The sequence below is a fragment of the Longimicrobium terrae genome, from assembly GCF_014202995.1.
GTDB lineage: Bacteria > Gemmatimonadota > Gemmatimonadetes > Longimicrobiales > Longimicrobiaceae > Longimicrobium > Longimicrobium terrae.
Genome location: NZ_JACHIA010000014.1, coordinates 1 through 57,671, shown reverse-complemented (window position 1 = coordinate 57,671; position 57,671 = coordinate 1). Strand labels below are relative to the sequence as shown.

General features: G+C 66.8%; 45 protein-coding genes (1 of these 45 running past the window's edge). 24 read left to right on the top strand and 21 right to left on the bottom strand.

Annotated features, from left to right (window positions below):
- Window positions 1-2,295: the 3' portion of an ABC transporter permease/M1 family aminopeptidase gene (locus tag HNQ61_RS19340; protein WP_170036471.1), read on the top strand. It extends 1,359 nt beyond the left edge of the window; 2,295 of the gene's 3,654 nt are visible here — the last part of the coding sequence; its start codon lies beyond the left edge, outside the window; it ends in the stop codon at window positions 2,293-2,295.
- A complete protein-coding gene (locus tag HNQ61_RS19335) occupies window positions 2,292-3,509 on the top strand; it encodes a DUF6348 family protein (protein WP_170036469.1) in 1,218 nt (405 codons plus the stop codon). Before HNQ61_RS19340 ends, HNQ61_RS19335 begins: the two co-directional genes overlap by 4 nt.
- 92 nt (window positions 3,510-3,601) lie before the next feature.
- Here the strand turns inward: HNQ61_RS19335 and HNQ61_RS19330 are convergent, their stop codons facing one another.
- Window positions 3,602-3,793, bottom strand: a complete 192-nt coding sequence (locus tag HNQ61_RS19330) for a hypothetical protein (RefSeq protein WP_170036467.1) — start codon at window positions 3,791-3,793, stop codon at window positions 3,602-3,604.
- A gap of 383 nt (window positions 3,794-4,176) precedes the next feature.
- Between HNQ61_RS19330 and HNQ61_RS19325 the strand changes: the two genes are divergently transcribed.
- The 5 genes from HNQ61_RS19325 (at window position 4,177) to HNQ61_RS19305 (ending at window position 14,436) form a co-directional block, all read left to right on the top strand.
- Window positions 4,177-5,052, top strand: coding sequence for a hypothetical protein (locus HNQ61_RS19325; RefSeq protein ID WP_170036465.1), 876 nt, complete (start codon window positions 4,177-4,179; stop codon window positions 5,050-5,052).
- A 65-nt stretch (window positions 5,053-5,117) separates the two neighbouring features.
- Window positions 5,118-5,945, top strand: a complete 828-nt coding sequence (locus tag HNQ61_RS19320) for an oxygenase MpaB family protein (protein WP_205761821.1) — start codon at window positions 5,118-5,120, stop codon at window positions 5,943-5,945.
- A 541-nt stretch (window positions 5,946-6,486) separates the two neighbouring features.
- The gene (locus HNQ61_RS19315; RefSeq protein WP_170036461.1) at window positions 6,487-11,733 is read left to right on the top strand and encodes an RHS repeat-associated core domain-containing protein; all 5,247 of its coding nucleotides are present in this window, start codon (window positions 6,487-6,489) and stop codon (window positions 11,731-11,733) included.
- 280 nt (window positions 11,734-12,013) lie between these two features.
- Entirely contained in the window at window positions 12,014-14,128 is a 2,115-nt protein-coding gene (locus HNQ61_RS29660; RefSeq protein ID WP_170036459.1) for an RHS repeat-associated core domain-containing protein, read from the top strand.
- Window positions 14,125-14,436: a hypothetical protein gene (locus HNQ61_RS19305; RefSeq protein WP_170036458.1), complete on the top strand. Its 312-nt coding sequence runs from the start codon at window positions 14,125-14,127 to the stop codon at window positions 14,434-14,436. The genes HNQ61_RS29660 and HNQ61_RS19305 overlap by 4 nt, the downstream gene beginning before the upstream one ends.
- A gap of 140 nt (window positions 14,437-14,576) precedes the next feature.
- On the opposite strand, the gene HNQ61_RS19300 is transcribed toward HNQ61_RS19305, so the two are convergent.
- On the bottom strand, window positions 14,577-14,804 hold the full coding sequence (locus tag HNQ61_RS19300; RefSeq protein WP_170036456.1) for a hypothetical protein: 228 nt from the start codon (window positions 14,802-14,804) through the stop codon (window positions 14,577-14,579).
- Window positions 14,805-15,187: 383 nt separating this feature from the next.
- Between HNQ61_RS19300 and HNQ61_RS19295 the strand changes: the two genes are divergently transcribed.
- The gene (locus HNQ61_RS19295) at window positions 15,188-15,496 is read left to right on the top strand and encodes a hypothetical protein (RefSeq protein WP_170036454.1); all 309 of its coding nucleotides are present in this window, start codon (window positions 15,188-15,190) and stop codon (window positions 15,494-15,496) included.
- On the opposite strand, the gene HNQ61_RS19290 is transcribed toward HNQ61_RS19295, so the two are convergent.
- The gene (locus HNQ61_RS19290; protein ID WP_170036452.1) at window positions 15,493-16,269 is read right to left on the bottom strand and encodes a hypothetical protein; all 777 of its coding nucleotides are present in this window, start codon (window positions 16,267-16,269) and stop codon (window positions 15,493-15,495) included. The genes HNQ61_RS19295 and HNQ61_RS19290 overlap by 4 nt on opposite strands.
- 1,012 nt (window positions 16,270-17,281) lie before the next feature.
- Here HNQ61_RS19290 and HNQ61_RS19285 point away from each other — a divergent pair.
- The 5 genes from HNQ61_RS19285 to HNQ61_RS19265 all read left to right on the top strand — a co-directional run bounded on the left by HNQ61_RS19285 (window position 17,282) and on the right by HNQ61_RS19265 (window position 23,144).
- Window positions 17,282-17,854 (top strand): hypothetical protein, encoded by a 573-nt coding sequence (locus tag HNQ61_RS19285; RefSeq protein WP_183685748.1) that lies wholly within the window; start codon window positions 17,282-17,284, stop codon window positions 17,852-17,854.
- Between the two features lie 1,900 nt (window positions 17,855-19,754).
- A complete protein-coding gene (locus tag HNQ61_RS19280; protein WP_184430766.1) occupies window positions 19,755-20,354 on the top strand; it encodes a hypothetical protein in 600 nt (199 codons plus the stop codon).
- Window positions 20,351-21,526, top strand: a complete 1,176-nt coding sequence (locus HNQ61_RS19275; RefSeq protein ID WP_170036446.1) for an NAD(P)/FAD-dependent oxidoreductase — start codon at window positions 20,351-20,353, stop codon at window positions 21,524-21,526. The genes HNQ61_RS19280 and HNQ61_RS19275 overlap by 4 nt, the downstream gene beginning before the upstream one ends.
- Before the next feature lie 192 nt (window positions 21,527-21,718).
- Window positions 21,719-22,363 (top strand): DNA alkylation repair protein, encoded by a 645-nt coding sequence (locus HNQ61_RS19270; protein WP_170036444.1) that lies wholly within the window; start codon window positions 21,719-21,721, stop codon window positions 22,361-22,363.
- Between the two features lie 112 nt (window positions 22,364-22,475).
- The gene (locus tag HNQ61_RS19265) at window positions 22,476-23,144 is read left to right on the top strand and encodes a YceH family protein (protein WP_420816134.1); all 669 of its coding nucleotides are present in this window, start codon (window positions 22,476-22,478) and stop codon (window positions 23,142-23,144) included.
- 189 nt (window positions 23,145-23,333) lie between these two features.
- Here HNQ61_RS19265 and HNQ61_RS19260 read toward each other — a convergent pair whose 3' ends face one another.
- A complete protein-coding gene (locus HNQ61_RS19260) occupies window positions 23,334-24,221 on the bottom strand; it encodes an aldo/keto reductase (RefSeq protein ID WP_170036440.1) in 888 nt (295 codons plus the stop codon).
- A gap of 108 nt (window positions 24,222-24,329) precedes the next feature.
- Between HNQ61_RS19260 and HNQ61_RS19255 the strand changes: the two genes are divergently transcribed.
- Together HNQ61_RS19255 and HNQ61_RS19250 are read left to right on the top strand one after the other, a co-directional pair.
- Window positions 24,330-25,229 carry a LysR family transcriptional regulator gene (locus tag HNQ61_RS19255; RefSeq protein ID WP_170036438.1) on the top strand — a complete coding sequence of 300 codons (900 nt, stop codon included), beginning with the start codon at window positions 24,330-24,332 and terminating at the stop codon, window positions 25,227-25,229.
- A 254-nt stretch (window positions 25,230-25,483) separates the two neighbouring features.
- Window positions 25,484-25,870, top strand: a complete 387-nt coding sequence (locus HNQ61_RS19250) for a VOC family protein (protein WP_170036436.1) — start codon at window positions 25,484-25,486, stop codon at window positions 25,868-25,870.
- Window positions 25,871-25,933: 63 nt separating this feature from the next.
- On the opposite strand, the gene HNQ61_RS19245 is transcribed toward HNQ61_RS19250, so the two are convergent.
- The gene (locus HNQ61_RS19245) at window positions 25,934-27,133 is read right to left on the bottom strand and encodes an MFS transporter (protein WP_170040299.1); all 1,200 of its coding nucleotides are present in this window, start codon (window positions 27,131-27,133) and stop codon (window positions 25,934-25,936) included.
- Window positions 27,134-27,264: 131 nt separating this feature from the next.
- Window positions 27,265-28,011 carry an SDR family oxidoreductase gene (locus tag HNQ61_RS19240; RefSeq protein WP_170036435.1) on the bottom strand — a complete coding sequence of 249 codons (747 nt, stop codon included), beginning with the start codon at window positions 28,009-28,011 and terminating at the stop codon, window positions 27,265-27,267.
- A gap of 248 nt (window positions 28,012-28,259) precedes the next feature.
- Here HNQ61_RS19240 and HNQ61_RS19235 point away from each other — a divergent pair, with 248 nt between their 5' ends.
- On the top strand, window positions 28,260-29,162 hold the full coding sequence (locus HNQ61_RS19235; protein ID WP_170036433.1) for a LysR family transcriptional regulator: 903 nt from the start codon (window positions 28,260-28,262) through the stop codon (window positions 29,160-29,162).
- A gap of 528 nt (window positions 29,163-29,690) precedes the next feature.
- Here HNQ61_RS19235 and HNQ61_RS19230 read toward each other — a convergent pair.
- On the bottom strand, window positions 29,691-30,629 hold the full coding sequence (locus HNQ61_RS19230) for an AraC family transcriptional regulator (RefSeq protein ID WP_170040297.1): 939 nt from the start codon (window positions 30,627-30,629) through the stop codon (window positions 29,691-29,693).
- A 314-nt stretch (window positions 30,630-30,943) separates the two neighbouring features.
- On the opposite strand from HNQ61_RS19230, the gene HNQ61_RS19225 reads away from it, so the two are divergent.
- Window positions 30,944-31,804 (top strand): SDR family NAD(P)-dependent oxidoreductase, encoded by an 861-nt coding sequence (locus tag HNQ61_RS19225; RefSeq protein ID WP_170036431.1) that lies wholly within the window; start codon window positions 30,944-30,946, stop codon window positions 31,802-31,804.
- Window positions 31,805-31,935: 131 nt separating this feature from the next.
- Here HNQ61_RS19225 and HNQ61_RS19220 read toward each other — a convergent pair whose 3' ends face one another.
- Together HNQ61_RS19220 and HNQ61_RS19215 are read right to left on the bottom strand one after the other, a co-directional pair.
- Window positions 31,936-32,139 (bottom strand): hypothetical protein, encoded by a 204-nt coding sequence (locus HNQ61_RS19220; protein WP_170036429.1) that lies wholly within the window; start codon window positions 32,137-32,139, stop codon window positions 31,936-31,938.
- Between the two features lie 223 nt (window positions 32,140-32,362).
- On the bottom strand, window positions 32,363-32,794 hold the full coding sequence (locus HNQ61_RS19215; protein WP_205761813.1) for a HEAT repeat domain-containing protein: 432 nt from the start codon (window positions 32,792-32,794) through the stop codon (window positions 32,363-32,365).
- 621 nt (window positions 32,795-33,415) lie between these two features.
- On the opposite strand from HNQ61_RS19215, the gene HNQ61_RS19210 reads away from it, so the two are divergent.
- Entirely contained in the window at window positions 33,416-38,998 is a 5,583-nt protein-coding gene (locus tag HNQ61_RS19210; protein ID WP_170036424.1) for a tetratricopeptide repeat protein, read from the top strand.
- Window positions 38,999-39,144: 146 nt separating this feature from the next.
- Here the strand turns inward: HNQ61_RS19210 and queG are convergent, their stop codons facing one another.
- Window positions 39,145-40,323 carry a tRNA epoxyqueuosine(34) reductase QueG gene (gene queG / locus HNQ61_RS19205; RefSeq protein ID WP_170036422.1) on the bottom strand — a complete coding sequence of 393 codons (1,179 nt, stop codon included), beginning with the start codon at window positions 40,321-40,323 and terminating at the stop codon, window positions 39,145-39,147.
- Between the two features lie 97 nt (window positions 40,324-40,420).
- On the opposite strand from queG, the gene HNQ61_RS19200 reads away from it, so the two are divergent.
- The 3 genes from HNQ61_RS19200 (at window position 40,421) to HNQ61_RS19190 (ending at window position 42,551) form a co-directional block, all read left to right on the top strand.
- On the top strand, window positions 40,421-40,861 hold the full coding sequence (locus tag HNQ61_RS19200; RefSeq protein ID WP_170036420.1) for a GxxExxY protein: 441 nt from the start codon (window positions 40,421-40,423) through the stop codon (window positions 40,859-40,861).
- Between the two features lie 179 nt (window positions 40,862-41,040).
- The gene (locus tag HNQ61_RS19195) at window positions 41,041-41,418 is read left to right on the top strand and encodes a carboxymuconolactone decarboxylase family protein (RefSeq protein WP_170036418.1); all 378 of its coding nucleotides are present in this window, start codon (window positions 41,041-41,043) and stop codon (window positions 41,416-41,418) included.
- Window positions 41,415-42,551 carry an aminotransferase class V-fold PLP-dependent enzyme gene (locus tag HNQ61_RS19190; protein ID WP_170036417.1) on the top strand — a complete coding sequence of 379 codons (1,137 nt, stop codon included), beginning with the start codon at window positions 41,415-41,417 and terminating at the stop codon, window positions 42,549-42,551. The genes HNQ61_RS19195 and HNQ61_RS19190 overlap by 4 nt, the downstream gene beginning before the upstream one ends.
- A 173-nt stretch (window positions 42,552-42,724) precedes the next feature.
- On the opposite strand, the gene HNQ61_RS19185 is transcribed toward HNQ61_RS19190, so the two are convergent.
- The 7 genes from HNQ61_RS19185 to HNQ61_RS19155 form a co-directional block, all read right to left on the bottom strand.
- Complete coding sequence (locus HNQ61_RS19185; RefSeq protein ID WP_205761812.1) at window positions 42,725-43,168, bottom strand: hypothetical protein; 444 nt, start codon at window positions 43,166-43,168, stop codon at window positions 42,725-42,727.
- Window positions 43,169-43,172: 4 nt separating this feature from the next.
- On the bottom strand, window positions 43,173-43,610 hold the full coding sequence (dut, locus tag HNQ61_RS19180) for a dUTP diphosphatase (protein WP_170036414.1): 438 nt from the start codon (window positions 43,608-43,610) through the stop codon (window positions 43,173-43,175).
- 123 nt (window positions 43,611-43,733) lie between these two features.
- Complete coding sequence (gene ald, locus HNQ61_RS19175) at window positions 43,734-44,846, bottom strand: alanine dehydrogenase (protein WP_170036412.1); 1,113 nt, start codon at window positions 44,844-44,846, stop codon at window positions 43,734-43,736.
- 670 nt (window positions 44,847-45,516) lie between these two features.
- Window positions 45,517-47,532, bottom strand: coding sequence for a molecular chaperone HtpG (gene htpG, locus HNQ61_RS19170; RefSeq protein WP_170036410.1), 2,016 nt, complete (start codon window positions 47,530-47,532; stop codon window positions 45,517-45,519).
- A 147-nt stretch (window positions 47,533-47,679) separates the two neighbouring features.
- Complete coding sequence (locus tag HNQ61_RS19165) at window positions 47,680-48,744, bottom strand: hypothetical protein (protein ID WP_170036408.1); 1,065 nt, start codon at window positions 48,742-48,744, stop codon at window positions 47,680-47,682.
- Window positions 48,745-48,905: 161 nt separating this feature from the next.
- Window positions 48,906-49,580 carry a hypothetical protein gene (locus HNQ61_RS19160; protein WP_170036406.1) on the bottom strand — a complete coding sequence of 225 codons (675 nt, stop codon included), beginning with the start codon at window positions 49,578-49,580 and terminating at the stop codon, window positions 48,906-48,908.
- Window positions 49,577-50,581 carry a methyltransferase family protein gene (locus HNQ61_RS19155; RefSeq protein ID WP_170036404.1) on the bottom strand — a complete coding sequence of 335 codons (1,005 nt, stop codon included), beginning with the start codon at window positions 50,579-50,581 and terminating at the stop codon, window positions 49,577-49,579. The genes HNQ61_RS19160 and HNQ61_RS19155 overlap by 4 nt, the downstream gene beginning before the upstream one ends.
- Before the next feature lie 452 nt (window positions 50,582-51,033).
- Between HNQ61_RS19155 and HNQ61_RS19150 the strand changes: the two genes are divergently transcribed.
- From HNQ61_RS19150 to HNQ61_RS19140, 3 genes are all read left to right on the top strand, one after another.
- Window positions 51,034-51,354, top strand: a complete 321-nt coding sequence (locus tag HNQ61_RS19150; protein ID WP_170036402.1) for a hypothetical protein — start codon at window positions 51,034-51,036, stop codon at window positions 51,352-51,354.
- Window positions 51,355-51,506: 152 nt separating this feature from the next.
- Entirely contained in the window at window positions 51,507-51,827 is a 321-nt protein-coding gene (locus HNQ61_RS19145) for a hypothetical protein (RefSeq protein WP_170036400.1), read from the top strand.
- Between the two features lie 152 nt (window positions 51,828-51,979).
- Window positions 51,980-52,297, top strand: coding sequence for a hypothetical protein (locus HNQ61_RS19140; RefSeq protein ID WP_170036398.1), 318 nt, complete (start codon window positions 51,980-51,982; stop codon window positions 52,295-52,297).
- A 50-nt stretch (window positions 52,298-52,347) separates the two neighbouring features.
- Here the strand turns inward: HNQ61_RS19140 and HNQ61_RS19135 are convergent, their stop codons facing one another.
- The 4 genes from HNQ61_RS19135 to rpsO form a co-directional block, all read right to left on the bottom strand.
- Complete coding sequence (locus HNQ61_RS19135) at window positions 52,348-53,436, bottom strand: serine hydrolase domain-containing protein (RefSeq protein WP_170036396.1); 1,089 nt, start codon at window positions 53,434-53,436, stop codon at window positions 52,348-52,350.
- Window positions 53,437-53,805: 369 nt separating this feature from the next.
- Window positions 53,806-54,345, bottom strand: a complete 540-nt coding sequence (locus tag HNQ61_RS19130) for a hypothetical protein (protein ID WP_184430765.1) — start codon at window positions 54,343-54,345, stop codon at window positions 53,806-53,808.
- A gap of 209 nt (window positions 54,346-54,554) precedes the next feature.
- Window positions 54,555-56,720: a polyribonucleotide nucleotidyltransferase gene (locus tag HNQ61_RS19125; protein ID WP_170036392.1), complete on the bottom strand. Its 2,166-nt coding sequence runs from the start codon at window positions 56,718-56,720 to the stop codon at window positions 54,555-54,557.
- A 275-nt stretch (window positions 56,721-56,995) separates the two neighbouring features.
- Complete coding sequence (gene rpsO / locus HNQ61_RS19120) at window positions 56,996-57,265, bottom strand: 30S ribosomal protein S15 (RefSeq protein ID WP_170036390.1); 270 nt, start codon at window positions 57,263-57,265, stop codon at window positions 56,996-56,998.
- Window positions 57,266-57,671: the final 406 nt, after the last annotated feature.

Genomic DNA, 57,671 nt, shown 5'->3' with positions numbered 1-57,671 from the left:
TTTGAGCCGGGGCTGTACCTGAAAGTGCTGCTGGGGCTTCAGCTTCCCGAGTACCTGCTGCTCGCGGTGCTGGCGCTGGTGGTTCAGGGCGTCGTGACGCAGAAGTACGCCGGACACCTGGCCGCCGTCCTTCTGTACGCGCTGATCCTGTTCGCCGGGCGGCTGGGGATCGGGCACAACCTGCTGGTCTACGGCGCCGCGCCGCGCTGGTCGTACACGGACATGCGCGGGTTCGGCGCGTCGCTGGGGCCGTGGACCTGGTTCATGCTCTACTGGGGCGCGTGGGCGCTGCTGCTGGCCGTGGCGGGGACGCTGCTGTGGGTGCGCGGCCGCGACCGGGGCGCGCGGGCGCGGCTGCGGCAGGCGCGCGGCCGGCTGACCCGTCCGGCGGCGGGGGCGCTGGCGGCCGCGGCGGGGCTGGGGCTGGGGCTGGGCGGCTTCATCTTCTACAACACCAACGTGCTCAACGAGTACCGCGGCGCGGGCGCCAGCCTGGAGGTGCGCGCCGAGTACGAGCGGCGCTTCGGGCGGTACGCGTCGCTCCCGCAGCCCCGGCTGGCGGGCACCCGGCTGCACGTGGAGATCTATCCGGAACGGCAGGGCATCGACATCCACGGCACCTACCTGCTGGTGAACCGCGGCTCCACCCCCATCCGCGACATCCACCTGGCGACGGCGGCGGGCGCGCGCACCAGCGGGGTGCTCTTCGACCGCCCGGCGCGGCGGGTGGTATCCGATGACCGTCTGCGCTACCACATCTACGCGCTGGCGGCGCCGCTGCAGCCGGGCGACTCGGTGCGGCTGAGCTTTGCAGTGAAGCTGGAGCCGCGCGGGTTCCGCAACGCGGGCGTAAACCACTTCCGCACCCGCAACATCACCTACTTCAAGAGCCTGGACTGGCTCCCCGCCATCGGCTACCAGGCGGACCGCGAGCTTCTGAAGCCGGGCGAGCGGCGCGCGCACGGTCTTTCCGCCCGCCCGCTGCTCCCCACCCTGGCCGACGCGGACGCCGGGGGCGCAGAAGACGTCACGGGCGAGGCGGGGACGGTCGCCGCCGAGCGCGTCGTGGTGGAGACGGTGATCGGGACGGTGGCGGGGCAGACCGCCGTGGCGCCGGGCGCGCTGCGCCGCACGTGGATGGAGGGAGGGCGCCGCTACTTCCAGTACGCGACGGATACGCCCATCGGCACCGAGTACGCCTTCTTTTCCGCCGCGTACGCGCTGCGCGAGGAGGTGTGGACGCCCCCGGCGGGAATGGGGCGGCCGGTGACCATCCAGATCTACCATCATCCCAGCCACGCCATCAACATGACCCGCATGCTCCGTAGCGTGCGCGGAAGCATGGACTACTACACGCGCGCCTTCGGTCCCTATCCGCACGGCGGCATTCTGCGGCTGGTGGAGAACCCCGGGGCCGGGATGGGCGCGCACGCGGACGCCACCACCATCGACTACACGGAAGGCTTTTCCCGCTACAACCCCGATGCGGACCCGCGCGGGCTGGACCTGCCGTCCGCCATCATCGCGCACGAGATGGCGCACCAGTGGGGCGTTCCCTACGCCTACGCCGAGGGCGCGCCGCTGCTGTCCGAGAGCTTTGCGTGGTACGCGGCCATGGGCGTGGTGGAGCGCACGTATGGTCGCCAGCACCTGGAGCAGCTGCGGCGCTTTTTCCGCCAGCCGACGCCCATTCCGCCCATCCGCCAGTCCGTGCCGCTGCTGCGCGCCATGGACCCGTACGCCTCGTATCGAAAGGGCCCCGCGGCGCTGTTCGCCCTGCGCGAGTACATGGGCGAGGAACGGGTGAACCTGGCGTGGCGGCGGTTCTTTGAAAGGCACCGCGCGGGGACGGCGCCGCTTCCCACCTCGCTGGACTTCTACCGCGAACTTCAGGCGGTGACGCCGGATTCGCTGCGGTACCTGGCGCACGACCTGTTCGAGGCCAACACCTTCTGGGAACTGAAGACGGAGCGCGCCACGGCCCGGGAGATCGAGGGCGGCGCGTGGCGGGTCACGCTGCGGATCAGGGCGCGCAAGGTCACGGTCGATCCGGCGGGCGTGGAGACCGTCGTCCCGATGGATGAGTGGATTCCCGTCGGCGTGTTCGCGCCCACGAGCGCGGGCGCGGACTTCGGCGACACGCTGTACCTGCGCAGCCACCGCATCCGCTCCGGCGAGCAGACCGTCACCGTGACGGTTCCCTCGCGGCCCGCCGACGCCGGGATCGATCCGTATCTGCTGCTGATCGACCTGGAGCGGTTCGACAACGTGGAAGAAGTGAGCGTCGAAAAGTGACCAGAACCACTGCGTACATGGATGATGAAGCGCGCCTGCTGGAACTGATCGAGGAGCGGGTCGTGGAACACGGCGGCGATCTCGGCGGCTGGACCGCGCGGTCGGGCGACGATCTGAAGCTCTTCGACGGCCGGATTTCGCTGCGGGCGGAGATCCTTGACGACGGGGATGAAAAGCCGGTCGTGCACGCCCACGTGTTCGCCACCCTGCACGACGACGGCGGCGAGGTGCTGGACGCCTGCGTCATCGGGATGGGGACGGACCGGGACGCGGCGCTCGGGCAGGCGGCGATCATCTGGATGCAGGGCGTCGGTGCCCCCATCCGCTCGTTTCTGGACGGCCGCGAGGTGTGCATGGCGTCGCGCATGGAAGTGGGCGGCGGCCGTGCGTACGCGGGGCCGTTCTTTCCGCGCGGCCTGGACGACCGCGCCGTCGCCGCGCTGGACGATTCGCTTCCCTGGTTCCGCTACGCCGCGGCGTCGGCGCCGCCGCGGCGGGTGCATCTCGCCAAGGTGTCGGTCAGCACGGGGAGCGGGACGGGATGGACGCGCCAGATGGAGATCGGCGGGCACGACATCCTGCACACCGACGCGGACTGGCCGGCCGGGGTGGCCAGCTCCGCCGCGGGATACCTGACGCGCTTCGCGGTGTTCGAGCTTTCCCCGGCGGAGATCGCGCGGCGCGGCGAGCTGGACCGGACCATCCTGCACTTCGCCGGGCACTACGCCGGCGGCGGCTTCACCGACGAGCTCGTGGAGGAGATGGTGCGGCAGGGGTTCGATCCCGACCTGGTGCACGAGACGGAGATGATTTCCACCATCGCGTTCGGGCGGCACTTCTTTGAGCCCCGCGGCGTCGTGTACCCGCCGACGATCATCCGCGCGCGCGCGGACGGCCGGGTGGAGGCGGACGTACCCCTGCTCTCCCTTCCCGCGTACACGCGGGCGCGAGCGCTCGCCCCGCGGCTGGAGCAGACGCTGGCTCCGGATGACTTCGTGTCGCTCTGCTGCCACAGCGCGGAGTCGGGCGCGATCCTGAAGGCGATGGAGTCGGACGGGGATGTGGACCTGACCGCGCTCACCTTCGCTCCGTGCGCCGTTCCGGACCGGGACGCGTCACCGGAAACGATGGACGCCGCACTCCGCCTTCAGCAGCGGGGGATGGACGAGCGACTGCCCGCGCCCCCCGTGAAACCGTGGTGGAAGCTGTGGTAGACGATAAGAACGGCAGCACCGCGAGGGGGGTCGGAACACCGTTCAGGAAACCGCGGGAACGTCGTGCGGAACGCTCCCGCCGCCTCCGCCGGTCAGCAGTAGTAGTACGGTCCGGTCTCGCAGGTGTCGCCTCCACCGAACTCCTTGGTGATGCAGACCCTGCCGACGGACACGCATCCAATCCTGCCCGTCACGGCGAGCACGGACGCATACGTGCCGTCTGCTTCGGGAGCGAACGTGCTCACCTGCAGGTCATCGAGGCTGAGCTTCAGGTCGGCTCTCATGGGGCATCCTCCAGGATAGGAAATCATCATCCCAAACGTTTTGGGACGCATTTAGATGATATCCAATCCCGAAGCCGTTGACAAGGCAGAGAGCGCCCATGCCTGGCGTGGTGCGTGGAAAGCGATCTGCACGAACAGGATGGAAGGCGGTCACACCCCGGCGGACCGCCCAATCGCATCGAACAATCCGGCGGGACGTTCACGCCGATACGGATGAAATGCAGCCACGCCCGCCGGCCGACGCACGGCTCGATCGCGCCGGCGGATGTCCGGACCTCCACTCACGACACCCTGGTGGATAAAGTGGCACCGCAACGCGAGCATCATCAGGAACCGGAGTTTGCCACCTCACTCGCGCCTCGGCGCAATCAACGGAGAGACGCATGAACCGATATCACCAGCGCGCGTGGATGATGGCCGCGCTTGCCGTGCTCGCGCGTGCCCCGCTCGCCGCGCAGTCCGCTCCCCCTTCCCTGCCCGCGGGTGAATGGCGGGCTCTGGTGGGGTGCTACCGCGCTGGATCGCGATCATTCGCGCTGGATTCCCTCCCCGGAACCAACCCGTTCCAGCCCGCGGGCAGCTTGCAGGCGTGGAGCTACTGGTACGCGGGACGGCTGGCGCACTGGCGGCCGCTGGGCGGGGACTCGGTGGAACTGGGCAGCGGCGATTCCCTGCACGGATGGCGGTTCCGGGGCGTGGTACGCGGCCGCGACCTGGCCGGGGTGATGACACCCTGGACGGACATCCTGGACGCGCGCACTCCCTCCCGTGACTGGACGCTGGTTCGCGAGCCGTGCGGCACAGACGGCGTCACCGACGGTCCGCCGCCCGACGCGCAGATGCTGATGGATTCGTTCCCGGTGCGCATGGCCGAGATCGTCACCGATTCGCTGCTGCCGCGGCTGTTCGGGGAGTCGCGGCCGAACCTGCGGTACGCGGACGATCCCTTCAGCCCGAGCGCGGCGGTGGGCCGCGCACTGCTCTGGCGCACCGCCTCGCGGGAGCCCGGTCCTGAGATGGCTGTTGCCACATGGCTGTACCTGGACGACTTCACGCTCGAACGGGACAGCGCATCCGCGAACGTCGTCGCGCTGTCGTGCCCGGAGACGCGGGGCAGCCCGTCCACCGCCGCGCGCCGGCGGGTGCGTCTGCGCCGCCAAGGCTCCGGCTGGGCGCTCGCGGGGATCGACGCGGAGGAGCGGGTCGAAATCCGCTGCAGGCGCGCGCTGAGGAACACGAACGTCGTCACCCGATGGTAGGATATGCCGCCATATCGGCGGACGGACATTCTTTTCCGCGGGACGAGATGCAAAGGAGCGATGCCGTGGCTGATTTCGTGGATGGGGGTTCCATCGTGCGCAGGATCTGGGGCGATGGAGACATGGTGCTTCTGGTGTTCGCGGGCTCCGCGGCGGAGTTCGCGCTCAACCGTGCCGTCGACTGGCTGTTCTTTACGGGAAAGCTGCCCGCCGATCCCATCGGCCGGCTCTTCTCAACGGCCGGGTACGCGCAGCAGATCGTGTTCGCCGAAGCGGCGACGGCGGAGCGCACTTTTGCGCGCATCCGGGCGGTGCACGGGGCGGTGGAGCACCAGCGCGGCCAGCGGATCCCGGACTGGGCGCACCGCGACGTGCTCTACATGCTGATCGACTACTCCGAGCGCGCGCATCAGATGGTCGCCCGCCCGATGACGGCGGAGGAGCAGCGCGAACTCTACGACGTGTTCCGCCGGGTGGGCGTGGGCCTGGGCATCCCCGCCCTGCCGCCGACGTACGCCGAGTGGCGCATCGACCGCGAGCGCCACCTGCACCGCGACCTTGTCCACGGCCAGGGGACGGACGCGCTGTACGCGCAGTACCGGAAGCACCTTGGCCGGTGGCGCCATCATCTTCTGCTGCGCATCCAGGCGCTTATGGCGCCGGCGCACGTGCGCGATCTGCTGGGCCTGCGCCGCGCGGAGTGGCTGCGTCCCCTGCTCCGCCTGCATCCCATGCTGGTGCGCGCCGGCCTGCGCTCGCTCATTCAGCGCCTGCTGATGCCCACGGCGTACCTGGCCGCCGCGCGCGGGCTGGATCATGTCGCGCCCGCGCCTCCGGGTCCGCGCTCATCCCGGGGTGGCGGCACCCTGCTGAGGCACAGCCCCTCGGGGTGACGACGCACGTTCATCCGCCACGAGTGCGTCGTCCACGCTGTGCCGCGTGAAGGGTGGCCGGAACCGCGGGCGTGATCCATCGGATCGCTGGGCGTTCCTTCGGGGCCGCGGGGTTGTCCAACAGCCCGGTTTCGTGCATGCGCGACCTGTGGCTGTGGCAGGTGCGCGCACCCGAATCCGCGAAAGATCCACCGATCCCATTCCTCTCCCGCCGCAATGCGTCCATTTTCGATACTTGGTGCGGAGAGCGGAACCACGGTGGACGCGCCGCCCGCTGGGACGGCCGTATCTACGCGGAAGCCGAAGCGGTCTAATCGATGCAAACCATTGCAGAACAATAGTTTCACGAAACAAGTAAACGAAAGATGCAGATGATCCGGCCCTGAAGCCCGCTGGACAGAACACCCTTCTGGAAGCATGTTCCGGAAGCCGATCCGCCGACCCGGCAGAGTCAAAAATGGACGCGCGAGAGCCATCCCCTGATCTCGCTTCCCTTTGCGGCACCCCGCACGTACCGCCTTCTCCCGCTCTCGTACTCCGCATGCCAATCCGCTCCTCCCTCGCCGGCCGGCTGACGGCGGCATTCCTCGCGCTGTTCGCGGGCCTGCTGCTGTTCGCGCCCCAGGCACGCGCCCAGTCGTGTACCACGCTGGAAGACTGCCCACAGGAGGGGCAGCCGCCGACCATCCACTTTCAGCCCGACAGCGGGACGTTCTCGCAGCCTACCGTGCCGGTCAGCATCACGGTGACGCCGACCCCCGGCGACTCGGTGACAACCTGGATGGTCAGGTGGAAGGGCGACACCATCACGTCGGCCTTTCAGACCCGCAGGAGCGGCATCGGGCTTAAGCGCGTGTACCTGACGGGTCAGGTGAGCATCACGGCGGCTCCGGGGATGATCAGCGTGACGGCCTGCGGCAGGTTCAACTGCAGCTCGGATTCCGCCCAGTACAAGCTGGGCTCGCCGGGCGTGCGGGTGACGCCGAACGGCGCGTGGGCGCAGGTGGCGTCGGGCGCGGCGGGGTCGTACACGATGTGGGTGCGCAACACGGGCGCGCTGCCCGCCACCTTTTCGCTGCTGGGCTCCTGCCGCGACGCGCAGGGCACGTTCCTGAGCGGCTGCGGCGCGCCATCCGTCTCCACGCTGACGCTGGCGGCCGGGGATTCCGCGCCCGTGGGGCTCAGCTTCCCCGCCCCGTCCGCCGGACAGGAGATCACACTGCGGCTCTCCGCCCGCAGCACGGCAAACGCCGCGATCGAGGACGCGGGGTGGGCGGAGCTGGAAGGCGTAGGCACCGGCACCGCGCCCGCGGCCATGACGGTCGCCCTGGTGGACCTGAACTCCAGCGCGACGATCGCCCGCGACCAGTGCGTCACGGTGGCCATCGCACCCGGGGCGGCGATGGAGTGCGGGGACCTGCGGCTGGCGCACGGGCTTCCCGCGGTGCAGGTGCTGGGGCGCACCCACGCGCCGGCGCTCCTGTACAGCAGCGCGCACGTGTCGGGAACCGCGCGTGTGTACGCGGACGTGCGGCTCCCCGTCGGCTCCACGGTGCCGGCTACGGTGGAGGTGAAGGTCTTCAAGCCCGACGGCTCCTTCTTCCGGACGGTGTACCCGGGGAGCCAGTGGGGATCGGGCACCGCGCGGCGCATCTCCATCGTGATGGACGCGCTGGCACCGCAGACCGGGGTGTATCCGTACACGATGCAGGTCACCGCGCACTATACTGGCGTGTCGTATCCCGTGGCCGTGGCGGGCGAGGTGGCCGTGGTGAACCGCGCCTTGAGCCAGTTCGGGCCGGGGTGGTGGCTGGCCGGGTTGGAGCAGGTGGTGACCGTGTCGGGGAACCGTCGGCTGCGGGTGGGCGGTGACGGAAGCACGCGCATCTACAGCCCGGTGGCCACCGGGCTGTGGGTTGCCGCGCGGGTGGACCGCGCCGACACGCTGTGGGCCAGGCCCGGAGGCGGATACCAGCGCCGGACGCCCCAGGGCGCCGTGGTGAGCTTTGGTCTGCAGGGAGAGCACCTGTCCACGGTGAACCGGCTGAAACAGCACACCCGGTTTACGTACGAGAGCGGGAAACTGGCTTGGCTGGAGGTGCCCCGCGCGCCGGATTCCGCGGGCGCCAGTCTGCACTTCCGTTTCGTGGTGAACGCTGCTGGGATGGTGACGTCGGTCGAAGCGCCGGACCTGAACGACGTCCGCGGGCGCGTGGTGACGCTGGGGCGCGACGCGCTGAACCGCATCACTTCGATCACCGATCCGGACAGCGTGGCGGTCTCCTTCGGCTACGACGGCCTGTACGCGGCCTCGCGCACGGACCGGCGCGGGGTACAGTCGGTGTTCACGTACGGGCCGGGGCGCACGGTGTCCTCGTCGCGGGTGTGGCTGGGGCCGCTGGCGGGCGACAGCATCATCCACCGCTTCGAACCGGTGGAGGGGCGCGGCATCGCGGCCGCCCTGCCGCTGTCGCGCACGCACACGCTGCTGGACGGGCCGCGGACGGACGTGGGGGATACGACGCTGATCTGGGTGGGTCGCTTCGCCGCGCCGCGCCGCATCCGCGACGCGCTGGGCAGTGAAACGCTTCTGCTGCGGGCGGACGCGAACTTTCCGGCCCTGGTGACGGAGGTGCGCAGGCCGAACGCGAACGGCGCGCCGGTGGCCCGCCAGTCGGCCACCTATGACACGCACGGACGGCTGCAGAGCAGCACGGCGCTGAACCCACTGGGCGACGGGCAGAACCCGGTCACGACCTACACGTACGACGACAGGTGGAACGGGGTGACCTCCATCACCGCTCCCGGCCAGGGCGTCGTGACGATGGGGTACGATACCATCAACGGAAACCGGCTCTGGGAGCAGGTGGGCGACGCAACGCGGCGGGTGAACTACCGATATTGCTCGGACCCCGCCGCAGTCACCAGGGGAATGCTCTGCGCCGTGGTGTCGCCGACGGTCACGACGCCGTCCGGTGTCCAGCAGGCGGTGGACTCCGTCGCGTACGACGCGTGGGGGAACGTGCGGGCGTCGATCGACCCCCTCCGTTTCCACACGGTGTACCGCAAGGACCAGTTCGGACGCGACACGCTGGTCGCGACCCCGATCGACAGCCTCAAGGCGCTGAACGAGGATGACGTGCTCGCGTACGGCGCCCGCAGCCGGACGGGGTACGACATCATGGGCCGGGTGCGGTGGACCATCAGCACGGGTCCGGCCAGGGAGCAGGAGGTGCACGACGGGGTGGACCCGGCCGATACGCCGCAGGAGACCGTGACGGTGCTGAACTACTACGACGCGAAGGGCGACCTGCGCCGGGTAGAGCGGCAGAGCAGCCCCGACACGGCGCATGTGGGCATCCTGAGCACGTACTTCGACTACAACGTGGCCGGGCGCAAGGTCGAGGAGCGCAGCTCGCAGGGCGACTCGACGACGACGCGCTACGACCTTGCGGGGAACGTACTGGGCGTCAAGCAGCGCGGGTATCCGGAGATCGTCTCGGAATACGACGCGCTGGGCCGCATGGTGCGGCGAACGGTGCCCGGGATCCGGACGGACCGGACCTGCGCGCCGGGCGTGTATCCCTGCCCGGACACGCCGTACCCGCTCCATTCGACGGGCTCCAACGGGGCGATGGAGATCCCGTCAGAGGTGTTCACCTTCGCGTACGACGCGGCGGGGAACCAAGTGTATGCGGAGAACCTGGACAGCCGTGTGAGCCGGACCTACTACAACAACGGCGCGCTCAGCACCGACACCATCCGGATGCGCACATACGAGGGGCTGGACTACAGCAAGCACGTGTACGGGCTGGAGTACCGGTACGATCAGGCGGGGCGGGTGAGCGCGTTGCTGCATCCGTCCAACCTCTCGGGAATGGCGCAGGCGGACAGCTTTGCGTACGACGCGGTCACGGGGGAGATGACGTCCGCGCGCAGCCGGCAGGGCTACACATACGGCTTTGCGTACGACATCCTGGGCCGGCAGACGAACCTGTCGTACCCGGGCGGCGGCGGGGAGCGGACCACGTACGACGTGGCGGGCCGGCGGCTCACGCGTACGGACTCACTCTCCAGCGGCGCCCACCTGGAGTATGATCAGTTCCAGTACGATGCGCGCGGGAAGGCGATCTACATCGATGGGGCTGTAGCCGGCGGGGCGAGCACCTTCCGCAACTGGTACTCGGGGCTGGGCAACCTGGTGGCGACGGACTGGCGGAACGCCGGGGCGAATGGCAGTAATGCCGAGCTGATGGCGGTGGACGCGATGGGCAGCCAGGTGCACCGGAGGACGACGGGCGACCAGTCAGCGGATGAACCCGAGTTCGTGACGAGGTATGCCGCCGGAACGGGTCGCGTGGCGATGATCCGGCGTCTGCCGTCCACCAACCCCTCCGCGCCGCTGCGCTCGGACAGCACGTACCGCACCTACGACGGGGCGGGCAACGTGGTGTGGGCCCACCACAAGACAGCGGAGACGGACTGGCACTCGTACGGGAACTCGAGCGCGACCAACACGCGCAACTGGTATGACGCGGCCGGACAGCTGCTCGCGCTGCAGACGCTGGACGACGCGGTGAAGCAGCCCTCCGCCGGCACGCCGAACTACACTTTTTCGGGACTCTACTCCGAGTACCGATACGATGCGCTGGGCCGGCGGATCATGGAGCGGACGCGGCGGGAGACGGCGATCTGCGTGGCGACGCCCAGCGAGCCGTGTGTCAGCACGATCACGCGGTTCATCTGGTCGGGCGACCAGCTGCTCTGGGAACTGCGCGCTCCTGGGCAGTCGTCCGCTGACCCGGAGAAGGTGACGGGGAGCGGCGACCACTACGGCCAGGTGAGCTACTTCCACGCGGGCGGGATCGACAAGCCGCTGCTGATCACCAAGGAGAACGTGGGCAGCCTCGTGCCGCGCGATACCTGGCGCGGGCTGTTCCACGCGGGCACATCGCCCACCACGGGGATGCGCGGTGACTGCACGGGCGCCACGCCGACGGGGTGCATCTGGGCGCCCTGGCCCGGCTGGCAGACCAGGGCGAGCCACGCGCAGACGGGGACGGCGCCGGTCGTGCAGGCGTGGTTCGGGGGCTTGGTGGACGGGATGCGCGACGCGAGCGGCCAGATGTACATGCGCAACCGCTACTACGACCCGGCCACCGGCCAGTTTACGCAGACGGACCCGATCGGGCTAGCGGGTGGGTTGAACAGCTACGGGTTCGCGGCGGGAGACCCGGTATCATATTCGGATCCCTATGGGCTGGATCCATGCAAAAAGGGTGACCGGGTGTGTGAGAGTGTTGGTTACAAGGTACTCACTTACTTTGGCGTCAGCGATGAAACTGCTCGCACGTTCATGGAGCCGGCGGTCAGAGCCGCTCCCGCTGTAGCGCTAGCCGTGAGCGTTGGGCGGGGTGCGGGTCTGCGAAGCGGTGCTGCGGCTGCTCGCTCATCGGTGCACGTCAACATCCCGGGGCCGGTAAACTCGCGCTACGGCAAGGTCGACTACCTTCTCGGCAATGTCCCCGGTAACCAGGATAGCTTGGGGAAAGGTGGATTTTTCCGCGGAGAAATGGGCTTCGACGAAACCACAATGGGTCCGGCTCTGGAACAACACCTGATGAGTAACCTTGGCTCGATCACCCGAGACGGTGCCAGAATCAACGTAACCGGGCCCATGATTGGCGCGAACGGGAGAACCGCTAATGTGACCACCGGTTGGCGTCTCTCTGATGATGGCCGAACGTTGAACTTAGTAACCGCGCTGCCAGCCAAAAGAATCCGATGAATGAGCGAATTCAAGAACTCGACACGGTAGAGGTGATTCACCTGTCGTCTGAGTTAGCGGATCATCAGATCTGGGACGGTTCGATTAGGCCACCTCAGGTTGGGGATCTCGGCACTGTTATCGATCTACACGGCAACGGTTCCCAGCACACGGAGTACCGGGTCGAAAATGTCGATTCAGCGGGACGCACTCTGTGGATGGCAACCTTTCGGGCAACAGAGCTGAACATGAGGAGCCGGCCGTGCTGAGTTGAAACTTCCCACACGCGGTGGGTATCCAAGTGTGGACGGAGACCCTGGATGCCTCGATAAGCCGGAGCTACTACCCGGGCGGCGCGCTCCGGACGGACAGCATCCAGATGCGCGCGTACGCGGGGCTGGACTACAGCAAGCACGTGTACGGGCTGGAGTACCGGTACGATCAGGCGGGGCGGGTGAGGACACTGTTCCATCCGTCCAACCTCTCGGGGGTGGCGCAGGCGGACAGCTTCGCGTACGACGCAGTCACGGGGGAGATGACGTACGCGCGGAGCCGGCAGGGCTATGCGTACGGCTTTGTGTACGCAATCCTGGGCCTGTCGTACCCGGGCGGCGGCGGAGAGCGGACCACGTACGACGTGGCGGGCCGGCGGCTCACGCGTACGGACTCGCTCTCCAGCGGCGCCCACCTGGAGTATGATCAGTTCCAGTACGATGCGCGCGGGAAGGCGATCTACATCGATGGGGCTGTAGCCGGCGGGGCGAGCACCTTCCGCAACTGGTACTCGGGGCTGGGCAACCTGGTGGCGACGGACTGGCGGAACGCCGGGGCGAATGGCAGTAATGCCGAGCTGATGGCGGTGGACGCGATGGGCAGCCAGGTGCACCGGAGGACGACGGGCGACCAGTCAGCGGATGAACCCGAGTTCGTGACGAGGTATGCCGCCGGAACGGGTCGCGTGGCGATGATCCGGCGTCTGCCGTCCACCAACCCCTCCGCGCCGCTGCGCTCGGACAGCACGTACCGCACCTACGACGGGGCGGGCAACGTGGTGTGGGCCCACCGCAAGACAGCGGAGATCGACTGGCATTCGTACGGGAACTCGAGCGCGACCAACACGCGCAACTGGTACGATGCGGCTGGACAGCTGCGCGCGCTGCAGACGCTGGACGACGCGGTGACGCAGCCCTCAGCCGGTACGCCGAGCTACACGTATGGGGGGCTCTACTCGGAGTACCGGTACGATGCGCTGGGCCGGCGGATCATGGAGCGGACGCGGCGGGAGACGGCGATCTGCGTGGCGACGCCCACCGAGCCGTGTGTCAGCACGATCACGCGCTTCGTCTGGTCGGGCGACCAGCTGCTCTGGGAACTGCGCGCGCCGGGGCAGTCGGCGGCGGATCCGGACGCGGTGACGGGGAGCGGGGACCACTATGGGCAGGTCAGCTACTTTCACGCGGGCGGGATCGACAAGCCGCTGCTTATCACCAAGGAGAACGTGGGGAGCCTGGTCCCGCGCGACACTTGGCGCGGGCTGTTCCACGCGGGCACCTCGCCCACGACGGGGATGCGCGGCGACTGCACGGGCGCGAGCCCGACGGGGTGCATCTGGGCGCCTTGGCCCGGCTGGCAGACCACGGCGAGCCACGCGCAGACGGGTACGGCGCCGGTCGTGCAGGCGTGGTTTGGCGGGCTGGTGGACGGCATGCGGGACGCGAGTGGCCAGATGTACATGCGCAACCGCTACTACGACCCCGCCACCAGCCAGTTCACGCAAACGGACCCGATCGGCTTGGCGGGCGGGCTCAACAGCTATGGATTTGCGGCGGGTGACCCGGTTGGCTACTCGGACCCGTATGGGTTGTGCCCTGATGCGACGGGGATGGGTTCCCTTCAGTGCGCCATGCAGGACGTAGTCGGCGCTATACAGGCAGCACCCGGAATGATAGCTCGCGGAGCGGGGCGGATTCTTCGTGGACTGGGTTGGACCGCACGTACAAGCGTTCGCGTGACGATCGGGAATCCCATCGTTCAGGAAGTCGGAATGCAGTTAGCAACCGACGGTGCAATCAACGTCGTTCGCGCAGGCCGCCTCGGTGGAAAGTTGATCCACATCGCGGACGAAATGATCGTTGTGCGAGGTGGTACAGGTCCCATCCCTGGCCCGGGAGAGGTATTCTCAGGAGCTTTCGGTAGCACCCTTGATGAAGCCGCTGCTGCAGTTCCGCACGGCACGATCCAAGCAACCACCGCCGGCGAGATTCGGGCCGCCGGAGGCACAGTAACGCATGCGCCGGAAATGACTCGTGGGGGGGTACTCAACGAACGCCACGTCGATATTTGCAAAGGAAGCGGCCCCTGCCCCTTTGGGCAGCAGACGCCTAATCCAATCCCTAAAAAGGGCCGAATCCAATGATTGACGAATGGCTGCCTATCAGATACAGGGACTTCTACGACGTCCCGCGTCTGATTGTCGTCACCTTAGCCACTCGGAATTACCTGCTAGATTGTCCATTCGACGACAATTTGGACGACTATCCGGATAAGTACCAGATTTACGTACTTGAGTCACTGGAGGGGCTGCAAGACGCAGACTGGAGAAATTTTGCAGATCAAGGTCGCTGGATTGGCGATGTTGAAGTAGACGCAATCGAGTTCGATAGCTCGCGTCGTGCAGCAATACGCCACGAATCATTGCAGTTCGTCCTCGGTTTGGTCGTTTAGCCATTCGCACGATTAGTATGCCTCCACTGTCAGCAACAGGCCAGCCGCGTCCGCGGTTGGCCTCTTGCGAGCCGTGCATCAGCACGGTCACGCGCTTCGTGTGGGCGGGCGACCAACTGCTGTGGGAACTGCGCGCCGGGTCAGGCGGGGACCGGGGCCACGCTGGAAGAGACCACCGGGACGGGCAACCGGTACGGCCGGTGAGCTACTTCCGCGCGCGCGGCCCGCTCCAGCGCGGCCAAGCGCGCCGCGCGGTCAGACTGGGCGACGGCGCGGCGCGTGGCGGGTGGTAAGCTTCCGCCACCCGCCACCCGCCACCCGCCAGCCGCCGCGCGCGTCAGTTCCACGAGGAAGAGGCCGCCCTGCACCGGCTACTTCCGCGATTCGGAACGCCAACATTCCTTTGACCTACAGCCGCGCGGAATCGCAGAGGACATGGATCCGCTTATCACCATGGCCCCGTTTACCTTGGCCGCGTACGGCTCCTGGTCCGCCGGCCGCACCATCGTTGGCGCGGTGAACGACCGTGCGGGAGGCGGACCGGCCCCGCGCAGAGCCCTAGCGCCGTGCGCATCTGCCGACGCGCCCCGCCGTCCCGATCCCGTGTCGCGCGAATACATAACGAGCCCCGGTGCCGGGGCTCGTTCGTTCAGCAGGACAGGGTTTGTCGAGCGGCTTCCACAAAGGACATTTCTGACGCTACATTCCACTCGGTTGCAGTCCCATTTCTCCCAGTGATGAGGAAGTGCCCATGGCAGACACGCTCCTGCAGCAGTGGAAGACGCGGGCCGAGAACAATCGGCTGATCGCAGGGCTCATGGTGCTGTTTGCGGTCGTCAGCGTCGCCGTGACGATCGCCAAGAACACCGTCGATCTCCGAAACGGGTTCACTCCGAAAAATCCGGCCGTTGAAACCGTCGCCCCCGTGGATTCGGAGATTCTGGTCCAGCCCGTCCCGCGAGTGCGCAATCGTGCAGCCCCCGATGACCGCTTCAGCATGCCGGATGGAAAAATGCGCGACCGTACCCTTCCGCCCTCTCTGCCGCCCGCCTCGCGCTAAGGCGCCCGATGCCAGATCCGGCTGGACTGCAGTGGCTGAGGTGTCATTGAACTAGGCTCGCGAACCTTGATGTACGTGCCGAGATCCGTCGAAGGCACGACATGCGGGGTTCCCGCAGCCAGCCAGACCTCGAGTCTGTAGAATCCGGGCGAGAGCGACAAGACTGCGGAACCCATCTCCGAAAACTCGTCGTACGCGTACTCCTTCTGCGCTTGGAACACGGTTTCGCCGTTCAACGTCACGAGCGTCCGCGAGCCATCGAGCCGATTGGGGTCTTGCTGGCGCTTCAGTTCGAACGAGAAAACGTGTGCGCCAGATTCGGTGATCTCGAGCAGCGCGGACCACTTCATCAGCAACGGCCGTCCCCAGTAGCCGCGCAGATCCTGATCGGAGTTGATGTGATTGTACCGGAAGAAGTCCGAGGTGGCGATCATGCTGCCGACGGAGCGATCGATCGTCAGCGCCTTCAGGTCGCCCTCCCGGTTATTCAGCCATAGATCGAGAACCGCACCCTGTTCCAGGTCCGTGACCGTTCCGGGTTCAGCCGGGGCCAGTACCACCACGTTCGAGCTCGCACCCGCCACGGGAACCGCCGCAGGCTGGCTCGAAGTTGCTGGATTTTCAACGGGACCGCGCTGTGCCTGCTGGAGGCGGGACAGTTCTCGCTGGAGTGAATCGGCCCGTGCACGGTCATCTGGGTTTGGAGACGGGGAGCCGCAGGCCGCAATAACGATGATGGCGAGAATGGCGGAGGTGAGGGGATGTTGTTTCATTGGGCAGAAGGTAGGAAGCGCGTGATGTCTCTTAATCCGACAAATATCATCCTAGCTTCGGGTTGAACCCGGGGCAACGGCAGCGTCACCGCAGGCCGTGCTCTGATCCATTGATTGCCTCCGTGGAGGCAGCCCGCTCGCAAGCCCAGAGCACGCCGGAACGGTTACGCCGGGTTTTCTGCATCAATCTAGCTTGGTCCCCACCTGTCTCTTCACGGCCGAGCGCCCGTGATCCACTTGCGCGCCGGAGGCCGATTCGCTCCCCTGCGGAGGATTCTGAATTCCCGGATGGTGACCCCGCGGCAAGGGAAGCGGCGATTATCACCGCGACGGCTCCCGAGGCGATGAATGCCGGAACGCCCGGCGGAGTGGTAGACAGTCCGCAGCACAACACGGTTGAGAGTGTGATTCGATACGGATGCCGGTGGAGTCAGCGGACGAGTTCGGAGCGCTGCACGGCCAGGGGTGGTCTAGCCCCGTGCAGCGCGGCGCGGACTCGTATGCAGAGCGCCAGCGCGGCCAGAGCGCTCGCCGACATCAAGACTTCCGCGCTGCAAGCCGCCCATCCACGCCGCTCACAGCCAGTCCAACGCTGTAGCTTGACCAGTATGTCCCCGATGACGACGGCGATGGTGAGAATGCTCTTCCGTTTGCCACGTGTTGTACCTTTGCTCATGTCGCGTCGGAGCAGCTGGAGACTTCGCGATTGGCGGGTTGCTGGGTCGTCTGATTGATAATGCCGTCGCGAACCAGAACAATGGCGGAGGTGGGAGCCAGGCTCCCAGTATAAGGTCGAAGGCCGGGCGTCTCTGGACGAAATGCTGCGAATGATGTTCGAGTTGGGCCAGGGGCGAATGTCCTCTCGTCGGTGAGAACGGGAACGGATTCGCTCGCCGCCTCCTGAACGACAAGTACGGCGAAGGGAGCTGGAATACTGGTCCCGGGACTGAGTACAACCAGATTCGCAAGTTCGGTGATCGTGCGTTCACGGACCCACAATAATGGAGTGATGATGTCGCACGAGCATGAGAACTCCGAACCCTCTCTGGAAGCGGTCTACCTGGTCGCTGTCCGAATGCATGAAGAGGGAGGTGGAGTCCTGATCTACACGTTGCTCCTGATGGATGAGGATCGCCGGGGGGGCAAGGATCGCCCCCTTGCCGATCCGGATGGATACATCGTCTGGTTCAAGGACCCGGATGAGGCCGCACGCGCCATGCTTGTCGGGGACGAAGCTTTCGCCAGGCACTTTCCTGCTCCAAGCGAGGTTGCTCTGGTGTACGATCTGCAGCAGATCGCTTGGAACGTCACCGAAGGTGTTCGTGATGACGGTGCAGTGGTGTTGAATGGGGTGAATCTCATACTCGACCTGGTGGAGGCTACGGGGTTCCCGCTGCCGCCAGCATATCAGAAAACGCTCTTCGAACTCGCAGACAGTCTGACGTTCTCGTCTGACCTCGGTTTTCTGGACGATTTATGCCCCTCAGCCCGCGGAGATGTCATGGACGCGCTCTGTTGGTGCGTGGGAGCCGTGGCGATCAAGTCTCACTTCTTGGCTCCCGCGCGCGTGGGCGGCGTGCCGTAGCGCAGTCCACCAGCACGCCAGGTGGCTCTTCCGAGGCGGTGGATGACCCACCCCTCCAACGGGTCGCAGGGCCACGCCGGAGGTCTGCTGTACGAGGTGAGTGCTGGTATGATCAGGTGTCGCGGCAGCGGCCGGGCTGAGTCTCCGTACCCTCCTCATCGGATTCATTTCCATGCACCAGGTCCGGAAACCTTCGCCTTCAGGCGAATCGCGTTAGCGAGAATCAATGCTGGCGGCGAACGCAGAGCTGACCGCCTGCTACCGGCTGCAGTAGAACCAGGCGTTCTGGATGAAAACGTCGGCGCGGACGGCGTACACCGGGGAGCATGCGGTGCTGCCTTTCAGCAGGCTTCAGCCTGCCCAGCCACTTTCAAGGGCCGAACAACCCATTCGGAGGAAACTCGGCAGTTCCAGGCAAGACGCTTCAGGCCCAGACAATCAGCGACCGACGGGGTATGCGACGATCAGACAGGATGCTGAAATCACGAGTGGCGGTGACGTTGTTGCTGGTGCTGCAAGCCGGATGTGCCACGCTGGCGGCATCGAGCGCTCGCGTCCCTGACCCTGTGATCGCCTTGGCGGGTTGCTACACCTTCCAGTTCAGGCCCGGCGAATCGCCCGGTTTGCACGGTATGCCGCCGGCGCGCGCCATGCTGGAAGCTCGCCGTATACCTACTTCGCTCCGGAGGGGTCGATGGTACGCGGCCACGACTGATCTAGAGGTTCCGAACTCCCGGTTGAATCGTGGACACTGGGTAGTAGTAGAGAATGGGCGACAGCTTCAGATTGGATGGGGGGATTTCTTTCAGAGTGTCACCCTTGACTTTCTGCTCGCCGCGATTCCGGCTGCAGGCGAGAGCGTGAATGGAACGGCCCGCAGCTACTCAGATGATGGGATGATGAGCATTACTGTACCGGTCGTCATGAATCGGGTTCGGTGTGATGGCGAACCGGCCGACGCGCAGAAAGGCCTCGAGAGCGAACCTGGAGGCGACGGCCGGTAGCGGCACCACGACGGCAGGTGAGCGACTTTCACGCGGGCGGGATCGACAAGCCGCTGCTATCTATTCTGCCCATCGCTGCAGGGATCGGAAACTCAGGACCACGGCAGTGAAATGCTACGATCAATACAGATTCGAGACGCGATCAGGGGGGCAGCCCTCGGAATGGTTTTCGCCCTCTGCTTGCACATATGGCAATCGAATGCGACCGAGTGGTTCGGGACTGCGCCTGAAGGTGTTGTGGCCAACACCTATGCGCTTACGCAGGTACTTGGGTTTCCGTTGAACGTGGTACTATCGGCTTCGGTGAATGTCCGCGGGCTGGTAGAGTATTACCTGCTCTTGCTGGGAATCGTTGTGAACTGGGCGATGATCGGGTTGCTCAGGGGTGTTAACAAACGGCGAAGTGCGTAATCTCGGAGTTCGGGGCACGACTCGCGTCCGCGGGTCCGGATCAGGTATTCGGTACGGGGGACGACGTGGTGAGCGAACCCGTTCAGGTGTGGACCGGGTCTGGCGGATCACCATCAACGAAACCGTTTTCGATGGGATGCACGAGCGGGGATTCGCCGCGTCACCCGTCATCCAAGCCGCGCACGCTCTCCTCGGATCGGCGCTATACGCCGCGATGACGGCAGGTAATCCGTGAGACGAACCCGCGCTCGCGGCGACCCGAGAGCACACCACGACGCGGATCCTCTCCCCTTCCCTCCTGTTTTCTGATCACGAGCAATACATCTCCCGAGTGAATCCCCGGCGATCCAAGACTTGCGCGCAAGTTCTTTGTATCATAAAGTGCTTCACGAGCGAGTGCCTGTTTGGTTGCAACGGAGCTCGTGCGGGCGGAGAGCATCGCGGCCGCGCGGCGCAAGATCCACGTACAAAGGGAGATGGCGATGATGAACAGGTGGCTGAGGCGCATCCGGGGCGCGCTGGGGATGGGGCTGACGTGGGCGCTGGTCTGGGGACCGGTGGCCGTGCTCATCGGGATGGCGGTGGACCCGGACGGGTCCATGGACGAGATGTGGGTGGCGATCGGCGCCTATCCCGGCTTCCTGGGCGGCGTGGTTTTCTCGGCGGTGCTGGCGATCGCGGCGCGCCGTCGCGGGCTCGATGACCTGCCGCTGTCGCGCGTCGCGATCTGGGGCGCGGCGGCGGGGCTGCTGGTCGGCACGCTCCCGTTCCTGATCGGAGAGCCCACCAGTGACCGGCCGGTGTGGGTGCTGGCCGCCATCGTGATCAGCTCCATCACGCTGCTGAGCGCCGCCTCCGCCGCGGGTTCGCTGGCGCTGGCGCGGATGGCGGACAGGCGAGACCCGCTCGACGGCGAGGCACGCATCAACCGCAGCCGCCAACACCCGCTCATCCACCGAAGCGGGCAGGACAGCCCGGCCGCCGGCGCGGAGGCGGGACTGCCGGAGCGCGTACGGCGGGAGTTCGCGGATGGATCCGCGGGCCGAACGCGCGGCTTGGTCCCGGCGGTGGAGGCACGCCGATGAGCGCGCGCGTGGACGTGCTCGTCGTGGGCGCGGGGCTGGCGGGATTGGAGTGCGCCCGCCGCTTGGGCGAGTCCGGCGCGAGTGTGCTGCTGGCCGACCGCAAACCCGCCGTGGACCACGCGGTGCACACGACCGGCATCTTCGTGCGCCGCACGCTGGAAAGCTTTGCGCTCCCGGACGACTGCCTGGGACCGCCGGTGCGGCGTGTGGCGCTCTACTCGCCGCGCGGCCGGTCGATGACGCTGCAGAGCCCGCATGACGAGTACCGCGTGGGCCGCATGGGTCCGCTGTACCGCCGCGCGCTGGACGACTGCCTGCGCGCGGGCGTGGAGTGGGCGCCCTCCACCAGCCTGGCCGCGCTGGAGCCGGACGCCGGGGGCTCGGTCGCGACGCTGGAGCGCGGCGGGCGGCGGGAAAGGCTCCCCGTGCGCTTCGTCGTGGGCGCGGACGGCGCGGTGTCGCGCGTGGGCGCCGCGCTGGGGCTGGATGAGAACCGCGTGTGGATCGTGGGTGTGGAGGAGGTGTTCCGCGGCGTGAGCACCGGGCACGAACCGGCCTTTCACTGCTGGATCGATCCCGAGGTGGCGCCCGGCTACATCGCCTGGGTGGTGGATGACGGCGAGGAGGTGCACGTGGGCGTGGGCGGCTACGCATCGCGGTTCCGGCCCGCGGAGGCGCTGCGGCGCTTTCAGGCCCGCGTGGCGCCGCGCTTCGGGCTGGCGGGGGCGATTCCGTGCGAGCGGCGCGGCGGACGCATTCCGGTGGGCGGCGTGCTGCCGCGCATTGCCTGCGCGCGCGGGCTGCTGACGGGCGACGCGGCGGGCGCTGTCTCGCCGCTGACGGCGGGCGGGCTGGACCCGTGCCTTCGCCTGTCCTCCGTGGCCGCCGAGGTGACGGCCGACTTCCTGGCCACGGGCGATGAATCCGCGCTGGCCCGGTACGACGGCGCCACCCTGCGCGCCCGGTTCCACACGCGCCTCGTCATCCGGCGCATGCTGGCGGCGGTGCGCTCGCCCGCCGCGGCCGAACTGGCCTGCGCGGCGCTCCGTCTTCCGCCGTTCCGCGCCGTGGCGCAGCACGTGTTCTTTGGCCGCGGATCCTTTCCCGACGTCGCGCCCCGGCGTGACGCGGCGGTTCCGGCCATCGCCCTCCATCCATTGCGGCCTGCGTGATCCGCGGACTCGCAGGGTTGTGCACCGGCCGGTGCGCCGCGCATGTTCCGGCGCGGCGCACGGCGCGATGCAGATCAAGCAGCCGCGGGATCCGATCCGCGCGATCGATGGCCTGATCGCGGTTCATCATCCGCCGGAAGCGCCCCCGATTCACGTTCCCCATCCGCCAGTCCGCCCGGAAAGGACGATCCGATGAGTTCTGCCGCCGACGCACAGGGTCTCCTGGAGCGGCTCGCCAGCACGAAGCCCAACAACACGCAGATCAGGGCGATCGCCAAGGAGCACGGCAAGAACGCGGAGGTTGCGGCTCACCTGTGGAACAGCGGCGGATTCAGCGCCCGCATGCTGTCGTATCTGATGCTGGAGCTGAAGGCGGTCGACGCTCCGTACATCGGCCGGCTCCTCTCGGACATCGAAGCCGTCGCCGACGCCAGGGAGCAGTCGCAGCTGCTGGACTGGCTGATCGCGAACGTCATCATGAAAAAGGCGGCGCTCAAGGCCGAAACCGCCGAATGGATCTCCGGCCCGTCGGCGGTCCGGCAGCGGGTGTACTGGTCGGTGCAGGCGCGCTCCATCCAGGCGGAAAATCACGACCACAATGAGCGTTTGCTGCAGCATATCGAGCGGGAACTGCCCTCCGCCGGGCCGCTGCAATGGAACATGAACTGGTGCGCCGCGCAGATCGGCATCGCGGACGAGCGGCTGCGCGCCCGCTGCATCGCGCTGGGCGAACGGCTGGGCCTGTACCGGGACTACCCCGTTTCCAAGGGATGCACGTCGCCCTTTCTGCCCATCTGGATCGGCGCCGTGGTGGGCAAGCAGGCGCGCGCGGAGTGAGCCTCCGGCGGACGATCATCGTCGCCAGATTGCGCGTGATCGGCTGATGTGGGATGAGGGACGCGACAGCTTTCCGCGTTCCCGGATCGTTATCGGACAAAGGAGATCGATGTTGCAGCCCCCGCTTACGGACGTTGAAGTGCGGATTCTCGGCTCTCTGCTGGAGAAGGAAGTCACGACACCGGACAACTATCCGCTTTCGTTGAACGCTCTTGCGGCGGCGTGCAACCAGACCACCAACCGCGAGCCGGTCATGCGGCTGGCCGAGGACGCGGTGGTGGAGGGAGCCGTCGCGCTGCGCCGCCGGTATCTGCTGCGCCAGATTCAGCCGGCGGGCTCGCGCGTGACCAAGTACGAGCATCTGCTGGCCCAGGAGCTCAGGCTGGGAACGCGCGAACTGGCGGTGCTGGGCGTGCTCATGCTGCGCGGGCCGCAGACGCCGGGCGAGCTGTACGCGCGCACCGCGCGGCTGGAATCGTTCGCGGACCTGGCGGATCTGGAGGGCGTGCTGGAGTCGCTGATCGCGCGGGAGCCGGAGGCGCTGGTGGCGCGGCTTCCGCGGCGTGCGGGGCAGAAGGAAGTCCGCTACGCGCACCTGCTGAGCGGCGAGCCCGCACAGACCGAAGAGTCCGCGCCGTCCGATGAGCGCGAGGTCCGCGCTCACCGTTCCGATGCCGGCGATGATCGCGTCGCGGCGCTGGAGCGGACGGTGGATGCACTTCAGGCGGAACTCGCGGCGCTGCGGACGGAGTTCGAGGCGTTCCGCGCGCTGCTGCAATAAGACGGACGAACGTCATCCACCCCGATCGCGATTCCCCCGCTCAGGCGGATAAAGATGGGCGGCCCTCCGGATCTGGAGGGCCGCCCATTTTGGTCCAGGGGCGGAGTTTACGCTTCTGGTTCGGCGATCCGGATCGTCAGGCCGTGACACCCTGCTCGCCGCCGGGCCCGGCCGCGCCGAGAACGTGCGTCATGCCTCCGGGATCGCGATGCCGTAGTTCTCCAGCGTGATGTCCTCCGGCTCCGGCCCGCCGCGCACGCCGGTTTCCAGGGCGTCGATGGCGGCCATCTCCCCGGCGGAAAGCTGGAAATCAAAGACGTCGAAGTTCTCGGCGATGCGGGCCGGCTTCACCGATTTGGGGATCGCCGAGCGCCCCGCCTGCAGGTGCCAGCGCAGCATCACCTGCGCCGCCGACTTGCCGTGCGCGCGTCCGATCTCCAGCAGCGTGGGATCCTGAAACGCGTTCTTGTCCGCGGGCCGGTACGCGGTGATTCCGCCGATGGGCGACCACGCCTGCGTCAGAATGCCGTGCTCCGCGTGCACCCGCTGCAGCTCCGCCTGTTGAAAGTACGGGTGCAACTCGATCTGGTTCACCGCGGGCACCACGGCCGTCTCCGCAAGCAGACGCTGGAGTTGCTCCGGCATGAAGTTGCTTACGCCGATGGCGCGCACCCGGCCGTCTGCCAGCAGCGTTTCCAGCGCGCGGTACGCGTCCAGCGTGCGGTTGAACGCCGTGGTCAGCGGCTGATGCAGGATCAGCAGATCCAGCTGCTCCACGCCGAGCTTGCCGACGGCCTTGTCGAAGGCGTGCAGCGTGGCGTCAAAGCCGTAGTCGGTGATCCACACCTTGGTCTCGATGAACACCTCGGCGCGGTCGATTCCGCTGTTGCGGATGCCCTCGCCAACCTGCCGCTCATTCATGTACGCCGCCGCGGTGTCGATCAGCCGGTACCCGCGCGCGATCGCGGCCTCCACCGCGCTGGCCGTGTCCTCCGGGCTGCTCTGATAGACGCCGAGCCCCAGCGCGGGCATCTGCACGCCGTTGTTCAGCGTGATCAGGGGATTGTATGCGCTCATTGCCGGTTCCTTTTTCAATGTGGGCTGTTCTGACGGACCCAAGCTACCGCAAGATGACGGGCGGATAAACTTGACAGCGTTTACCAGGGCGATAACGTATCGTTTACAATGAACAGTCAACTGGACGGCATCGAGATGTTCGTCGCCGTGGTGGAGGCCGGGGGCTTTCGCGCGGCGGGCAAGCAGCTGGGCGTGAGCGGCGCCGCGGTGAGCCAGGCGCTGCGCCGGCTGGAGGAGCGGCTGGGCGTCGCCCTGGTGCAGCGCACCACGCGCAGCGTGCGGCTCACGCAGGCGGGCGAACGGCTGTACGCGGCCGTGCGCCCCGCGCTGCGCGAGGTGCAGGCCGCCATCGTGGCGGTGGGGGAGATGGCGGACCGTCCGCGGGGGATGCTGCGTCTGAACGTGTCGAGCGCGGCGGACGGCTTTCTGAGCGGGGCCACGCTGGGCGGCTTTCTGAAGCGCTTTCCGGAGGTGCGGCTGGACATCACCGTCAGCAACCAGCCCGCGGACATCGTGGCGCGGGGGTACGACGCGGGCGTGTGGCTGGGCGAGGTGATCGACCAGGACATGATCACCGTCCCGGTGTCGGAGCAGATCCGGCTGATCGTGGTCGGCACGCCGGGCTACTTCGCGCGGCACCCGGCGCCGGCGCACCCGCGCGACCTTGCCGCGCACGAGTGCCTCAACTGGCGGCCGGGCTCGGACCAGGCGCCGTACCGCTGGGAGTTCACCGAGAACGGGCACGACTTCTCGGTGGCGTTCGAGGCGCGCGTGGTGACCAACGAGCCGGTGCTGAACCTGCGCCTGGCGCTCGCCGGCGTGGGGCTGGCCCTGGCGCGCGAGGAAGTCGCGCGGCCGTACATTGAACGCGGCGAACTCGTCGCGGCGCTGGAGGAGTTCTCCACGCCGTTCCCCGGCTTCTATCTCTACTATCCCGCGCGCCGGCAAGCCTCCCCCGCCCTTCGCGCGCTCATCGACTACCTGCTCCAGCTGCGGCAATCGCGTTGAGGGATGGCGGCGGATGAACTGCGTGACGCGGCCCGTGATCGCGCGGCCCATCGACCAAAATCCGGCGGCCTCTTCCCCGCCCCGCTGTGTTCGGTCGATGATGTCTGTTGCGCAGCGTCCAAAGCCGTCCGCGGCTGCCGGGCCGCACGTCGCGCGCGAACACGGACTGCGCCCAATCGCTTGTGAACCCGCAGAATACGGTCTATCCGGCTGTACTCCCGCTTTCCCTCACCATTCCCATCTTCGGAGACGACATGAAGCGAGTCACTGGCATCGGCGGCATCTTCTTCAAGGCCAACGACGCTCCGGCATTGCAGGCATGGTACAAGCGGCACCTGGGCATCGACGTGCAGGCATGGGGCGGGACGGCGTTCACCTGGACCGACGGCGAGGGCCAGCCCTTTGCCGGAACGACCATCTGGTCCATTGCGCCGGCCGCGAGCAGCCAGTTCGAGCCCGGCACCGCGCCGTTCATGATCAACTACCGGGTGGATGACCTGCACGCGCTGGTCGCCGTTCTGCGCGAAGAGGGCTGCAATGTTCTCGACGAGATCGACGATTCCGAATACGGCAAGTTCGCCTGGGTCATCGATCCGGAAGGCAACAAGGTGGAACTCTGGCAGCCGCCCGCCGGCCAGTGACGAAGGCGATCGTCCCGGCTCGCCAGGCGAGTCTGAACTCGTCCAGGCGCCGCCACACGCCTGCTATGTCCGCCGCGCCGTGCGCCAGCCGATCGCCGCGACGAGTGCCGACGCGCACAGCGCGGCCGCGCTGACCGCGAACGTGCTTTCGTATCCGCTCCGATCGTAGATGAAGCCGCCCGCCGTGGCGCCCAGGGCGATCGCCATCTGTACGACGGCGACCATCAGCCCGCCGCCGGCCTCGGCGTCGTCGGGAAGGACCTTGCTCAGCCACGTCCACCACCCCACCGGCGCGGCCGTGCCGATCAATCCCCATCCCGCCAGCAGAACGCCCACGGCGACTGGAGATGCGCCGAACATCGTGAGCGCGACCGCGATGGCGCCCATCCCCAGCGGCATGGCGATCAGCAGGCTGTACAGCCGCGTCCGCAGCATCCGGCCGATGATCCACGTGCCCAGCAGCCCCGCGACGCCGCTGATCAGCAGAAGCAGCGACAGCGTGGATACGCCGACGCGCGTGACCGTCTCCAGAAACGGGCGCAGATACGTGAAGAGCGCGAACTGCCCGAGGAAGAAGAGGGTGACCGCCGCCATCCCCAGCGGCACCTGCCGCCGGCGAAACACGCGGAACACCGTCCCGCCGCCCGCACCGCGATCGGACGGCATGGGCGGCAGGCTCGCGAACAGCCAGCCCAGCGTGAGCGCCGCCAGCGGAACCACGGCGAAGAAGGCGCCGCGCCAGCCGATGTACTGCCCCAGAAAACTCCCCAGTGGCGCGGCGACCGTCGTGGCCAGCGCGTTGCCGCCGTTCAGCATGCCCAGCGCGCGCGGCACGTCATCCGCCGGAACGAGTCGCATGACCGTTGCGGCCGACATCGACCAGAACCCGCCGATCACCACGCCGAGCAGCGCGCGCCCCGCCATGAACACGGCGGCGTTGGGCGCTAGCGCCACCATCGCGCCGGACACCAGCATCAGCACGGCCAGCGACAGCAGCACGCGGCGCCGGTCAATGCCGCGCGTCGCCGACGAGATGCCCAGGCTGGTCATCACGGCAAAGATACCGGAGACGGCGATCGCCTGCCCCACGCCGCCCTCCGTCATCCCCAAGTCGAGGGCGATGGGCGTCAGCAGGCTGACGGGCATGAACTCGGACGCAATCAGCGTCGCCACGCACAGCGTGAGCGCGAACACGGCGCCCCAGCCGCGGGCCCGCCCGGCCCGCGGCATCCGCTCCGTAGACGCGCCGCTCCCGCCATCCATCCGCATCGCCGCGCTCTGTACTGACATCAGACTGCTCCCCTGGCTTGGAATCCACTCGTCACCCCGATGCCTGTTCCGCCGGGTGCTCCCGCGGGTCCGCCGGCGAGGCGAACCCGTCCGCCGTGTTGCGCCTACAGCTCCTGGCTGGTGGGACGGAACAGGATCTCGTTGATGTCCAGTTCCTCTGGCTGGCTGATCGCAAAGGCGACGATCCGCGCAAAGGAGTCGGCGGGAACCCCCACCTGTCCCACGTAGTCCTGGTTCGCCTTCTGGATGTCCGTCTCGCTGATGTGGTCCAGAAGCTCCGTCTTGACCGCGCCCGGCGAGATGATGGTCGTGCGGATGTTGTAGGCCTTTACTTCCTGCCGCAGCCCCTCGGACAGCGCCCGCACGCCGAACTTGGTCGCCGAGTAGACCGCGGAGCCGCCGAACAGCTTGTGGCCGGCGACCGACGACAGGTTGATGATGTGCCCCGACTTCTGCTCCATCATGGGAGGGAGCGCGGCGGCGATGCCGTACAGCACGCCCTTGAGATTGACGTCGATCATCTGGTCCCATTCGTCCACCTTCAGCCGGTCCATGGGCGAGAGCGGCATGACGCCGGCGTTGTTGATGAGGACGTCGATGCGCCCGTACGTCTCGACGGCCGCGTTCACCAGGTGCTGCACCTGGCCGCGGTCCGTGACGTCAGTCTCCACCGCGAGCGCCTTTCCTCCGGCGGCCGTAATCTCCTCCACCAGCGCCCGCAGGCGGCCGATGCGGCGCGCGCCCAGCACGACGGCGGCGCCATGCGCGGACAGATGCCGGGCAGCCGCCTCTCCCATCCCGCTGCTGGCGCCCGTGATCACGACGACCTTTCCTTCAATGCTGCTGCTCATCTTCATCCCTCGTGTGTGGAAGATTCGGCATCGGGATGCCGGGGCTCACCCTCGTCCGTCGCGATGCCGTTCAGTGGCCAGCCACGCCGGCGCCTCAGGAAGTCGTTGGAAAACACGACCCGAGGACCGCGCCGGCCAGGCGCCGGGAGCATCAGAACCGCACGCCCCTTTCGGAGAACGAAGGTACGCGAAAGATTGGGGCTGATAAATCGGACAGTGCTTCACACCCTGTTGCCGGTGGGTTCGCAATGATGGATGTGACGGACGGCGTGCCGGAGTTCGTCGCCGTGGTGGAAGCCCGGGGGTTCCGCGCCGCGGGACGGCAGCTGGGGGTGAGCGGGACGGCGCTGAGCAAGACGCTGCGGCAGCTGGAGCAGCGTCTGGGCGTGACGCTTCTGCTGCGCACTACGCGCAGCATCCGGCTCACGGAGGCGGGGGAAACGTTCTACGCCGCGGCGCGCCAGGCGCTGGACGGGCTGCGCGCCGCCGCGGAGGCGGTGGGGGAACTGGCGGATGAACCGCGGGGCGCGATCCGGCTGAACATCAGCAGCGGCGCGGAGGGGTTCATCCGCGGACCGGCGCTGGCGGGATTCCTGGAAGCGTATCCCCGGATCCAGCTCGACATCATCGTGGACGAGGACGTCAGCGACATCCTGGCGGCCGGCTACGACGCCGGCATCAGGCTGGGCGAGGTGATCGAGCAGGACATGATCGCCGTGCCCGCGTCCGGCCCGCAGCGGCTGGTGGTGGTGGGGTCGCCGGCGTACCTGGCGCGGCACGGCAGGCCGGAACACCCGCGCGACCTGGCCGCGCACGCCTGCATCAACTGGCGGCCGGGCCCGAATGCTCCGCCCTATCGCTGGGAGTTCACGGAGCCCGGCGGCGGCGACTTCTCTGTCGCGGTCCCGGCGCGGGCGGTCGCCAACGACTTCCCGCTGATGATGCGGCTGGTGACGGCGGGCCTGGGACTGACCATCGGGATGGGGGACGGCGTGCAGCCGTACCTGGAGCGCGGGGAAGTGACGGCGGTGCTGGAGAAGTACTGCCCGCCGTTTCCGGGCTACTACTTGTACTATCCACAGCGGCGGCAATCCTCTCCCGCCCTGCGCGCGTTCATCGACTACCTGCTCCGTATCCGGCAGGCGGGCTGAGGGGATCGATGAAGGGCGGCGGAGTTCACGGGCGGCCCCCACCCGGGCCGGCACCACCGGCCCACCCTCCCCCAAAAAAGACTGGGGGAGGGTTGGGGGCGGGCGGAGAATTCGGCGCGGAAAGCGGATTTCAGGCGTGAGCGGACCCCGTTGAGCGGAACCCGTTGAGCGGATGAATCCGCCGCTCGAACAGCGCAAGCCCCGACACCGGCCGCTGGCGCGTCCGGTTCGGGGCTTCAACCGCATTCAAACGCGGCGGGTACGCGTGCCGAACCCGCCCCCGCGCCGAACGGCTCCCCCTCTCCCGCGGAGCGGGTGGAGGGGGCTGGGGGGAGGGGGCCCTCTCCGGACGCACGGCACGATCCGGAACGAGACAAGTCGCCGTTCTCCCCTCTCCGCGCTTCTGCTTCGGCCGGGAGGGGAGCGGGGATGGGCCGGGGGAAGGGCCTTACAGCCTGGGCGGGCAGCGCACTCGGCCGTAGAGCATGAATCGATTCCCACTCCCCCGGCTCAGCCTGCCTTCACCCATCAGCCGATCGCTGCCCCACCGACGGCGGCGTCGCGCAGGCGGTCGGCGTCGCGGCGGGGCGGCTGGCCGAAGAGCCGGGCGTACTCGCGGCTGAACTGCGATGCGCTCGCGTACCCCACCTCGTACGCGACCGAGTCCGCGCTGGGCGCGCCGGACAACAGAAGGCGGCGAGCCTCCAGCAGCCGCAGCCGCTTCTGGTACTGGATGGGGCTCATGGCCGTGGCCGCCTTGAACTGATGGTGCAGCGTCGACGAACTCATGTGCACCCGGCCGGCGAGCGCCTCGATCTGCAGCGGTTCCGCGAAGTGATCCCTGATCCACGCAATCGCCCCCGACACCCGGCGCAGGCGGCCGTCACCCATGGCCATCTGCGCCAGCCGCCCGAACTGCTCGCTCTGCAGCAGCCGGTAGTTCACCTCCCGCAGAATCAGCGGAGCCAGCACGCCGATGTCCTCCGGCGCGTCCAGCAGCCGCACCAGGCGCAGAAGCCCGTCCAGCAGCGGCGTTTGCAGCGGGCTTACGTACAGCGCGCGGCCGTCGTGGTCGTCGCGCGGCGCCGGCCGCCCCGTCTCCACGATCAGCGCCGCGAGTTCGCGCGGGTCCACGCGCAGCGTGAGGCACAGGTACGGCTCGTCCGGGCTCGCCTCGAGCACGTTGCCCACCACCGGCAGATCCACCGAGACCGCCAGGTACCGCGAGCGATCGTAGACGTACCGCTCATCGCCCAGCATCACCTGCTTGCGGCCCTGCACCACCACGTACACCGCCGACTCCTGAAGCACGGGCGCCGGCTGGGTGGGGTGCGAAAACCGCCACAGTTTCAGGGCCGGGATGGCGGTCTGATGCCCCCCGTCCGCATCGGTCCGGCGCGCCAAGTGAGCCGCGAGTTCAGCCCGCAGCGCCTCGCCTCGGATCGCGTCCGCATCCGTTCCCGCCATCTCCGTTGATCCACCGGGATCGGAAATCATCGCCATGCCTTGTCGCTGAGTAGACGCTCATCCGGGCGATGGGGGACGATACACTCCTGTTGTCCATCCATCCAGCACCGTGCAGGAACAGGCAAACATCGCGGATGATCAGGCAGAAGCCGAACCGTCCCGGCGTGCTAGCTTTTCCGCCGAAGGGACTCCCCCGGCGCGGGCTGCCGGATGCTGCGGATTCGGCTCATCGCGCGGCGACGATGGCAGGATTGCGCAGAGTCCTGGCGGGCCACGCCGCCTGCCGGGTGCACTGAACGGACAAGGAGAATGGGATGACGGACAAGAAGATCTGGTTCATCACCGGCGCGGGGCGCGGGATGGGCACCGATTTCGTGCGGGCCGCGCTGGCCGCCGGACACGCGGTCGTGGCCACCGGCCGGAACCCCGATGCCGTAGCGCGGGCCGTCGGCGCGTCGGACGACCTGCTGGTCGTGAAGCTGGATGTCACCCGTCTCGCGGATGCCGAGGCGGCGGTGAGTGCGGCGGTGGAGCGGTTCGGGCGCATCGACGTGCTGGTGAACAACGCGGCGAACTTTCAGGCGGGCTACTTCGAGGAACTTACGCCGGAGCAGGTGGAGCGGCAGCTTGCGACCAGCCTCATCGGCCCCATGAACGTCACGCGCGCCGTTCTGCCGGTCATGCGCGGGCAGCGGTCGGGGCACATCGTCTCGATCTCGTCGACGGCGGGGCTGGCGGGCTTCGAGTTCTGCACCGCCTACTCCGCCTCCAAGTTCGGGATGGAGGGATGGATGCAGGCGCTGGAGGTGGAGGTCGCGCCGTTCGGCATCCACACGACCGTCGTCAATCCGGGTTTCTTCCGCACGGAACTCCTCACGCCGGAGTCCACGGTCTACGCGGAGGCCACGATCGCGGACTACGCGGAGCGCACCGCGGCGCAGCAGGCGTTCTGGAAGTCGCAGAATGGAAAGCAGGGCGGCGATCCGGTAAAGCTGGCCGCGGCGCTGATCGCGATCATGAGCGAGGCGCAGCCCCCGCGCCGCTTTCTCGCCGGCGCCGACGCGGTCGCCACCGCGGAGCAGGTGGTCCCCGATCTGCAGGCTCAGATCGATGCGTATCGCGAACTCTCGTCATCGCTTGCGTTTGATGACGGTTCAGCCGCAAGCGGGAGCTAAATCGTCATCCGCGAGAACCTGATCCATCGGGGAGCGGTGCATCGGCGCCGTACCCGGCCCGCGGATCGGAAAGTTATGAGGACGGAAAACGGCAGCCGTGGCGGAGATCGCCACGGCTGCCGCGGTGTTCATCAGCAGGCGAAATCCCACGAGATGGGCTGCGGGTTGCAGTGCTGCGGCCAGCACGAGTAGCACGAATCCCAGATCTGCGAGGGGCCGCATGCGGGGTCCGCGCTGGCGCCGTTCGCGTGAACGGTGCCCGTGGGGCCCTTTTCGTCCCGCACCGTGAACGACGAGACGCGGATCTGGTCGAGGTCGAGCTTCAGCTTCTTCATCGGGCGCTCCTTCGGTGAGTTGGGCAGACACGGTCCGCGAAGGGTGCTCATCCTGTACGCGTGTTCCCGATCCCGAACGCTCTTCGCGGCTGTCGGCTCGCTTTATCCGACGATCATTCACACCGCAACCCTTGCGCCATACCGCGTGACAGAAGACGGATGATGATGATTTTCGCCGAGCCCTGAAGCCCGGCGGATCGGCTTCAGCGGGGCTGGTCCTCGGTCATGCGCCGATGAACGCCAGTGCGATCTCCTCCCGCACCCAGGCGTCCTCTTCGACCTCTTCCCTGCCCCGAAGTGCCTGAAGCGCCGCCTCCGTGCCGATGCGGCCCAGCGCCCACGCCGCGTGCCCGCGGATGAGCGGCTCCTCGTCGTTGAGCGCGATCGCGAGCGCGGGGACGGCCTCCGGCGCACCCCAGTTGCCGAGCGCGACCGCGACGTTGCGCAGCAGGCCGCGCCGCTTGGTGCGCTTGATGGGCGAGTTCTTGAACCGGCGGCTGAAGTCCTCCTGCGTCATCCCCATCCACTCGATGAGCGACGGCCCGTCCAGCCCCTCGCGCGCCAGAAACGCCGGTTCCCGGGTAATCTGGACGAACTTGGAATTGTTGAACGGACAGACCTCATTGGAGATGTGTCGACTTCCCGGTTGCTCCACCCGGCTCTCGACGGGACGACAGACGGTGCGCGCGAAGCTCAAGAACTAAAGCACCCCAGTTTGTCAGATCGCCGCGAAGGCTCACCCGCGACCGCTATACCGAGTGTGCGGTCGGGGTGCCAGGGTCCCGCGAGAGAGCCTGCGGATCTGTGCTGTCATCTGCTGCAGTCAAGGCTGTTAAGCGCGAGGAAGTAGGCGGCCGCCGCCCAGCGGGGAGGCCTAGCCTCTCCCATCGTGCTGGTTCCCTACTTTTGCAAGCTCCTCTGCAGCATCTTTGCGAGTACCGTTGTCCGCCAGCTACCGCACCGGTGCCTAACTGACCTAGAACTCCCACCAACTTTCCCGCGAATGAAGGTCCCGTCTGCTAGTCTCTTTCTGAGCCGTGCTAGCAGATGCGGTACTACCTCGGTCCCTCCCTCCCTGAGGAAATCCTTCAGCTGCCCATCCGGTCGTTGTGAGTGGAAACCCGCTGCAACCTAACGGTCGCAATACGAAGTGCGCTGGACCAACCCGGCGCGGGCCACGTAAACGGACAAAGATGCGGGCCTTCGGATTCTTGCGTCAAACGTTTGCTTGCAATTCATGCTGGAGAAGGTAGCTTCGGTACCTATATCTGCTCGTTTGGCCGCGATCATTCATCCATCCTTTCTCATGTCCCGCTTAGACATCATTTCGGACTCACTCGTTCCGGGCACCGAGAGCGTATTTTTTCTGGGGTGCTTCGAGTCACGTGTGACGCTGTACGCGCAGCAGGTTCGCGCCTTGAACCTCGTTGATGCGATCTTGGCCCAGCAACTCGTGCGGCCCAATGGACGCGTGGCGATCGTGGGAGGCGGCGTCGCCGGGGTTACGGCGGCCGCAGCGTTCGCGCTCGCAGGGCCCCAGCTGCAGACTGTGGACCTGTTTGAGGTGAAGAAGGAACTCCTGCATCTGCAGCGGAGTGGGGCCGACCGGTACCTCCATCCCCACCTTTACGACTGGCCCGCGCCCCACGCGCGGCGCACCGAGGCTGGCCTTCCCCTGCTAAACTGGGAAGCAGGTAGCGCGGGCGATGTCGCGTCCGATCTGCTCAAGGAGTTTGCCACCATTAAGGGAATTCGCCCCATCCTTCACGAGAAGCTCGATCTGCGCGTGGCGGAGGTGAAGCCTGCGACAAGCGGGGCGGGGTGCTTCGTCTCCGTGGAAGGCGCGGCGAACGAGGGGGCGGAGTACGACGTGGTCGTCTTGAGCATCGGCTTCGGCTATGAACGAAACGACCAGAACACTCCGTCCTACTGGATGCCGTTCCCTATCGCACCAGGCTCCATCAAAGCGCCGGGGACGTCGCATCACGTCCTGGTGTCCGGGAACGGTGACGGAGGCCTCGTCGATTTCCAGAAGGTCACGTTCAACCAGTCTCATCGCGAGATCATCGAGTTCCTGACCGGCTACAAGGGGCTGAAGAAGGCGCAGGAGAAGCTGCTGGAGATCGAAGACGCTGCATGGAACGACGCGGATGTCGACCTCCACGAAGCGTACCGGGAATTGGTTCTCCCCGTTTTGCCACGATACCTGCTGACGGACGTGCGGGAGAAGCTCCGCAGAGATGTGCACGTCTGGCTCCATACCCGGGAGAAGCGCCTGTTCCGCCGCGACACCGCCGTGCTGAACCGGTTCGGGACGTTCCTGGTAATCGAGGCGGACCGGGACAGCGGTAGGTCATCTCGGATGATCCGGGTGTGCCGCGGCGTAGAGTTGCCGCATCCCGACGCTTTGGGCGCGCTCCACTTCCCCGGCGAGGACCCATTCGTCCCCAAATACCAGTTCCTCCGCTTCGGAGCAGACCGGGAGGCGATCCTGGATCCGTTCCTGCCGCTCGCGCAAGCGCTACCCAGCCGCTCAGCGCTCAGAACGGTTGGCCTTCCCGCCCCAACACCAGCCCTCACCTCGACCGCGCGAAAGCGCTTCCAAAGGCTCACGGCCGCCGTCCAGCCGGTGGAGACGGCCCCCTCGCTTCCGAACCCTCCCCCGCGCACCAGTAAAACGAAGCACCACCCGGCGGACATGTTCGCACGCGACCCCCAAGAGTTCGAACTGCCCCACGGCAGAAGCGCAATGCAGCGGGTGGAGCGCACCGTCCGCCGCCAAGAAGTTCAGCGGCTGCTATACACGATGCGCCAAGCGGCCGCGAACCCGGACGGATTGTGCGGCTTAGTGATGGTGGTGGGGCCGTGCGGCAGCGGGAAGAGCATCCTGATGGCGCAGGCGTTCAAGGAACGCAAACGTGCTCTCTACTTCTCCATGGACGATCCCCCGCAGCCGGCCGGGGAGCCCGCCTCCCGGGAAAGACGACCGCATGGCGCGCCCCCCAATCACGACGAGTTGATGGAGGGCAGCAGTGACGCTGTCTCCTCCGCCCGTGGCGGTGTGGCGCGCCCGCACGTGCCCACCCGTGGGGGTGAAGCACTCCGCACCGCCACCATCGCGGTACCCGTGCGTATGCACTGGCTGGCCGGGGCGTGCAGGCTTGCCGGAAAGCCCCAGCCCCGCGCCGCGCTCCCAGCCGGGGAGGCTTCGCGCCAGATCACGGAGTTGCTGCGATCCATCGCCGATCCCGCTGACCCGGTCTACATTTTCATCGATGCGGTCAACCAGGTGGAGGCTCCCGACTCGTACGACGTGCTGCTTAGCGGTCTGCGGCCGGAGCAGCTGCCCGCCGGGATCGTCATCGTGATCTCCACTCAGGAGAGCGAGGAGGTGATGCAGCACCTGCGAGAAATGGACGGGGGACCCCACGACTGGAAGCCGCTCTATATCGAACAGCTGAAGGCTTATCACGAGACCGTTGCCCTCATGCTCAACGATTGGCCGGAGCACCTGCCTCCGGTTCGTCTGCCGGACGCGCTCACGGCCGAGCTCCACGAGAAGGTGGACGGGCTTCCCATCAACGCGTGGGGGTGGGGCGTCCGCCTGCAGCAACTGGTGGAGAGCGACGGCGACTCCGCCGTGGAAGCGTTCTGGACCGAGTTGAAGGAGGCGAAGGTCGGCTTCTTTCCAGATGCGTACCTGGACCGCCTCCTCACGCAGCTGGACCGGGGGTTCAGGCCGGCGGGGCTGCCTAGGGCCGTGGGTTGGTACCTAGCCCTGATGCGGCAGCCCGTGACGCGCGACGAAATCTACGATGCGCATCCGGCCTTGAAGTTCATCACCCTTGACCCGAGGGACGTTTCGCGCGACCAGATCGATGCCGCGCTGGACCGCCTGAGCGGCTTTCTCATCAGCGAGCGCGTGGGGTCCGCGCGCCGCTGGCGCCTGCGCAACGAATCCCTCCACGACACTTGGCTCAACAAGTTCGGCCGGCCGGAACTGACGGAGGTGCTGATGAATGCCCTGCTCCCGTTCGGCGTCATACCGCCAGTGGATCGCTGGAGCCCCGAGGAATGCCAAGAGTGGGTCGGGTTCGTCACGGAGCGCAGCACACGCTACGAGCGGTTGTCGGCTGCCCAGAGCGCAGCGGTCCTCCAGGGGCTGCTGGACCGCATCGCGTCGGGGTCGCTCCCCCGGGTGGCGCACCGTGCACCCGCCATCCGACAGAAGCAGGGAGTGCTGGAGTACAAGGCCGGAAAGATGGACCTGAGCGGCCAGATCGCGCAGGATGCCGTGGAGGAACTAAGGGCGCGAACCGCCGAGGAGAACTCGCGCGAGATCCAGGCGGACCTGCTATTCGATCTAGGCAATGCCGTGAGCCACGCCGCCTGGTTCTCGTGGTTCAAGGAGCAGAAGAACTACACGGAGCTGTACGAAGAGTCCGTGCGCTGGCACCATGCCGCGGCGCAGCTGTGCCCCGAGCGCTGGTCTCCGCTCCGCGCCGCCAGGCTGATGCGGACTCAGAACGACGTCACACTTGGGCTGACGGACTCGGAGCGGGCACTGAACGTCCTGAGCGAAGCCATCGCGCTGGGCTCTACACTCCCTCAGGAGCTCTCGGAGGTCCGGGCGGCGCTCGCGGGGTGCTACAGCAGTAGGGGGTACCGGTACGCGCGCTTGGAACGGAACGACGAAGCTATCGCCGACTACGACGCCGCTGTGGCAATCTTCGATGCCGATATGCCCACCCTGCCCGACAACCGCGAGTCCTTTGCCAACGTGCTCTTCAACCGTGCGCTGGAGCAGTTCGGCTTGGGGCGGATCGACGAAGCTCTGGAGGGCCACGATCGAGCGATCGCGCTGTACCAGGAACTGGACCAGACGGCGCAGGTGCGGGAGTCGCTTGCGAATGCATACGCCGCCCGCGCGGACTGCAACCAGCGGCTGGAGCGCACGGAGGCGGTCGTTGCGGACCGTCTCGAGGCAGCTGCGCTGATGGAGACGGTGGATCACACGCCGGAACGGCAGTTCGTCCTGGGACTCGCCCTGCGTGGGGCCGCACGGGGGATGCGCGAGTTGGGAAGGCTGGACGAGGCGGGGGACGCTTATGCCCGGGCAATCAACGTTCTCGCCCCCCTGTCCAAGAGCTGGCACCAAGCCCTTGGCGCGCTGCAGGACAGCTATATCGAAAGCGCCTCAATCCGGCGAATGCAAGGGCGGAACGAGGAGGCGCTCGCCGCATACCGGCAGATGCCGGAGGTAGCGCTGCTGAAGAACAACTCGTTCGGCGTTCTCTTCGAGAGCATGGGCGGGCCCGGCTCAGATTCCGAGCCGTTGGCGAAGATTAGTGAGCTGGCCACCTTTTTGAATTTCGCTCCGCTCCCGGAAGAGCACATGGCATGGGCGCGCGAGCGGCTGGGGCTAGCCGGTGACGATTTCGCGGACCTTCGCCACCGCGTTACGTTCCGGATTGCTCCGCTATCGTTCTACGCCGACGGTTACCTGCTCGTGGCGGAGGACACCTCGCGGGCCGGCCGAGCCGAGCTGTTCGCCCTCTGCCGGCTTGGTAAAGAGGTGAGCGGCCTCGACTGGACGAACGGACCTATCTACGACGCCAACACTCGCTGGGAGATCCACCTGGACGATGATAGGGTCCGGGACTACTGTCGCTTTTTCTTTCACTTCGTCTATGGGCGGTACGGTCCCTTCACAATATTCGAACGTATCGACGAGCTGCCCTGGAATGACAAGGCGACGTCGGCCGATTTCGAGCGGGTGCGGCTGTTGAGTGCTCCTATATCCCTGCTTCCATCCACCGAGCCGGGCGTATACCGGTTGGACTCGCGGATGCTGTTCAAGGACGCTGTTTTTTCCGCGACCATTTCAGTCGTGAGCGATGCCAAGGATCCTTCGCAACGGGGACTGATCTCCCTCAGTGAGGAGGCGATGATCGGTGATGAGTTGCCGGTGCACGAAGCACCCTTGCCCTACCTGCGGGATATACCCGTTCCGCCCGAGGCGAACCCGGAGGCCTCTGCAAAGGTTCCGCGGCAGAGTCCGCTGGTCGTGTACAGGAACACCTCGGAGGAGGAACTGCTCCGGAAAGCTCAGTACGGTGTGCTTCTTCATGGTCTGGGCAAGGAGGATCCCGTCCAAGAGCGGCTGCCCCGTGTCAGCGACGAAGCTCGGTTCCTTACGTTTGAGCCGCTCCCCGAACATCACCTTGGGTGGGCGTACGAGATTCTCGGTCTGACCGGGGTAGAGTTCACGCGAGTTCGCGAACGCTTACAATTCCGCGTAGCTCCCTTGGCCTTCTACCGCGCCGGCTACCTCCTTGCGACCGAGGACAGGTCGAGACGTGGGCCCGGGGAGATGTTCGCTCTTTGCCGGCTGGGAGAAGAGCTCGTCGGCCTCGACTGGACGGATAAGCCAATCTATGGCGCAGCAAACGCAAGCCTGGAACTCCGCCTAGACACCGACGATCAGGTGGTTCAGTATTGCCGTTTCTTCATGCACTTTGTTCATGACAAGCGCGGTGTGTCCCGGATCTTCGAGAACGTGACGGAATTGCCGTGGACGGCGGCAGCGACAGATAGGGACGTCGCCCGCGTACAGGCGATTTGCACTCCCGTTACGGTCCGCGCGACCACGCCGGAAATCGTGCAACTCAAGGCGAGATTGTTGCGCAACCGCTCCATATTCTCTGCGACCATCCAAGTCCACTTGGAGCAGGAGTCAGGATCTCGGGGACGTGTCACGCTATGCGATGAGGTAGAACTACTGAAAGAATTGCCGGTTCACCTCCCTGTTTCACCTTACATAAGGGATCATCGAAGCAGAGTCGCATCCATCAGTTAATAGAGCTACCCGCCCGACGTTCACCGGGTAACGTGGAGCGATTTTATTAGGGTTGAGAATCGTAGCTACTCGCAGTAGACACGAAGCGCGAGAAATAATGAGTTCCGGCTCGTGAATACCAGAAAGTGACTTGGACGTACGAGCGATCAGCTTGCCGTGCGTTCCCTGAGCGCCGCCGCGATTTCCTCGCCCACCCACGCATCCTCCTCCACCCCCGCGCGTCCGGCGAGCGCCTGCCACGCGGCCTCCGTGCCGATTCGGCCCAGTGCCCAAGCCGCGTGCCCCCGCACAAGCGGCTCGTCATCGTGAAGCGCGACTGCGAGCGCGGGGACAGCTTCCAGCGCGCCCCAATTGCCGAGCGCGACGGCGACGTTGCGCAGAAGGCCGCGTCGCTTGGCGCGTTTGATGGGTGAGTTCTTAAACCGCCGGCTAAAGTCCTCCTGACTCATTCCCATCCACTCGATCAGCGACGGGCCGTCCAGCCCCGCCCGCGCGAGAAACGCCGGCTCGCGGGTAATCCGGACAAACTTGGAATTGTTGAACGGGCAAACCTCTTGGCAGATGTCGCAGCCGTAGACGCGGTTGCCCATGGCCGGGCGCAGGTCGCGGGGGATGGGGCCGCGCAATTCGATGGTCAGGTAGCTGATGCAGCGGCGCGCGTCCATGCGAGGCGCGCCGGTTTCGTCGCGCCCCAGCAGCGCGTTGGTGGGGCACGCGGTCAGGCAGGCGGAGCAGGTGCCGCAGTGCTCCGTAGCGAACGGGGCGTCGTAGTCGAGTTCCACGTCCAGCAGGATGGCGCCCAGAAACCAGTACGATCCGCGCCGCGGCTGAATGAGCATGGTGTTGCGCCCGTGCCAGCCCAGCCCCGCGCGCGAGGCGAGTTCGCGTTCCAGCAGCGCGCCGGTGTCCACGTACGCGCGGCCGTGCACGGGAAGGAGCGTGTCGTTGATCCAGTCCTGCAGTTGGATCAGGCGCTCCTTCATGAGATCGTGATAGTCGTCGTTGCGGGCGTAGCGGGCCACGACGCCGCGCGCCGGGTCCAGCGGCGAGGAGGGATCGGCGTCCGCGTTGAAGTACTCCAGCCCCACGACCACGGCGGAGCGCGCGCCGGGAACGAGCACGGCGGGATCGCGGCGCTTGGCGACGGCGTCTTCGCGGGCCAGGTACGCCATGTCGCCGTGCATCTCCTGCGCGATCCAGCGCTCGTACGCATCTCCGTGCGCGCTGGCGTGCACCGGCGCCACGCCCACCGCGCCGAAGCCCATCTCCCGGGCCCGCACGCGGATGCGCTCGCTCAGTTCATCAGGGGAAAGAGTCGCAGACATCCCGCCTCCTACACCCATTCCGCCACCGCGTGCCCGCCTTTCTGGACAGTATTGACAAGCAGTTAATCTGGACGGAGATTTCTGCGAGGGTAGCAGGATGAACGTGCTGACGAAAAGGAGTGCCGTGAAGCACATCAACGACATCACGGAACAGGTTGTAGACGCCGCGTTCGATATTCATACGCGACTTGGGCCGGGTTTGCTGGAATCCGTCTACGAAATCCTTCTCGCGAACGTGCTGGAGCGACGAGGATTGCGAGTTCAGCGCCAGCTGCCCGTTCCATTCGAGTTTGATGGTGTCCGTTTCGAAGAAGGGTTCAAGGTGGACATCCTGGTAGAGGAATGCGTTGTGGTGGAACTCAAGTCGGTGGAGAAGCTTGCGCCCGTGAGCAGCAAGCAGCTTCTCACCTACCTTAGGCTGCTTGACCTGCCGATCGGGTTGTTGATCAACTTCGGCGCGCCGCTCATCAAGCAGGGGCTACAACGAATCGCAAACCCCAGGGCAACAGATGCTCGCCAAGTGCTGGGGTTGCGGTAGAGCCGACATCCCAACAGACAGCATCACGCAGAGCAGCAGAGAAGCAGAGGACTGCACCAGACCCCTCTGCTCCTCTGCTGCTCTGCTGCTCTGCGTGAGACCCTTCCGTTGTCCTTGACGGCGCTCGGGATGGCACGGCACTTTGCCCGCTTCATCCCAACCGGAGCACGGACGAACCCATGGCCGACCGCCTCGAAGAATTCCGCCTCTTCCGCGAGCGCATGAACACGCGCATCCTGGAAGCCGGCAACCTGGAAATCAAGCGCTTCTTCGCCCTGGACACCCGCTGCTACGAAGCCGGCGCCCTGGACGTAAAGACCAAGGAACTGCTGGGCCTCGTCGCCTCCATGGTGCTGCGCTGCGACGACTGCATCACCTACCACATCGTGCGCTGCAAGGAAGAAGGCGTCACCGACGCCGAGTTCTTTGAAACATTCAACGTGGGACTCATCGTGGGCGGCAGCATCGTCATCCCGCACCTGCGCCGCGCCGTCGACATGCTGGACCGGCTCAACGCCGACGGCCCCCTCGACATCGACCGGGAGACCGCCGAATGAGCAGCATTCCGCACGCGGAGCTGGAAGCGTTCCGCACCGAGTTTCCCATCCTGCAGACGCGCACGTACCTCAACTCGTGCTCGCTGGGCGCGCTCAGCCGCCGCAGCATGGGCTACCTGGGCGAGTACCAGGCCCTGTGGAACACCATGGGCGCCAGCGCCTGGTACGAGCTGTGGATGGGCCGCATCGGCCAGCTGAAGCAGACCGTGGCCACCATGTGGAACGCGGACGAAAAGGAGATCGCCCTTTCACCCAGCGTGTCGGGCGCGCTTTCGTCCATCGCCTCGGCCATCGACTACACCAAGCGCAACAAGATCGTCGTCGCCGAGCTGGACTTTCCCACCCTCGTGTACCAGTGGCTGGCGCGCAACGACGTGGAGGTCGTCCGCGTGCCCTCCGATGACGGCATCGGGGTGCCGCCGGAGCGCTGGGCCGAGTACGTGGACGAGCGTACCGCGCTGGTCGCCACCAGCCACGTCTTCTACGGCACCGGCTACGTGCAGGACCTGGCGCCCATCGCCAAGGCGGCGCGCGACGCGGGCGCTCTGTTTCTGGTGGATGGATACCAGTCAGCCGGCCAGATCCGCGTGGACCCGCGCGCGGTGGACGCCGACATCTACGTGGCCGGCCCCCTCAAGTGGCTGTGCGGCGGCCCCGGCATCGCCTTTCTCTGGGTGCGGCAGGAGCGCATCGCCGAGCTGCGCCCCACCATCGCCTCGTGGTTCGGCGCGCGCGACCAGTTCCAGTTCCGCAATGACGAACTGGAATTCCGCGACGATGCCGGCCGGTTCAGCATGGGCACCCCGGCCGTGCCCACCGTCTACACCGCGCTGGGCGGCCTGGAGATCTTTGCCGAGGCCGGCCAGGACCGCATCTACGAGCGCATCGCGGCGCTGACGGAAGATGTGGTCACGCTCGCGCAGGAAGCCGGTTTCGAGCTGAAGATCGCGGAGGATCCCGCGCGCCGTTCGGGCATCGTCCTCATCCGCAACGACGACGCGCCCGCCGCCGTGCGGCGCTTGGCCGACAAGAACATCATTGTGGACCACCGCGCCGGCTACGTCCGCGTATCCCCGCACTTCTACAACACGCCCGAGGAAAACCGGAAGTTCATCGCCGCCCTCCGCGGCTGAAGGACAGGGAATAGGGAATAGGGAATAGGGAGTAGGGAATAGGGAATAGGGGAATAGGGCGCCGAAAGTCTCTTCCCTGACCTCCTGTGAAACGGCGGTCCAGCGGAGCCCGCGCACGCAGCAAGACCCGGCCGATCAACCATCGGCCGGGTCTTCGCGCATCATTCCGCCGCTCAGAGCACGCGGCCAAGTACCCAGAGCAGCAGAATGCCCCGCGCCGTCCACGCGATCGTGCGGATCCAGTTGGTGGCCACGAGCGCGCGATGCGCACCCTCGTCAAAGCCGCGGCCGAGCAGCGTGTGCCGCGGTACCTGCAGCAGAAACGTCGACAGCCACACGATCACGATCAGCGCGAACCCGGCCGTGAACACCCAGCCCGGCATCCCCGCGGGCGGCCGCACCACGAGCCAGATCCCCGTCGCCAGCTCCACCAGCATGGGCGGCACAACGACGATCGTGGTGCGGCGGGAGTGCTCGGCCTCGTACGCCGCGAATCCATCGTGCCCCACATGGCCGAAAAGGGGATAGTGGACGATCTGCACGAACCAGATCACCCCGATCATCATCCCCGTCGCGGCGATGTTCAGCAGCAGCGCCAGCCGGCCGGCATCCGTCACGATCTTACGCTCCCGTGGACCCGAATCCGCCCTCGCCGCGCCCTGTCGACTCCAGCGCGTCCGTTTCCTGAATCTCCAGAGCCAGGAACCGCGCGAACACGAGCTGCGCGATGCGCATCCCGCGAGGGATGGGCACCGGCTCCGTCCCCGCGTTCCACAGGATGACCTTCAGCTCGCCGCGATAGTCGGGATCGATCGTCGCCGGCGTGTTGGGAAGGGTGATGCCGTGCCGCAGCGCCAGCCCGGAGCGCGGGCGCACCTGGCACTCCACGTCGTCCGGCAGCTCCATGGCGATCCCCGTGCGCACCAGCCAGCGCTGCCCCGGCATCAGCACGAAGTGCGGATCGGCGGAGGCCACGTCGTACCCCGCCGCGCCGGGCGTGGCGCGCGAGGGGAGCGGCAGGTCGGGATTGTTGGGCAGTCTCTTGAACCGGATGATCATCGTCGAAACACGCGTGACGTGAGATGGATGCAAGCGGCCCCCGCCAGCGTGTGCCGGCGGGGGCCGCGGGAACAGGTCAGTTCCTATTCCCCATTCCCTATTCCCTATTCCCTGCTGTCGCCGTTACGCCAGCACCGACGCCACATCCACCAGCGGCAGGTCGAACGCCTCGGCCACGCCGCCGTACACCACCTGGCCGTTGACCACGTTCAGCCCCAGCGCCAGCGAGGGGTCCTGGCGGCAGGCTTCCTTCCACCCCAGGCGCGCCAGGCGCATGGCGTAGGGGAAGGTGGCGTTGGTGAGCGCCAGCGTGGAGGTGCGCGGCACGCCGCCCGGCATGTTGGCCACGCCGTAGTGAATCACGCCGTCGATCTCGTAGATGGGATCTTCGTGCGTGGTGGGGCGGATGGTTTCCACGCAGCCGCCCTGGTCCACCGCCACGTCCACGATCACCGAGCCGGGCTTCATCTCCTTGAGGTCCGCGCGCTTGATGAGCTTGGGGGCCTTGGCGCCCGGCAGCAGCACCGCGCCCACCACCACGTCGGCCAGCGCCAGCTTCTCCAGCAGGTTGTGCCGGTTGCTGTAGATCATCTCCACGTTCGCCGGCATCACGTCGCTCAGGTAGCGCAGGCGCTCCAGCGAGGTGTCGAGAATGGTGACGCGCGCGCCCAGGCCGGCCGCCATCTTGGCCGAGTTGGTGCCCACCACGCCGCCGCCGATGACCAGCACATTCGCCGGCGCCACGCCGGGAACGCCGCCCAGCAGCATGCCGCGGCCGCCGTAGTAGCGCTCCAGGTACTTGGCGCCGGCCTGAATGGCCATGCGCCCCGCCACCTCGGACATGGGCGTCAGCAGCGGCAGCTCGCCGCTGGGAAGCTGCACCGTCTCGTACGTCACGCACACCGCGCCGGAGGCCAGCATGGCGCGGGTGAGCGCCTCATCGGCGGCGAAGTGGAAGTAGGTGAACAGGAGCTGGCCGGGGCGCGTGCGCGCGTATTCCACGGCGATGGGCTCCTTGACCTTCATGATCATCTCGGCGCGGGCCCACACCTCTTCCACGTCGTGGATGGTGGCGCCGACGGCCGTGTACTGCTCATCCGTAAAGCCGCTGCCCAGACCGGCGCCCCGCTCCACCATCACCGAGTGGCCGGCGGACACCAGCGCCTCGGCCCCGGCGGGCACGAGGGCGATGCGGTTTTCGTTGGTCTTGATTTCCTTAGGAACGCCGATCAGCATCGTAAGCAGCGGGTTCGGGGAGTTCGGTCCTGCGATTGAGGCCCGCTCATTTCTCGGGCGCGGCGCACAATATACACCGCGCAACGCGTTTGGCGAGTGTGACGGAAAGGTGACACACCCGCCCGCGGGCTCTGATCCGCCGGGTGGGGCCGTCCGGCGTGTGGACCGCGCGGCGGGAATTTCCCGCCACGATCACGCCGTTTCCCATGCGTAGGGGCCCGCGGATGCCGCCCGCGTCCGCACCGCCCTGCCGGAATGGAACAAGACCCGGCCGCCCCGATGAGTGTTGGCGCCCCGTCACGCGGCCATTCGCCCGACAGAGACGTATTCCGTGATGCCCCCGTCTCCGGGGTGTTTGGCGACGCGCAGAAGTCCGCGCCACCCGAAGGATCTACCATGGGCCACGCCAACGTCGCTTCGCGGTGCCAAACCCGCCGCCACAGTCCGCGAAGGCGGACTTCGTGCTTCACCAGCGGCGAATTCATTCGCTCCTGGACAGGCGGACGCACGAAAGCTCGCGTTGTACCAGATGCTCTCCCCACAGTCCGCGAAGGCGGACTTCGCGCCGTTGTTGCCGCGATTTCAGTCGCCCTTCTCCAGCCGGCAACGCCAAAGCCCTCCCCCGAGTGCCGGGAGAGGGCTTCGCGATCGTAATCTCGTGTGCCGAAGATCAGGCCGTGGCGGTCGCCGCCTCGGACTCGCCCGCTTCGGACGCAGGCACCGAACCATCCGAATCCGCCACCGGCGCGCTCTCCGTCTCGGTTGACGAAGCCGCGGACGGCGACGACGGCGCGGAATCCAGCCCCGTCTCCATCAACCCGGCAACGAGCTGAGTAAAGCGTACGGGATCGTGCGGCTCCGAGCCCTCGGCCAGCAGCGACCATCCCAGCAGCAGTTCCGCGTAGTCGCCCACGACGCCGTCGTCCGCGTTCGCGTCAAAGCGGCGGCGAAGGCCCTGCACCAGCGGGTGCGACGCGTTCAGCTCCAGAATGCGGCGCTGGCGGATTCCGTCGCGCCCCATCGACATCAGCCGCTCCAGCTGCGGCGAGTAGTCGTGCTCGGCCACCACGAGGACGGCGGGCGACTTGGTCAGGCGGCCGGACAGGCGCACCTCCTTGACCCACGTGGTCAGCCGCGTCTGCAGCACCTGCAGAAACGGCTCGAACTCCTTCTTCTGCTCGTCGGACGATTCCTTCTTTTCCGCCCCTTCCAGCTCCACCGCGCCCTTGCCCGCGCTGCGCAGCTTCTTCCCCTCGAATTCCGTCACCGACTGCACCACCAGCTCATCCACCGGGTCGGTCAGGTACAGCACCTCCCAGCCGCGGTCGCGGAACGTTTCCAGCGCGGGCGAGTTCTCGATCTGCTCGCGGCTGGCGCCGGTCAGGTACCAGATGTCGCTCTGCCCCTCCGGCATGCGCCCCACGTATTCCGCCAGCGACGTAAGCGCCTCCGCCTCGCGCGACGAGCCGAACAGCAGCAGCCCCAGCAGCGCGTCGCGGTTCTCGAAGTCGCTGTCCACACCCTCCTTTACCGCCCGCCCCAGCTCACGCCAGAACGCCTCGTACTTGGCCCGGTCGTTCTCCTGCAGCTTCTTGAGCGTGTCGATCACCTTCTTGGTGAGCGCGCGGCGAATCTGCCGCACGTGACGGTCGCTCTGCAGCATCTCGCGCGACACGTTCAGCGGCAGGTCCGGCGAATCCACCGCGCCGCGCACCCAGCGCATCCAGCGCGGCAGCAGCTCCTCGCTGTTCTCGCGCACCAGCATGCGCTTTACGTACAGCCGCAGGTTGGGCTTGAAGCCGGCGTAATACAGGTCGTTGGCGCCGCGCGACGGAATGAAGAGCACGGCCTGGTACTCCACCAGCCCTTCCACGCGGGTGTGGATGGTTTCCAGCGGCTCCGACCAGTCGTGCGAAATCTGCTTGTAGAAGTCCGCGTACTCCTCGGCCGTCACCTCCGACGGCGGCCGCGCCCAGATGGGCTTCATGGAGTTGAGCGGCTTTTCCGGCGCGGGGTCCGCCAGCTCCTCCGTCTTTTCGCCCGGCAGCACGATGGGATAGGTGATGAAATCCGCGTGCTGCTTGACGATGCGGCCCAGCACCCAGCGGTCGGTGTAGTCCTCGATGCCGTTTTCGCTGTCGACGGGCTTCAGGTGCAGCGTGATGCTGGTGCCTGGCCGGTCGCGCTCCGCGTCGCTGACCGCAAACGATCCGTCGCCGGCGCTGGTCCAACGCACCGCCTCATCCGTTCCCGCCTTGCGCGTGACGAGTTCCACGCGGTCCGCCACCATGAACGACGAGTAGAAGCCCACGCCGAACTGGCCGATCAGCTGCGCCGCGCCGTCGCCCTTGTCCTTGAGCTGCGCCAGCGCCTCGCGGGTGCCGGAGCGCGCGATGGTGCCAATGTTCTGCACCACCTCGTCGCGCGTCATTCCGATCCCGTCGTCCTCGATGGTGAGGGTGCGCGCCTCGGCGTCGGGGATCAGGCGGATCCGGGGCTCGTGGCCCTCGGGGAGGAGATCGGACCGGGTGAGCGCCTCGAAGCGAAGCCGGTCGATGGCGTCGGACGCGTTGGACACCAGCTCGCGAAGGAAGATTTCCTTGTCGGTGTACAGCGAGTGGATCACCAGATCGAGGAGCCGCTGCACCTCTGCCTGAAAGGTGAACTGCTGCGCCTGCTCAGCCACGCTATCCTCCTGTCGTTGCGTTCGGATGATGTGTGTGCTCGATGACGCCCCGGGCGCGGCTCGCGCTCGCGGGGAGCCGGAAAATCTAGTGGGCGCGCGGTGGTTCTATCAAGGTGCGCAACTTGACGTCAGGGCTGGACTTCCGAGTCAGCGCGTGTTTAGAAGGGAAACGTAGTTCTGCATCTGACGGTCAGAATCTCCCATCTTTCCAAGAAAAACAAAACTCTCGCGCACGTACTTCTCTATCAGCTTTTCCACAAACCATCTCTTGAGGAGGTACTTGTCGCCTTGGGTGTCGATTCGCGCGAGCGCCCGTGAAGCGTCATAGAGCAACCGCCCGTCATCCTCCCGCAATAGTTGGTTGATCCTGAATACGATGTCGGCCAAAAGGAGATTATTGATACGGGGTTCTAACCGTTGAATAGTTATCGCGCCCATCCTCTGAATTTGGACTTCGCGAAGGTCGAAACATTCGAAAAGCATCGAAGTGAAGAATGCCGATGCGCCGGTGCTTTCGATACTCGCGTGATCAGCAACGGCGCGAAACTTCGTCTGGGTTCCATAAACCGGGTGTAGCACGTTGTCATCTTGGCTCGTGCTGTCGAACTCCGCTTCGAAAAACAGTCCTGGCCTGACATAGTACCCGAGTTCGTTCCACACCAACGAACGCACTCCATCTAGCACATCTTGAGGCGTGATAGTCAAGGAAGTTTTTGCACGATCTACATCATGAACGATCGCCCAGAGAGCATGCTGACCAGCACTGAGGAACCGAACCGCGATGAACAGTGGGAATCCAAACGCGTCAGCAAATGCTCTCCTCTGCCGAAGGTTGGAGCCCCCGATCTTGAACCGCTCTTTCTTTGTTGATTTAACTTCTACAAAGCACCGCACTGGCTCTGAGTTCCCTATTGCGGGAACCGTCGGATGCGCTACTTGAAACTGAACGAGAAAATCTGGCGCAATAGAGTTATTTCGGATGATCGGCCGTTGCTCCAGCGGACTAATATGGGTCGCTGTCTCCATCAAGCGGCACAGGAGCGCGAATTCATCCTCCTCCGACAGCCCGAGAATTGCCTGCTGGACCGCTTGGTCTTCGTCAGGGACCAAGATGGCGAGTACCTGGTCGAATTGACTCCGGGATGCGACTGCCTGCACAGCTTTCAGGGCCTTTGACAACTCAATTTTCGAAACGGAATCTTGATCGCTCATCGACGCTCTCAGACTGTGTTTTGTAAGTTCTCCACTACTGTGCAAGTGCATTCCAGGGTCACCAACACAAGTCGTGAGGGGTCAACATCGGCAAACGTATTCCAGTTGCTGACGCATCAACGTACCTGTCGAGCCCGTACTGAAGCATCTGCAAGTGAGAGTCACGCGCGCCGGAGGATGCGCTTTACGGCCTGATCCAGGCTCATGGTCAGCACTTCCTCGCGCTCATCCCACACCGCTTCGGCGTCGACCTCGTGGTGGCGGAGTACGCGCGTGTGCGGGAGCGCCTTGCCGTGGTACGCCATCGCGACGAACTCGCCGTCCACCAGGCCGCGGATGATCTCGAAATCCGTGTTGGGCCACGGCGTTTCGTCATCGAGTGGATCGTAGTCCAGGCCCTTCAGAAACAGTACCTGCCCGCCGCCGACGTCGAACAGGTACCCGGGTCCCTCATCCTCCAGTTCCTCGATCTCCACCACGGCGGTGGCCTGCACCCGCTTCACGATCACCCGCCCGTCCTCCAGCACGCTGGTGCGCGGGGCCGGCGGAACGAACGGCCGGGGCGGGTGCGCCGCGCGGAACCGTGCATCCCTGACGAACGCGGAGATGAACAGGGCGACGGGCACCAGCATCGCCGAGGCCAGCCCCGCGGCGTGCGAACCGCTGGGCATCCCGTTCACCACGACGATGCCCGCGAGCACCACCGCCGCCACCACCAGCATCCACGACTCGCTCCGGTAGCCCGGAGACCGGGGCCCGATGTAGCGTTGCATCGCGGGGGGCGCGACCGACTCACGCTCTTCCGGCGTGATCTCCCGGATGGTTTCCTCGATCATGCCTCGTATGGGGTCGGGGGGCAAACGCGGCCAGCCTGTTGATCGGTCAGCGGATCGATGGAATAGCGGTGCGCATTCGGCAGCCAGCAGCGCACCGCGGACCGGTACGCCTCGTACTGCGCGCCAAAGGTGCGCAGCAGGTCGTGCTCCTCCACGGGCCGGGCGAGATACTGCCACATCCACGCACCGATCGCGACATAGACGAACACCAGCGGTGATCCGAGATACAGGGCCACCGCGGCACCCTGCCCCAGGCTCGACATCGCCATCGGATTGCGGACGAACGCGTAGGGGCCCGTCACCACCATCTCCCGCGGCGCATCCAGCGGCAGCGGCGTTCCCCTGCCCTCTCGCGCCATCACCACGGCGCTCCACACGCCCACTCCGCCGCACGCCGCAAAGAGGATGGCGGCGATCACCCGCAGCCCCGGCGCGGCGAACGAGGGCACGCCCACGCGGTCCTGCAGCGACTGGATGAGCGCGGGAACGAGAAAGAGGAGCACGCCCCAGAACACGGCCATCTGCGCAAAGGTCTTGGCCGTGTTCCATCCCGCGGGGGCGGGGCGCGCCGGGCGAAGCATCCCCAGAAAGCCGGGCGTGACCGCCGCCGCGCAGCTCGCGCTCAGCAGTGCGCAGGGCAGCATCAGCGCAACGCCCAGCCAGCCGGCATCCGTCCGCAGCGCGAACGCGAGGCAGAAGAGCACCGCGTACAGGATCGCACCCGCTGCGCACCACAGGATGGCGGCCGCGCGATCGTCCCGCCGCGCCAGGAGAAGCGCGCCCAGCAGCGACGCCGGCGCAAGAACCGCCAGGTCGGGGAGCATGAAGGAGAGCAGCACGTCGTCCGGCCCCGGGCTCATCCGGAACAGCTCCCGCGCGCGCGGCACCAGGTACAGAATCGGCCACCACAGCGCCACGCTCGCGCCCTGCACGGCAAAGAACCCCGCCACCGCGCGCGGAACGGGATCAGCAGCCGGCGTGATCGGGAGAGATGAAGACATTCGCGGGATGTGCGCGGGCGGGGGAACGATCCAGCATGGTGAGCCGCCGCGGGCGCGGCATTCCGGTGCAGCAGGAGATCAGAACGGGGCACGCAGAGGCCGGAAACTAGACGCGGGCCAGCGGTCGCGGCAACAACCGGCGCTCTCGATTGCGGGCGGAGACGGTCCGGACGGAGGCGGGGAGACCGGCCGCAGCACCTCAAACGACACCGCAGAACAGGGCCGATCCGGAGCGGAACATCAATCCGTTTACACATCGGTTGCAGGTTTCTCCCGGAAGCATTCTGCGTAAATCGTCTGGATAGGATCTTGCGGGATGGAAATTCGCGGATTGGCCCACCAGTGCACTCCGGTATCCTGACACGTCCACCGGGCCCGCCCGGGGAGTGAGGATGCGGATTGCCTTTGTGCCGTCCGTACCCCCATCTCCCATCTCATCCCCGGAGGACACCATGAAAAAGCTCACCCTGCAGTTGGACGACCTTCGCATCGAAAGCTTCTCCACGACCGGCGCGCCCCATGAGCGCGGAACCGTCGTAGGCGAGGAGCAGTGCACGTGCCCCACCGCGTGCTCGTGTCCCGGATGCCCCACCTGTGACGCGTCGTGTAACGGCACCTGTGGGGGCACCTGCGATGCGTCGTGCTACGGTACCTGCGGCGACAGCTGCGCCGGGTGCACGTGGGAAGCGAGCTGCGGAACCAACAGCTGCAACTACACCTGCGACGGCTTTGCGACGTACGGCGGCCCCGCCCAGGAATGCCGTCTCTGCTGACAAGCGTGGCCGGGCACCCGGAAGGGTGCCCGGCCATTCGCGTCTCGGGCATTCCGGTTCCGCGCCACCCACCCGTCTTGGCCCTGGCCAGCCCGGTCGGAGCGGACGCACCACTGTGCTTCTCCCCATCCCCATCCATCTCGGAGGACACCATGAAAAAGCTCACCCTGCAGTTGGACGACCTGCGCATCGAAAGCTTCTCCACGACGGGCGCGCCCCGTGAACGCGGAACCGTAGTAGGCGAGGAGCAGTGCACGTGCCCCACCGCGTGTTCGTGTCCGGGATGCCCCACCTGCGACGCGTCGTGTAACGGCACCTGCGGGGGCACCTGCGATGCGTCGTGCTACGGAACCTGCGGCGACACCTGCGCCGGGTGCACGTGGGATGCGAGTTGCGGCAACAACAGCTGCGATTACACCTGCGCAGGCTTCCAGACGTTCGGCGGCCGCGAAATGAACTGCGTGATCTGCTGACGCACGCGTGGCCGGGCACCCGCTGGGGCGCCCGGCCATTCGCATCTCCGGGCATCCGGTTCCGGGCTATCCGCCCGCCCTGGCCGTACCCAGCCCCGTCGGAGCGGACGCACCGCTTTGCCTCCCAATCCCCATCCATCTCGGAGGACCCAATGAAAAAGCTGATCCTGCAACTGGATGATCTGCGCATCGAAAGCTTCTCCACCACCGCCACGCCCCACGAACGCGGAACCGTCGTAGGCGAGGAGCAGTGCACGTGCCCCACCGCATGCTCGTGTCCCGGATGCCCCACCTGCGACGCGTCGTGTAACGGCACGTGCGGGGGTACCTGCGATGCGTCGTGCTACGGGACCTGCGACTTCACCTGCGAGGGGTGCGGCGACGACAGCGCCGGACACAATACCTGCGACCGCACCTGCCAGGGGTTCCAGACCTATGGTGCCCACGGTGACATGTGCGTGATCTGCTGACGCGTGTGTGGCCGGGCGCCCGATGAGGGCGCCCGGCCACGTTGTTTCCACTACTGGCCGCGGAACCGCCGCAGGAAGGCGGCGGCAAAGGGCGAGCGCTCGACGGCGGCCTGGTCCAGCGGGTTGCCCCAGCCCAGCCCGTCGCTGTTGGCCAGCAGAATGAGCGTCAGCCGCTCGTCCGGGAGCTTGAGGTAGAGCGCGGAGTAGGCGCCGTCCCACAGCCCCGAGTGCCACACGGCGCGCCGCGCGCCGATCTCCTGCACGTACCAGCCGACCCCGTACGGCAGCGTCTGCCCGGCCGCGTTGCGCCCGGCGCTCCACATCATCTGCTTTGATGAATCCGCCAGCAGCCGCTCGTCGTCCAGCGCGGCGTCGAACCGCGCCAGATCGGCCGCGGTGGAGATGACACCGCCCGCGGCGCCGTCCCCCTGCGGTGCCGGCGGCTCCGAGCGGATGACCGTTCCGGCCGAATCCAGGTGGTACGGCAGCGCGAGCCGGGCGGCCAGATCCGCGCGAAGCGGCAGCGCGCGGTGGATGCGCGCCGACTCCGTCATCCCCGCCGGTCGGAACACCTCATCCGCCACCAGGTCGCTGAAGGCGCGCCCCGTCACCTGCATCATGGGCCGCGATGCCCACGAGAACGCGATCGGGTTGTAGAAGAAGCGCTGGCCCGCGTCGCCGTTGATCCGCATGCCCATGAGGTGGCGGAAGGTGATGGGCTGGTCGCAGCGCAGATCGCGAAAGAAGATGCGGGGCCCGTCGGCCGCCACCTCGGTGCAGAACTCGTCCCAGCCGGCGAAGCTGGACAGCGGGCGGTCCAGATCCAGCTTGCCCCGCTCTGCCAGGCGCAGGGCGACCACGCCGGAGATCGTCTTGGTGACGGAGGCGATGTTGTACGGCGTGTGCTCGGTGGCGGGCGTGCGTGCCTCCACGTCTGCCCACCCGAAGCCGCGGGCCAGCACCACGCGGCCGTCGCGCACCACCGCGATGGACAGTCCGGGGATGCCGGCCGCCCTGCGCAGCGAATCCACCTCCGCCGCGAACGCCTGCACGTCGTTTCCCTGCGCAACGGCGGGTGCCGCGCCGGCCATCATCACGGCGGCGGCACCCAGGATCGAAACCCGCGTCTGGATTCTCATGGCTCCCCTGTACGGCCCCGTCTGTGATCGGTTTCGGTGGCTGCGCGGCTGATTCGCTCGACCGGCGGCTGTGACGGCGCGGGTCTCGAGGTCTCAGGTGCGGGATGGTAGATCCTTCGTCGGCGCCAAGTCATTGCGCCGCCTCTACATCCACCGGCGCCTCCTCAGGATGACGCCACGGGCGGTGGATGCACAACCCATGGCGTGCCCTGACGCGCCTCACGCTCACGCTCACGCTCACGCTCACGCTCACGCTCACGCTCACGCTCACGCTCACGCTCACGCTCACGCCTCACGCCTCACGCCTCACGCCTCACGCCTCACGCCTCACGCCTCACGCCTCACGCCTCACGCCTCACGCCTCACGCCTCACGCCTCACGCCCGATGCGCTGATGCGCTGATGCGCTGATGCGCCGATGCGCCGATGCGCCGATGCGCCGATGCGCCGATGCGCCGATGCGCCGATGCGCTGATGCGCTGATGCGCTGATGCGCTGATGCGCCCGATGCGCCCGATGCGCCCGATGCGCTGATGCGCTGATGCGCTGATGTGCTGATGTGCTGATGTGCTGATGCGCTGATGCGCCGATGCGCCGATGCGCCGATGCGCCGATGCGCCGATGCGCCGATGCGCTGATGCGCTGATGCGCTGATGCGCTGATGCGCTGATGCGCCCGATGCGCCCGATGCGCCCGATGCGCTGATGCGCTGATGCGCTGATGTGCTGATGTGCTGATGTGCTGATGTGCTGATGTGCTGATGTGCTGATGTGCTGATGCGCTGATGCGCTGATGCGCGTGCGAGGCTACGTGCACGATCGTGCCCCGCGCCCTCGTTCGGGGGGCCACGCGGAACTGGCGGCCACAGTCCGCGCAGGCGGACTTCGTGCTTTTCCAGCGGCGAATTCATTCTCTCCTGGACAGGCGGCCGCGCCGAAGCTCATCGAAAGAAGAAACAACCCTTCCCCCCAGTCCGCGCAGGCGGACTTCGCGCCGTTGTTGCCGCGACTTCAGTCGCCCCTGTCTTTCGCACTCACGCACTCACGCACCCCGCACTCACGCACTAAAAAAAGCCCCCGCCCGGCGAACCGGGCGGGGGCTTTCGTCCATCGAACTGCCTTACGCCTGGGCGCTGCCCGGGGCCGGAGCACCCGTGGCGCTGCCGCCGCTGGCGCCGTCCGTGGCATTGCCGCCGTTGCCGGCAAGCTCCGCCAGCGCGGCCTTGCGCGACAGGCGAAGGCGGCCCTTTTCGTCGATGGAAAGGAGCTTCACCTGCACCACGTCGCCCTTCTTGACCACGTCCTCGGTCTTTTCCACGCGGCCGGCCTGCAGCTCGCTGATGTGCAGCAGGCCCTCGGTGCCGGGCATGATCTCCACGAACGCGCCGAACGTCGTGGTGCTCTTGACCTGGCCCTCGTAGATCTTGCCGACCTCGGCCTCTTCCGTCATCCCGGCGATGATGCGGCGCGCGCGCTCGCCGCCCTCGCCGCTCACCGACGCGATGGTGATGGTGCCGTCGTCGTCGATGTTGATCGTGGCGCCCGTGGCTTCCTGGATGCCGCGGATCGTCTTGCCCTTGGGCCCGATGATTTCGCCGATCTTGGCCGGATCGATCTTGACGGTGATGATGCGCGGCGCGTACTGGCTGAGCTCCGGACGAGCCTCGCTGAGCACTTCATCCATCTTGTCGAGGATGTGCATGCGCGCCACGTTCGCCTTCTGCAGCGCCTCGCGCATGAGCTCGATGGTGAGCCCCTCGATCTTGATGTCCATCTGGATGGAGGTCACGCCCTCGCGGGTGCCCGCCACCTTGAAGTCCATGTCGCCCAGCGCGTCTTCGGAGCCCAGGATGTCGGTCAGCACCGCCACGCGGTCGCCTTCCTTGATCAGCCCCATGGCCACGCCGGCCACGGCCGCGCGCATGGGCACGCCCGCCTGCATCAGCGACAGCGAACCGGCGCACACCGTGGCCATCGACGACGAGCCGTTGCTCTCCAGCACGTCGCTCACCACGCGGATCGTGTAGGGGAACTCGTCAAACGGCGGAAGCATCGCCTCCAGCGCCCGCTCGGCCAGCGCGCCGTGGCCGATTTCGCGGCGGCTGGTGCCGCGCATGGGCTTCACTTCGCCCGTGCTGAACGGGGGGAAGTTGTAGTGCAGCATGAACGACTTCTTCTGCTGCGTGGGGAAGTCGATGGTGTCGTACGCCTGCTCGTCGCCCTGCGTGCCCAGCGTGGTCACGCCCAGCGCCTGGGTCTGCCCGCGGGTGAACAGCGCCGAGCCGTGCGCGCGCGGCAGCACGTCCACGTCGATGCTGATGGGGCGCACCTGGTCGGTCGTGCGGCCGTCGGAGCGGGTGCCGGTGTTCAGGATCATTTCGCGCGTTTCGCGCTTTTCCAGATCCTTCATCACGCCGCCCACGTCCTTGTCGCTGTCCGGGAACTCGGCGGCGATGGACGCGGCGATCTCGGTGCGGATGGCCTTGAGGGCGTCGGCGCGCTCGTGCTTGCCGGCGATCTTGAGGGCCTCGGCCACGCGGGTGCCGGCGGCGCTCTCCACCCGCTCGCGGATGGTGGCGTCCACGGCGCGGGGCGTCCACTCCATCTTGGCCGGCACGTCCAGCTGCGCCAGCATCTCCTTCTGAATGCCGATCAGCTCCTTGATGGCGGCGTGCGCCACCACCAGGCCCTCGGCGATCTCTTCTTCCGGCACTTCCAGCGCGCCGCCCTCAACCATCTGAATGGCGTCTTCGCTGCCGGCGACGATCACGTCCAGGTCGCTGTACTCCAGCTGCGCGAAGGTGGGGTTCAGCACCCACTGGCCCTGGATGCGCCCGATGCGCACGGCGGCCACCGGCTCCGCGAACGGAATGCGGCTCATGTTCAGCGCCAGCGAGGCGCCGGTGAGCGCGATCACGTCGGCGTCGTTCTCCTGGTCGGCGGAGATGACGTAGACAAAGACCTGCGTCTCGTTGTAGAAGCCGTCGGGGAACAGCGGGCGAAGCGGGCGGTCGATGAGCCGCGCGGACAGGATCTCCTTGTCGGAGGGACGCCCTTCGCGCTTGATGAACCCGCCGGGGATCTTGCCCGCCGCGTACGTGCGCTCGCGGTACTCGATCGTCAGCGGAAAGAACGGAAGGTGGGTCGGGTTGTCCTGCGCCACCGCGGTGCACAGCACCATGGTCTCACCGAACTGCACGGTGCACGAGCCGTCCGCCTGGCGGGCCATCTTGCCCGCTTCCAGAATGAACGGGCGTCCCGCGAACTGTCTTTCCAGCTTTGCCATTTGGATTTTCCTGTTGGTTTGCTCGGGGGAGGCCGCACTCCGGGCAGCGCTCCCCCGCAGACGGAGCCCGGTCGCTTTGATGTTCACTTCGTCGCCGCTGTGCAAAAACGCAAGCCGGCCACACGGGAAAAGTCCCGTGCGGCCGGCTTGTTCCTATCCGTTCGCGCCGCCCTCAGGCATGCGCTGGCCGCGAAGGGTACACGGCTCCGCGGCGAGGACACACGCCAGAGCGTGCATCCACCGGGAAGTGCCGCGCCCGCCCGCCGCCGTGCCGCTCAGTGGCGCAGACCCAGGTCGGCGATCAGCGCGCGGTACGCGTCGATGTCGTTGCGGCGCAGGTAGTCGAGCAGCGCGCGGCGCTGGCCGACCATCTTGAGCAGCCCCTGACGCGAGTGGTGGTCCTTCTTGTGGGCGCGAAAGTGCCCGGTCAGGTCGTTGATGCGCGCGGTCAGCAGCGCGATCTGAACCTTGGTGCTGCCCTTGTCATTCGGGTGCAGCTGGTACTTCTTCGCGATTTCGTCGCGCTGTTCGGCGGTAATGGCCATCGATCGGAGCCTCCAGAAGAGTCTGCGCTGGTCAGGAAGTCAGCCGATCCAATCAGACAGTGACTATCCGAGCGGATCAACAAGCAAGCCCTGATTATACCCGAAGTGTCCGTATTGCGCAACTGCGCGCAGCGGTTCCGGCCCATCCCCGCCCCGGCTCGGCGGCCACGGCGGGAACCCCGCAGCGTTGGCGCGGGGAGCGGGGGTGCGACCGGAGTGGAGCCTGAATTGCAAAGCAGCGCTTCCCCAAAGGACCGTTCACGCTGTGCAACGTTATAGAAACCGGGGGGGGGGGGGGGGGGGGTAACCCCCACCCACAACCAAAGAGACAAAACGGTACCCACCCCCAACCCCCCCCAACCCCCGACCAAAACCCCCAAACCCGAGAATCCCACCGCCAACCGGC

What these genes read in the sequence shown, in the direction of transcription:
- queG (WP_170036422.1), bottom strand. Translation starts at nt 40,323, where the DNA reads ATGTCTGCGACTCTTTCCCCTGATGAACTGAGCGAGCGCATCCGCGTG.
- HNQ61_RS19145 (WP_170036400.1), top strand. Translation starts at nt 51,507, where the DNA reads ATGAAAAAGCTCACCCTGCAGTTGGACGACCTGCGCATCGAAAGCTTC.
- HNQ61_RS19330 (WP_170036467.1), bottom strand. Translation starts at nt 3,793, where the DNA reads ATGAGAGCCGACCTGAAGCTCAGCCTCGATGACCTGCAGGTGAGCACG.
- HNQ61_RS19295 (WP_170036454.1), top strand. Translation starts at nt 15,188, where the DNA reads ATGGCAGACACGCTCCTGCAGCAGTGGAAGACGCGGGCCGAGAACAAT.
- HNQ61_RS19200 (WP_170036420.1), top strand. Translation starts at nt 40,421, where the DNA reads ATGAACGTGCTGACGAAAAGGAGTGCCGTGAAGCACATCAACGACATC.
- HNQ61_RS19125 (WP_170036392.1), bottom strand. Translation starts at nt 56,720, where the DNA reads ATGGCAAAGCTGGAAAGACAGTTCGCGGGACGCCCGTTCATTCTGGAA.
- HNQ61_RS19245 (WP_170040299.1), bottom strand. Translation starts at nt 27,133, where the DNA reads ATGGATGGCGGGAGCGGCGCGTCTACGGAGCGGATGCCGCGGGCCGGG.
- rpsO (WP_170036390.1), bottom strand. Translation starts at nt 57,265, where the DNA reads ATGGCCATTACCGCCGAACAGCGCGACGAAATCGCGAAGAAGTACCAG.
- HNQ61_RS19165 (WP_170036408.1), bottom strand. Translation starts at nt 48,744, where the DNA reads ATGAGCGATCAAGATTCCGTTTCGAAAATTGAGTTGTCAAAGGCCCTG.
- HNQ61_RS19275 (WP_170036446.1), top strand. Translation starts at nt 20,351, where the DNA reads ATGAGCGCGCGCGTGGACGTGCTCGTCGTGGGCGCGGGGCTGGCGGGA.
- HNQ61_RS19270 (WP_170036444.1), top strand. Translation starts at nt 21,719, where the DNA reads ATGAGTTCTGCCGCCGACGCACAGGGTCTCCTGGAGCGGCTCGCCAGC.
- HNQ61_RS19140 (WP_170036398.1), top strand. Translation starts at nt 51,980, where the DNA reads ATGAAAAAGCTGATCCTGCAACTGGATGATCTGCGCATCGAAAGCTTC.
- HNQ61_RS19130 (WP_184430765.1), bottom strand. Translation starts at nt 54,345, where the DNA reads ATGAATTCGCCGCTGGAAAAGCACGAAGTCCGCCTGCGCGGACTGTGG.
- HNQ61_RS19155 (WP_170036404.1), bottom strand. Translation starts at nt 50,581, where the DNA reads ATGTCTTCATCTCTCCCGATCACGCCGGCTGCTGATCCCGTTCCGCGC.
- HNQ61_RS19315 (WP_170036461.1), top strand. Translation starts at nt 6,487, where the DNA reads ATGCCAATCCGCTCCTCCCTCGCCGGCCGGCTGACGGCGGCATTCCTC.
- dut (WP_170036414.1), bottom strand. Translation starts at nt 43,610, where the DNA reads ATGATCATCCGGTTCAAGAGACTGCCCAACAATCCCGACCTGCCGCTC.
- HNQ61_RS19230 (WP_170040297.1), bottom strand. Translation starts at nt 30,629, where the DNA reads ATGGCGGGAACGGATGCGGACGCGATCCGAGGCGAGGCGCTGCGGGCT.
- HNQ61_RS19195 (WP_170036418.1), top strand. Translation starts at nt 41,041, where the DNA reads ATGGCCGACCGCCTCGAAGAATTCCGCCTCTTCCGCGAGCGCATGAAC.
- HNQ61_RS19240 (WP_170036435.1), bottom strand. Translation starts at nt 28,011, where the DNA reads ATGAGCAGCAGCATTGAAGGAAAGGTCGTCGTGATCACGGGCGCCAGC.
- HNQ61_RS19255 (WP_170036438.1), top strand. Translation starts at nt 24,330, where the DNA reads ATGAACAGTCAACTGGACGGCATCGAGATGTTCGTCGCCGTGGTGGAG.
- HNQ61_RS19290 (WP_170036452.1), bottom strand. Translation starts at nt 16,269, where the DNA reads ATGAAACAACATCCCCTCACCTCCGCCATTCTCGCCATCATCGTTATT.
- HNQ61_RS19285 (WP_183685748.1), top strand. Translation starts at nt 17,282, where the DNA reads ATGTCGCACGAGCATGAGAACTCCGAACCCTCTCTGGAAGCGGTCTAC.
- HNQ61_RS19250 (WP_170036436.1), top strand. Translation starts at nt 25,484, where the DNA reads ATGAAGCGAGTCACTGGCATCGGCGGCATCTTCTTCAAGGCCAACGAC.
- HNQ61_RS19150 (WP_170036402.1), top strand. Translation starts at nt 51,034, where the DNA reads ATGAAAAAGCTCACCCTGCAGTTGGACGACCTTCGCATCGAAAGCTTC.
- HNQ61_RS19280 (WP_184430766.1), top strand. Translation starts at nt 19,755, where the DNA reads ATGAACAGGTGGCTGAGGCGCATCCGGGGCGCGCTGGGGATGGGGCTG.
- HNQ61_RS19220 (WP_170036429.1), bottom strand. Translation starts at nt 32,139, where the DNA reads ATGAAGAAGCTGAAGCTCGACCTCGACCAGATCCGCGTCTCGTCGTTC.
- HNQ61_RS19305 (WP_170036458.1), top strand. Translation starts at nt 14,125, where the DNA reads ATGATTGACGAATGGCTGCCTATCAGATACAGGGACTTCTACGACGTC.
- HNQ61_RS19160 (WP_170036406.1), bottom strand. Translation starts at nt 49,580, where the DNA reads ATGATCGAGGAAACCATCCGGGAGATCACGCCGGAAGAGCGTGAGTCG.
- HNQ61_RS19135 (WP_170036396.1), bottom strand. Translation starts at nt 53,436, where the DNA reads ATGAGAATCCAGACGCGGGTTTCGATCCTGGGTGCCGCCGCCGTGATG.
- HNQ61_RS19225 (WP_170036431.1), top strand. Translation starts at nt 30,944, where the DNA reads ATGACGGACAAGAAGATCTGGTTCATCACCGGCGCGGGGCGCGGGATG.
- ald (WP_170036412.1), bottom strand. Translation starts at nt 44,846, where the DNA reads ATGCTGATCGGCGTTCCTAAGGAAATCAAGACCAACGAAAACCGCATC.
- HNQ61_RS19190 (WP_170036417.1), top strand. Translation starts at nt 41,415, where the DNA reads ATGAGCAGCATTCCGCACGCGGAGCTGGAAGCGTTCCGCACCGAGTTT.
- HNQ61_RS19260 (WP_170036440.1), bottom strand. Translation starts at nt 24,221, where the DNA reads ATGAGCGCATACAATCCCCTGATCACGCTGAACAACGGCGTGCAGATG.
- HNQ61_RS19325 (WP_170036465.1), top strand. Translation starts at nt 4,177, where the DNA reads ATGAACCGATATCACCAGCGCGCGTGGATGATGGCCGCGCTTGCCGTG.
- HNQ61_RS19235 (WP_170036433.1), top strand. Translation starts at nt 28,260, where the DNA reads ATGATGGATGTGACGGACGGCGTGCCGGAGTTCGTCGCCGTGGTGGAA.